This window comes from Brevibacillus sp. MS2.2 (assembly GCF_013284345.1).
Taxonomy (GTDB): Bacteria; Bacillota; Bacilli; order Brevibacillales; family Brevibacillaceae; genus Brevibacillus; species Brevibacillus brevis_C.
In genome coordinates, this window is record NZ_JABSUZ010000039.1 from 1 (window position 1) to 50,310 (window position 50,310).

At 46.8% G+C, this 50,310-nt stretch carries 48 protein-coding genes and 1 pseudogene; 39 read left to right on the plus strand and 10 right to left on the minus strand.

What is annotated here, in order from left to right:
* The 23 genes and pseudogenes from HP568_RS25060 to HP568_RS25170 form a co-directional block, all read left to right on the plus strand.
* Nucleotides 1–281: pseudogene (locus tag HP568_RS25060) on the plus strand (ATP-binding cassette domain-containing protein); the annotation flags it as partial.
* Nucleotides 274–1,347, plus strand: coding sequence for an ABC transporter permease (locus tag HP568_RS25065; RefSeq protein WP_048033405.1), 1,074 nt, complete (start codon nt 274–276; stop codon nt 1,345–1,347). The pseudogene HP568_RS25060 and the gene HP568_RS25065, both read left to right, overlap by 8 nt.
* Nucleotides 1,347–2,306: an ABC transporter permease gene (locus HP568_RS25070; protein ID WP_048033404.1), complete on the plus strand. Its 960-nt coding sequence runs from the start codon at nt 1,347–1,349 to the stop codon at nt 2,304–2,306. The genes HP568_RS25065 and HP568_RS25070 overlap by 1 nt, the downstream gene beginning before the upstream one ends.
* Before the next feature lie 129 nt (nt 2,307–2,435).
* Nucleotides 2,436–3,614, plus strand: a complete 1,179-nt coding sequence (locus HP568_RS25075) for a stalk domain-containing protein (protein WP_173630534.1) — start codon at nt 2,436–2,438, stop codon at nt 3,612–3,614.
* Nucleotides 3,615–3,667: 53 nt separating this feature from the next.
* A complete protein-coding gene (locus HP568_RS25080; protein ID WP_164724468.1) occupies nt 3,668–3,823 on the plus strand; it encodes a hypothetical protein in 156 nt (51 codons plus the stop codon).
* 210 nt (nt 3,824–4,033) lie between these two features.
* Complete coding sequence (gene yfmF / locus HP568_RS25085) at nt 4,034–5,329, plus strand: EF-P 5-aminopentanol modification-associated protein YfmF (RefSeq protein WP_173630553.1); 1,296 nt, start codon at nt 4,034–4,036, stop codon at nt 5,327–5,329.
* 1 nt (nt 5,330) lies between these two features.
* The gene (gene yfmH, locus HP568_RS25090) at nt 5,331–6,623 is read left to right on the plus strand and encodes an EF-P 5-aminopentanol modification-associated protein YfmH (protein ID WP_173630535.1); all 1,293 of its coding nucleotides are present in this window, start codon (nt 5,331–5,333) and stop codon (nt 6,621–6,623) included.
* 7 nt (nt 6,624–6,630) lie between these two features.
* Nucleotides 6,631–7,368 (plus strand): elongation factor P 5-aminopentanone reductase, encoded by a 738-nt coding sequence (gene ymfI, locus HP568_RS25095; RefSeq protein ID WP_173630536.1) that lies wholly within the window; start codon nt 6,631–6,633, stop codon nt 7,366–7,368.
* Nucleotides 7,369–7,468: 100 nt separating this feature from the next.
* Entirely contained in the window at nt 7,469–7,738 is a 270-nt protein-coding gene (locus HP568_RS25100; protein ID WP_048033399.1) for a DUF3243 domain-containing protein, read from the plus strand.
* Between the two features lie 108 nt (nt 7,739–7,846).
* Nucleotides 7,847–8,626, plus strand: coding sequence for a YmfK family protein (locus tag HP568_RS25105; RefSeq protein ID WP_015891684.1), 780 nt, complete (start codon nt 7,847–7,849; stop codon nt 8,624–8,626).
* 12 nt (nt 8,627–8,638) lie between these two features.
* A complete protein-coding gene (locus tag HP568_RS30185) occupies nt 8,639–9,538 on the plus strand; it encodes a helix-turn-helix domain-containing protein (RefSeq protein ID WP_048033398.1) in 900 nt (299 codons plus the stop codon).
* A gap of 111 nt (nt 9,539–9,649) precedes the next feature.
* The gene (rimO, locus tag HP568_RS25115; protein WP_056488318.1) at nt 9,650–10,996 is read left to right on the plus strand and encodes a 30S ribosomal protein S12 methylthiotransferase RimO; all 1,347 of its coding nucleotides are present in this window, start codon (nt 9,650–9,652) and stop codon (nt 10,994–10,996) included.
* Nucleotides 10,997–11,572, plus strand: a complete 576-nt coding sequence (gene pgsA / locus HP568_RS25120; protein WP_048033396.1) for a CDP-diacylglycerol--glycerol-3-phosphate 3-phosphatidyltransferase — start codon at nt 10,997–10,999, stop codon at nt 11,570–11,572.
* Between the two features lie 108 nt (nt 11,573–11,680).
* Nucleotides 11,681–12,925, plus strand: a complete 1,245-nt coding sequence (locus tag HP568_RS25125; protein WP_048033395.1) for a competence/damage-inducible protein A — start codon at nt 11,681–11,683, stop codon at nt 12,923–12,925.
* Nucleotides 12,926–12,933: 8 nt separating this feature from the next.
* Nucleotides 12,934–14,523, plus strand: coding sequence for a DEAD/DEAH box helicase (locus HP568_RS25130; RefSeq protein ID WP_048033394.1), 1,590 nt, complete (start codon nt 12,934–12,936; stop codon nt 14,521–14,523).
* A gap of 168 nt (nt 14,524–14,691) precedes the next feature.
* On the plus strand, nt 14,692–15,750 hold the full coding sequence (gene recA, locus HP568_RS25135; RefSeq protein WP_048033393.1) for a recombinase RecA: 1,059 nt from the start codon (nt 14,692–14,694) through the stop codon (nt 15,748–15,750).
* Between the two features lie 67 nt (nt 15,751–15,817).
* Entirely contained in the window at nt 15,818–16,459 is a 642-nt protein-coding gene (locus HP568_RS25140; RefSeq protein ID WP_048033392.1) for a RecX family transcriptional regulator, read from the plus strand.
* A 273-nt stretch (nt 16,460–16,732) separates the two neighbouring features.
* Complete coding sequence (rny, locus tag HP568_RS25145; RefSeq protein ID WP_007719154.1) at nt 16,733–18,274, plus strand: ribonuclease Y; 1,542 nt, start codon at nt 16,733–16,735, stop codon at nt 18,272–18,274.
* A gap of 109 nt (nt 18,275–18,383) precedes the next feature.
* Nucleotides 18,384–19,178, plus strand: coding sequence for a TIGR00282 family metallophosphoesterase (locus HP568_RS25150; protein WP_048033391.1), 795 nt, complete (start codon nt 18,384–18,386; stop codon nt 19,176–19,178).
* 118 nt (nt 19,179–19,296) lie between these two features.
* The gene (gene spoVS, locus HP568_RS25155; RefSeq protein ID WP_003385776.1) at nt 19,297–19,557 is read left to right on the plus strand and encodes a stage V sporulation protein SpoVS; all 261 of its coding nucleotides are present in this window, start codon (nt 19,297–19,299) and stop codon (nt 19,555–19,557) included.
* A 108-nt stretch (nt 19,558–19,665) separates the two neighbouring features.
* A complete protein-coding gene (locus tag HP568_RS25160) occupies nt 19,666–20,601 on the plus strand; it encodes a dipeptidase (protein WP_173630537.1) in 936 nt (311 codons plus the stop codon).
* A gap of 193 nt (nt 20,602–20,794) precedes the next feature.
* On the plus strand, nt 20,795–22,573 hold the full coding sequence (locus tag HP568_RS25165) for a 2-oxoacid:acceptor oxidoreductase subunit alpha (protein ID WP_048033389.1): 1,779 nt from the start codon (nt 20,795–20,797) through the stop codon (nt 22,571–22,573).
* Nucleotides 22,545–23,411 (plus strand): 2-oxoacid:ferredoxin oxidoreductase subunit beta, encoded by an 867-nt coding sequence (locus HP568_RS25170; RefSeq protein WP_048033388.1) that lies wholly within the window; start codon nt 22,545–22,547, stop codon nt 23,409–23,411. The genes HP568_RS25165 and HP568_RS25170 overlap by 29 nt, the downstream gene beginning before the upstream one ends.
* 46 nt (nt 23,412–23,457) lie before the next feature.
* Here HP568_RS25170 and HP568_RS25175 read toward each other — a convergent pair whose 3' ends face one another.
* Nucleotides 23,458–24,492 carry a YkvI family membrane protein gene (locus HP568_RS25175; protein WP_048033387.1) on the minus strand — a complete coding sequence of 345 codons (1,035 nt, stop codon included), beginning with the start codon at nt 24,490–24,492 and terminating at the stop codon, nt 23,458–23,460.
* Nucleotides 24,493–24,545: 53 nt separating this feature from the next.
* On the opposite strand from HP568_RS25175, the gene HP568_RS25180 reads away from it, so the two are divergent.
* From HP568_RS25180 to HP568_RS25190, 3 genes are all read left to right on the plus strand, one after another.
* Nucleotides 24,546–25,295, plus strand: a complete 750-nt coding sequence (locus HP568_RS25180) for an MBL fold metallo-hydrolase (RefSeq protein ID WP_173630538.1) — start codon at nt 24,546–24,548, stop codon at nt 25,293–25,295.
* A gap of 33 nt (nt 25,296–25,328) precedes the next feature.
* The gene (gene mnmM / locus HP568_RS25185; RefSeq protein ID WP_048033385.1) at nt 25,329–25,889 is read left to right on the plus strand and encodes a tRNA 5-(aminomethyl)-2-thiouridylate-methyltransferase MnmM; all 561 of its coding nucleotides are present in this window, start codon (nt 25,329–25,331) and stop codon (nt 25,887–25,889) included.
* A 165-nt stretch (nt 25,890–26,054) separates the two neighbouring features.
* Complete coding sequence (locus HP568_RS25190) at nt 26,055–27,155, plus strand: YheC/YheD family endospore coat-associated protein (RefSeq protein WP_048033384.1); 1,101 nt, start codon at nt 26,055–26,057, stop codon at nt 27,153–27,155.
* Between the two features lie 68 nt (nt 27,156–27,223).
* Here the strand turns inward: HP568_RS25190 and cbpB are convergent, their stop codons facing one another.
* The 4 genes from cbpB to HP568_RS25210 all read right to left on the minus strand — a co-directional run bounded on the left by cbpB (nt 27,224) and on the right by HP568_RS25210 (nt 31,371).
* Entirely contained in the window at nt 27,224–27,694 is a 471-nt protein-coding gene (gene cbpB, locus HP568_RS25195; RefSeq protein WP_173630539.1) for a cyclic-di-AMP-binding protein CbpB, read from the minus strand.
* Nucleotides 27,695–27,920: 226 nt separating this feature from the next.
* Nucleotides 27,921–29,060 (minus strand): acyltransferase, encoded by a 1,140-nt coding sequence (locus tag HP568_RS25200; RefSeq protein WP_173630540.1) that lies wholly within the window; start codon nt 29,058–29,060, stop codon nt 27,921–27,923.
* A 58-nt stretch (nt 29,061–29,118) separates the two neighbouring features.
* Entirely contained in the window at nt 29,119–29,961 is an 843-nt protein-coding gene (locus HP568_RS25205) for a lipoate--protein ligase family protein (protein ID WP_173630541.1), read from the minus strand.
* Nucleotides 29,962–30,126: 165 nt separating this feature from the next.
* Nucleotides 30,127–31,371, minus strand: coding sequence for an S-layer homology domain-containing protein (locus tag HP568_RS25210; RefSeq protein WP_173630542.1), 1,245 nt, complete (start codon nt 31,369–31,371; stop codon nt 30,127–30,129).
* 154 nt (nt 31,372–31,525) lie between these two features.
* On the opposite strand from HP568_RS25210, the gene HP568_RS25215 reads away from it, so the two are divergent.
* The 11 genes from HP568_RS25215 to hfq all read left to right on the plus strand — a co-directional run bounded on the left by HP568_RS25215 (nt 31,526) and on the right by hfq (nt 44,844).
* A complete protein-coding gene (locus HP568_RS25215; RefSeq protein WP_173630543.1) occupies nt 31,526–32,197 on the plus strand; it encodes an HAD family hydrolase in 672 nt (223 codons plus the stop codon).
* Between the two features lie 170 nt (nt 32,198–32,367).
* The gene (gene miaB, locus HP568_RS25220) at nt 32,368–33,879 is read left to right on the plus strand and encodes a tRNA (N6-isopentenyl adenosine(37)-C2)-methylthiotransferase MiaB (RefSeq protein ID WP_173630544.1); all 1,512 of its coding nucleotides are present in this window, start codon (nt 32,368–32,370) and stop codon (nt 33,877–33,879) included.
* 6 nt (nt 33,880–33,885) lie between these two features.
* Nucleotides 33,886–34,329 (plus strand): YlbF/YmcA family competence regulator, encoded by a 444-nt coding sequence (locus HP568_RS25225; RefSeq protein WP_048033377.1) that lies wholly within the window; start codon nt 33,886–33,888, stop codon nt 34,327–34,329.
* A 136-nt stretch (nt 34,330–34,465) separates the two neighbouring features.
* On the plus strand, nt 34,466–35,026 hold the full coding sequence (gene cotE / locus HP568_RS25230) for an outer spore coat protein CotE (RefSeq protein ID WP_048033376.1): 561 nt from the start codon (nt 34,466–34,468) through the stop codon (nt 35,024–35,026).
* 109 nt (nt 35,027–35,135) lie between these two features.
* Nucleotides 35,136–36,425 (plus strand): putative amidoligase domain-containing protein, encoded by a 1,290-nt coding sequence (locus tag HP568_RS25235; protein ID WP_173630545.1) that lies wholly within the window; start codon nt 35,136–35,138, stop codon nt 36,423–36,425.
* Nucleotides 36,426–36,513: 88 nt separating this feature from the next.
* Nucleotides 36,514–39,102 carry a DNA mismatch repair protein MutS gene (gene mutS / locus HP568_RS25240; protein WP_173630546.1) on the plus strand — a complete coding sequence of 863 codons (2,589 nt, stop codon included), beginning with the start codon at nt 36,514–36,516 and terminating at the stop codon, nt 39,100–39,102.
* Nucleotides 39,103–39,126: 24 nt separating this feature from the next.
* Entirely contained in the window at nt 39,127–41,199 is a 2,073-nt protein-coding gene (gene mutL, locus HP568_RS25245) for a DNA mismatch repair endonuclease MutL (RefSeq protein WP_173630547.1), read from the plus strand.
* Between the two features lie 128 nt (nt 41,200–41,327).
* On the plus strand, nt 41,328–42,530 hold the full coding sequence (locus HP568_RS25250) for an alpha-amylase family protein (protein ID WP_173630548.1): 1,203 nt from the start codon (nt 41,328–41,330) through the stop codon (nt 42,528–42,530).
* A gap of 303 nt (nt 42,531–42,833) precedes the next feature.
* Nucleotides 42,834–43,619 carry a class I SAM-dependent methyltransferase gene (locus tag HP568_RS25255; RefSeq protein ID WP_048033372.1) on the plus strand — a complete coding sequence of 262 codons (786 nt, stop codon included), beginning with the start codon at nt 42,834–42,836 and terminating at the stop codon, nt 43,617–43,619.
* Nucleotides 43,616–44,575, plus strand: coding sequence for a tRNA (adenosine(37)-N6)-dimethylallyltransferase MiaA (gene miaA, locus HP568_RS25260; protein ID WP_048033371.1), 960 nt, complete (start codon nt 43,616–43,618; stop codon nt 44,573–44,575). Before HP568_RS25255 ends, miaA begins: the two co-directional genes overlap by 4 nt.
* Nucleotides 44,576–44,604: 29 nt before the next feature.
* Complete coding sequence (gene hfq / locus HP568_RS25265) at nt 44,605–44,844, plus strand: RNA chaperone Hfq (RefSeq protein WP_007719110.1); 240 nt, start codon at nt 44,605–44,607, stop codon at nt 44,842–44,844.
* A 114-nt stretch (nt 44,845–44,958) separates the two neighbouring features.
* Here the strand turns inward: hfq and HP568_RS25270 are convergent, their stop codons facing one another.
* The 3 genes from HP568_RS25270 to HP568_RS25280 form a co-directional block, all read right to left on the minus strand.
* Complete coding sequence (locus tag HP568_RS25270; protein ID WP_048033370.1) at nt 44,959–45,390, minus strand: VOC family protein; 432 nt, start codon at nt 45,388–45,390, stop codon at nt 44,959–44,961.
* A 112-nt stretch (nt 45,391–45,502) separates the two neighbouring features.
* A complete protein-coding gene (locus tag HP568_RS25275; protein WP_173630549.1) occupies nt 45,503–46,735 on the minus strand; it encodes a multidrug effflux MFS transporter in 1,233 nt (410 codons plus the stop codon).
* 47 nt (nt 46,736–46,782) lie between these two features.
* On the minus strand, nt 46,783–47,250 hold the full coding sequence (locus HP568_RS25280) for a MarR family winged helix-turn-helix transcriptional regulator (protein ID WP_254551496.1): 468 nt from the start codon (nt 47,248–47,250) through the stop codon (nt 46,783–46,785).
* Between the two features lie 200 nt (nt 47,251–47,450).
* Here HP568_RS25280 and infC point away from each other — a divergent pair, with 200 nt between their 5' ends.
* Nucleotides 47,451–47,936, plus strand: a complete 486-nt coding sequence (gene infC / locus HP568_RS25285; protein ID WP_173630555.1) for a translation initiation factor IF-3 — start codon at nt 47,451–47,453, stop codon at nt 47,934–47,936.
* 21 nt (nt 47,937–47,957) lie between these two features.
* Nucleotides 47,958–48,710 (plus strand): DUF4184 family protein, encoded by a 753-nt coding sequence (locus HP568_RS25290; protein WP_173630550.1) that lies wholly within the window; start codon nt 47,958–47,960, stop codon nt 48,708–48,710.
* A gap of 30 nt (nt 48,711–48,740) precedes the next feature.
* Here HP568_RS25290 and HP568_RS25295 read toward each other — a convergent pair whose 3' ends face one another.
* Nucleotides 48,741–49,691, minus strand: a complete 951-nt coding sequence (locus HP568_RS25295) for an AAA family ATPase (RefSeq protein WP_173630551.1) — start codon at nt 49,689–49,691, stop codon at nt 48,741–48,743.
* A gap of 219 nt (nt 49,692–49,910) precedes the next feature.
* The coding region (locus HP568_RS25300; protein ID WP_217366771.1) for a hypothetical protein at nt 49,911–50,310 on the minus strand (400 nt) is incomplete at its 5' end.

A 50,310-nucleotide genomic window follows, 5' to 3' on the forward strand; every position in this document is an offset into this window, starting at 1 on the left:
AGAACCCGGATTTGCTGATTGCGGCACAACCTACTCGCGGCTTGGATGTAGGGGCTATCGAATTCATTCATCGCAGACTAATTGATCAACGCGATCAGGGAAAAGCGGTTCTCTTGCTTTCCTTGGAGCTGGATGAGGTTATCAATGTGTCCGACCGGATTGCGGTTATTTATGAGGGAGCCATTGTGGGGATTGTCGATGCAAAATCGACAACGGAGCAAGAGCTCGGCTTGATGATGTCCGGCGGAAAAGTAATGCAAGGAGGGGGAAACGATGAATAAAGTTATTGCGGTCTTCACGAAAGAATCGTTTCTCGTTCCTGCCGTTGCGATCCTTCTTGGTCTTTTGACTGGAGCAATCGCAATGCTGGCAGGTGGATTTAACCCAATCGATGCCTATACGGCTTTGATTAAAAAAGTATTTGGAAGCGCGTATAACTTTGGTGAAACAATTCGTCAAATTACGCCTTTGATCTTTACAGGTTTGGCTGTGGCGTTTGCATTCCGTACAGGTCTCTTTAATATCGGGGCAGAAGGTCAATTTATCGTAGGGATGATTGCTTCTACTGTCGTAGGTGTTTCGTTTGACCTTCCAGCTATCATTCATGCTCCACTTGCTATCCTTGCAGGTGCTGTAGCAGGTGGCTTGTGGGGTGCCATTGCCGGTTATTTGAAAGCAGCTCGTGGTGTCAATGAGGTTATTACCAGCATCATGTTGAACTGGGTAGCTCTTTACTTTGCAAACTGGGTCATGAATGCTTTCTTTATTCCAGCAGGCAAACAAACATCCGAAGAAGTAAAGGATTCTGCGATCATTACCATTGGATGGCTGGCCGAAATGTTTGACAATGCTCGTTTACACTGGGGTACACTGATTGCCGTACTCGCAGCTATTTTCTTCTATATCATTCTTTGGAAAACAAAATCTGGTTTTGAATTGCGTTCCGTTGGTTTGAATCCGCATGCTTCTGAGTATGCTGGTATGAACGTGAATCGTAATGTTGTAAAGGCCATGTTCATTGGTGGTATGTTTGCAGGAATTGGTGGAGCTACTGAGATTTTGGGCGTATTCCACTATCAAGCGATCATGACGCAGCATACGGGCTATGGCTTTGATGGAATCGCGGTAGCATTGATTGGCGGAAATACACCATTCGGGGTTATCCTTGCTGCTATATTGTTTGGGGTTCTCACATTTGGTGCGAGCGGCATGCAGTTTAGTGCGGGTGTACCGTTTGAGTTGATTCGTGTCGTGATTGCTTCTGTTATTTTCTTCGTTGCTGCACATGGCATCGTGAAAATTTTCGTTAAGCCGATCTTGATGAAGAAAAAGGAAGGTGGACACTGATGGATTGGGGATTAATTCTCAGCAACCTCGTTCATGATACCATCGTGTTTTCCACTGCCTTGATTTTTGCCGCATTGGGTGGACTGTACTCCGAGCGTTCTGGTGTCGTGAACATTGCGCTAGAAGGTATGATGATTATCGGTGCTTTTACTGGTGCCGTAATGACCTATGCTTTCCAAGATTCACTGGGTGCTTGGGCACCGTGGGTCGGATTTATTGCGGCAGGGATTGCCGGTTCTATTTTTGCCCTCCCGCATGCCGTTGCTTCTGTTACATTTAAAGCAGACCAGACCGTCAGTGGTGTGGCCCTGAACTTCCTGGCAGCTGGGCTTTCCATTTACCTGACCAAAATTATTTTCGACGGAGCAGGTCAGACAACAACGTTGAACACTGTGTTTAACAAATTCAGTATTCCTGGATTGAGTGAAATTCCGTACATCGGACATGCCATTTTTGAGGCGTATCCTACTAGCTATCTAGCTTTCATTGCCGTTTTCCTTACTTGGTATATTGTATTTAAGACACCATTCGGATTGCGCTTGCGTTCAGTTGGTGAGCATCCGCGTGCTGCTGATACAGTAGGGATCAATGTAAAGAGAATGCGATACACGGCTGTTATGATCAGTGGTATGCTGGCTGCATTGGGTGGAGCTACCATTTCTTTGACAACAACCAGTAACTTTTCCCATAATACGGTTTCCGGACAAGGGTTTATCGCGATTGCGGCCTTGATCTTTGGTAAATGGCATCCAATGGGTGCGATGGGAGCAGCTTTGTTCTTTGGTGTCGCTCAAGCGATCAAGTCTTTGGTGCAAATCTTTGGATTGACCAATTACATTCCTACTGAATTTATCTTCATGCTTCCGTACGTACTGACGATTCTCGTGATGGCTGGTCTGGTAGGGCGCTCCAGCGCTCCAGCGGCCCTCGGCAAACCTTACGATACGGGATCACGTTAATCATTCGTTGACAATATTTAGCGTCTAGAACCTGTCACTTCCTCTGTGCGATAATTTTTGTGACTGCTTGCGGTCCGCAAAAAAACGGTCCTATCCGTTTTTGCAAATTATCTGTGGGGAGGGAAAAAGATGAACCGCTGTCTACATACGTACAGCAGTTATCGATGGAACAGGATTCTAGGCGCTTTTGTCTTTTGCCTGATGATAGCAGTATCCGCTGGAATGGTTTCAGCAAAAGAACCAGGACCGGTCATTTCTGTCGTTGTCGATGGAAGGGGAGTCCAATCAGATGTATCGCCCATCCATCAAAATGGACGCATGCTCGTTCCGATCCGGATAGTAGCGGAGGCAACAGGATCAGAAGTAAGCTACGAAGCCAAAACACAAAAAGTATTGCTCAACAAAAAAGGCAAGCATATCACCCTAACAATTGGAAGCCAGGCTGCGTACGTAGATGGAAAACGCTTGAAGATGGATGTCTCTCCCATCATTGTGGATAAGCGGACGCTTGTTCCGATCCGGTTTATCTCAGAGGCTTTTGGCTATCAAGTTCAATGGGATGAGATGTCGGCCGTTGCATACATACAATCCAAACCTGTGGAAGACAAGGCTGCAAGTGTGAAATACTCTTTGAATCCGTATGTCGTTCAACAGGGTGATACCTTATCAAAAATTGCAGCTAGCCATGACACGAGCATGAGTGCTATTCAGAAAAATAATCCTCTCTCTTCTGATGAGCTACTGGTGGGTCAAATTTTATTTTTGCCAGAAGGTGCACAACGAGCTGAGCATCCATTTGCCACAAAAGTTGCGGATGATCAATTGATTGGAAACCAATTTCGGTTTCCTTTCCACGATAATAGCTGGTATGAGCCGTATGGGGATAGCTTCGGGTCTGATCGAGAGTGGACGGAGTCGAATAGCGGCAGTGTCCGTAGTCACGAAGGCATCGACATTATGGCACCGAAAGGAACGCCGATTTACTCGGTATCCGATGGGACGATCAACAAAGTGGGCTGGAATACGTATGGTGGTTGGAGAGTAAACATTACGGATGAGAACGGTCAATATCGGATGTATTACGCTCATTTGCAGGCGTATGCACCAGGATTGTATGTAGGGAAAACGATAAAACCTGGACAACTGATCGGTTTTGTTGGAGATACAGGCTACGGTGGAACTGGTACAGTGGGAATGTTTGAACCTCACCTGCATTTTGGCCTCTATCGTAACAGCACGGGGAAAGCGATGGATCCGTATGATTACTTGCGGATTTGGGAGCAAAATAAAGTGGAGAGTCCCCTCTAATATTGGGACAAACTACTACGGAGTACCTTCACGAATAAAAGGAGGCCCTTCGTATGTGGACTTGTCCGTACTGTGGGGGAAGCCACGGCTTGCCCTTTCACGATGAGCAGTTGGATGGCATGCTCTGTCTCTCGTCTGATTGTGGTCGATTTGTTGAAGAGCATAGCACATCGGATGATCCTCGAGAGTGGGATGCAATGGATATGTAAGGAAAAGAGTGAACGCCCTTTGTAAAAAGGTGTCGTTCGCTCTTTTTTTGTACATATGGAAGCGCTGTGATTTGCGTATTACGGGACTTGCGTGAGCGCATAGGATGAAGGACTGGGATATATAATGGAAGATTCTGATGCTTGATGCCCTGACAATTGGTTACAATAGAGAAGAGTATGAGTAAGCTGATGGAGAAGGGAGATTGGACTATGACTGCTTCTACAACCGAAATTGCATTTCAAAGCTCCCAAATCAATGGGATGAACGTACATATCCTTCCAACCGAAAAGTTCAAGACAACGACAATCGTGACGATGATTGAACAGGCGCTATCGGAGGAGCACGTAACGAAAACAGCATTGCTTGCGATGGTCATGAAACGTGCCAGCGCTCGTTTTCCAGAAACGAAGCTATTGCGAGCACATTTGGATTTCCTGTATGGTGCCATTTTTGATGTAGATGTCACCAAAAAAGGCGAGCGACAAATCCTGCAAATTTACATGGAAGTCCCGAATGAAAAATATTTGTCCAATGAAGCCTCTCTTTTGGAGCAGGCCATCGAATTCGTAGGAGATATGCTCGTTAGACCGTATGTACAAAACAACGCTTTTTCCGAAAAGTACTTGGCACAGGAAAAAGAGACGCTACGTAAACGGATGGAGAGTTTGATCGACGACAAAATGAAGTATGCGAACCAACGTGTGACAGAAGAAATGTGTAAAGGCGAACCATTCGCTCTTCTCGTCCAAGGGCGCGTGATGGATTTGCCGAAGATCTCCGGTCAGGAGTTGTATCAATATTTTAAAGAAGTAACGACGACGAATCCGATCAATATGTTCGTGGTGGGCGATGTTGATCAGCAGGAAGTGAGCGAAGCTATTCGCAAGCATATCCCATTGGAGCGCTCCCAAGTAGGTGAACTACAGATCGCATCGACGGCGAAGGATGTATCAGCTGAACGCGAAGTGATCGATCGACTGGATGTCAACCAAGCAAAGCTCAATATCGGCTGCCGCACGCAGATCACTTATAAGGATGACGATTACCCGACGCTGCTCTTGTTCAACGGGATATTAGGCGGTTTTCCTCACTCTAAGCTGTTTGTCAACGTCCGTGAAAAAGAGAGTCTCGCTTACTATGCCGTTTCCAGGCTAGAGAGTCACAAAGGGATTCTCATGATTATGTCTGGGATTGATGTTAGCAAATATCAGCGTGCGGTTGAGATTATTAAGCAGCAGCTTGAACTGATGCAACAAGGAACCATTACGGAAGAGGAGATGAGTCAGACGCGGGCGACTTTGTCTAACCAGTTCCGTGAGCTGCTGGACAGTGCTCGCGGCATGATTGATTTTACGTACAACGGTGTAATTAGCGGACGTCCTCGGAAAATTGAAGAGCTTTTGGCGGGGATCAACCAAGCGACCATTGAGGATATCAAGAAAGTAGCGAGCAAGGTGACGATCGACACGATTTATCTGCTACGGGACAAGAAGGGAGAGGCATAAGATGCAGACCACTGTCTTTGAACAAGTAAATGAAACGGTATATCATGAAGCTCTCCAAAATGGATTGCAAGTCTATTTGGTTCCCAAACAAGGCTTCAGCAAAACATACGCTGTGTTCACTACGCGCTATGGCTCCATTGATAGCCATTTCCGCACCCGAAGCGGGGAAGAAATCAATGTTCCTGACGGCATTGCGCATTTTCTTGAGCACAAAATGTTTGAGAAAAAAGATCGCGATGTCATGCACGAATTCAGTAAAAATGGGGCGAGCTGCAATGCGTTCACGAGCTTCAATCGTACGGCTTATTTGTTCTCGTGCACAGATAAGCTAGATGACAATCTGAATCTGCTGCTCGACTATGTACAGGACCCGTATTTTACAGATGCCAGTGTAGAAAAGGAAAAAGGAATCATCGGCCAGGAAATTACCATGTACGATGACAATCCTGACTGGAAGGTGTACATGAACCTCTTAAAGGCCATGTACCAAAAGTATCCGATTAACATTGAGATTGCGGGTACGATCGAGACGATTTCTCATATTACAAAAGAATATTTGTATCAGTGCTATGAAACGTTTTATCATCCAGCCAATATGCTCCTATTGGTGGTGGGCTCCTTCGAGCCAGAAGCGATCATGAAGCTCATTCGAGAAAATCAGGGAGCAAAGGAGTTTCCTCCTGCGCCACAAATCACACGCGTTTTTCCTGAAGAGCCATCAGCTCCAGCGGAAGCAAAAGTAGAAGCGTTTCTAACAGTTGGCTTGCCCAAATGCATGATTGGAATCAAGGAAAAGGAAAACGGTCTAACCAAGGAAGCCTTGTTAAAACGCGAGTTGACTACTAAACTGGTATTGGACATCGCGTTCGGCACAAGCTCCGCTGTCTATGAGCGTTTGTATGACAGCGAGCTGATCACGGAAAGCTTTGATTTTGACTACAGTAGTGAGCAGAATTATGCGTATACGATCATTGGTGGAGATACACCTGATCCAGAGCGTTTAGTGGAAACGATCAAAGCAGAAATCGAACAGTTGAAGCAAAACGGTATAGCCCAGGATGATTTTGAGCGTGCAAAGCGTAAAAAAATCGGAAACTTCCTGCGTTCTCTAAACTCCGTAGAGTTTATCGCTAACCAGTTTACCAGCTTCAAATTTAACGGAAATGATTTGTTTTCCGTTGTGCCGACGTTGGAGTCGATCACACGCGAAGATGTGGAAAAACGTTTGAAGGAGCATTTTTTAATCGAGCAGATGGCTGTTTCCATCGTTCGTTCCGCTTCGCCACAGGAGTAATGTATTCATGTTCAAGCAAGAGACGCCATGGGCGTTAATTACGGGAGCGTCCGGAGAGATCGGGCAGGCGATCGCTACCTACCTGATTGATGCGGGGGTTCCCCTTTATCTGCATTACAATCGAAATATAGAAAAATTGGAGCCGTTGGTGCAAAAATGCCAGGAGAGGGGCGTTCCGTACGGCATCCTCCAAGCTGATCTACGGGATCCACAGCAAATTGCGGCTATGTTTGCACAGATACAGGTTGCACCTTTGTTGATCGTAAACAACGCCTCAGTGGATGATGTCGGCTTATTTACGGATGTGACTGTCGAGAAATTCGATGAGCTCATCGCACTCAATGTTCGATCTGCTTTTTTGGTCTGCCAAGCTGCTGCTCCAGCTATGCTGCGTGCAAGGTATGGGCGCATCGTCAACATTTCTTCCATTTGGGGGCTGACAGGCGGTTCATGTGAGGTGCTGTATTCCATGACCAAAGGAGCAATCAATACGTTCACCAAAGCCCTGGCAAAGGAAATGGCCCCAAACGGAATCACGGTAAATGCAGTCGCTCCTGGAGCAATTGCTGGTGGTATGATGGAGCGTTTTGCACCAGATGAAATGGAAATGATCGCGGAAGAAATACCTGCCAACCGTCTCGGACAACCATATGAAGTAGCCGCAGTCGTGCGCTTTTTGCTTTCGGCGGATTCCAGTTATGTGACGGGTCAAGTGATTAGTCCAAACGGTGGATGGTACACGTAGAAGAGCAGTATGCATGAATAAAATACGAGAAATGATGGAATTCTACCTTTTGTGTGGGCAGCAAATCTGTTCGCAACGTACAAAAGGAGGGAATTTCCCTATGTCGATTCTTGACAATTTCAGCGACTGGAAAGCGTTTCTCGGAGATCGGGTAGAACAAGCGAAACAAGCCGGGATGGAAAGCGATACGCTTCAAAATGTAGCTTATCAAATCGGTAGCTATCTGTCTGAGCAAGTAGACCCGAAAAACGATCAGGAGCGTCTGTTGAAACAGCTGTGGGACGCAGGTGATCAACAGCAGCAACAAGCTTTGGCATCACTCATGGTGAAGCTTGTTCAGAATCGCAATGACGCGAACGCTGGCAGCTAGCCATTTAAATCCCCTACTTTTGGGGATTTTTCTTTTCGCGATTGTCGAATGAAACGAACGTGATATACTACATAAGAAGAGAATTCTGGTTGGCGGAGAGGATTGCATATGGAAGCGAAGAAAGAATGGTACATGGAGTATGAGATTGCCCGTAACCGTCCCGGTCTCTTAGGGGACGTATCTTCTATTCTGGGGATGTTGAACATCAATATCGTGACGATCAATGGTGTGGATACCATGCGTCGAGGTATGCTGCTCTTGACCGATGATGATGAAAAAATGGAGGTTTTGCGCAACGTTGTGCAAAAAATGGACAACATAACCATAACGAGGTTACGTCCCCCGACCATGCTGGATCGATTGGCTGTACGCCACGGTCGCTATATTGAACGGGATAGCGAGGACAAAAAAACATTTCGCTTTGTTCGTGAGGAGCTGGGCTTGCTGGTCGATTTCATGGCAGAAATCCTGAAGAGGGAAGGTCACCAGCTCATCGGGATTCGTGGCATGCCTCGCGTAGGGAAGACAGAATCTATGATTGCAGCCAGCGTATCCGCCAATAAACGTTGGACATTCATTTCCTCTACTTTGTTGCGCCAGACGGTGCGTAGCTCCTTAGCCATTGATGAAATGTCTACTGATCATGTATATTTGATAGATGGAATTGTCTCAACGCTGCGATCGACAGAAAAGCACTTTACCTTGCTACGGGAGATTATGAACTTTCCTGCCGCAAAGATCATTGAGCATCCGGATATATTCGTAAGGGAATCAGAGTACCAACTTGATGATTTCCATTACATTATTGAGCTGCGTCATCATCCGGATGAAGAGATTACATATGAGCTTATCAACAATCGCGGCTTTGATAATTTCGAAATGAATTAAGGAGGGGCAGCTGTGTCTGAGCTAGGTCAAGTCCTACAAAGGGCCCGCGAAGAAAAAGGAATCACGCTCGACGACATCCAACGTATCACCAAGATACAGCGGCGATATTTGGAAGCCATTGAAAGGGGTCATTTTCACGTACTTCCTGGCCACTTTTACGCGCGTGCATTTATAAAGAGTTATGCGGAAGCTGTCGGTCTAGACCCGAACCACATCCTGACTCACTTTCAGTCCGATTTGCCGGCCCAGCCACCTACAGAGCAAGTAGAACGACTGCGTCGCAGACGAGTTGCTTCAGCGAACAATCCATTACAAGCGGGGCGATGGGTTACCAAAACCTTGCTCGTATTGTTTATTGCCTTGATTTTCGGGGTTATTTATTTCGCTGTTGTCAACAACAACGGAGGTCAGATGACTCAGCCAATGCCGGGTGGAGCAGTTAACCCTGGAGCTGAAATTGTCACGCCTGGCAATGGTGGTGGAGCGTCAACATCCCCGATTGCTCAACAACCGAAGCCTCCTGCTATTACCACACCGACTCCCGAAACAGGAACAAACCCACCTGAGTCCGTTACGGATACTCCTCAGGCAACCATCACATTCGAATCGCAGCAAGGATCGATGTATAACTATTCCTTGCAAGGTGGAGAAAAAATCACGGTTTATCTGAAGGTGAAAGAAGAAACAAGCTGGTTTGGTATTTCGGAAGGAAAAGGCAAAACGTATGTCGAGCAGGGCACGCTCAAGAAGGATCAGGAAAAAACGATTGAGCTGGGGAAATCCGCTTATATTCGTTTGGGTAAACCGACTGTAGTGGAATTGAAGGTTAACGGAGTCTTGGTAGACACGTCTAAAATGAAGTCAATGCCGTCCAATATTACGATGAAAGTAAAAGAGGCGGTCACCCAGTAGGCAAGCATATGCTTGCCTTTTGTACTTTTCTCTGTTTTGACACTTCCTTGAGGCTTATATTATACTGGATAGGTGTAATATGGGTTGGTGTGACCAATTGGAGGAAAAAAGATGACAGAGAAGGTAGGCACGCGTGAAAAAGTAGCGATTGTAACGCTGGGCTGTGAAAAGAATCTCGTTGATTCGGACATGATGGCCCATCTGATAGATGAAAAAGGTTATGAACTGGTTGATAACCCGGAAGAAGCAACTGTGGTTATCGTCAATACCTGCGGTTTCATCGATGCAGCCAAGGAAGAATCCGTAAACAAGATTCTGGAAATGGGTGAATTGAAGGAATCCGGCAAACTGAAATCGCTTGTGGTGGCAGGCTGTCTCACACAACGTTACAAAGAGGATATCTTGAATGAGATTCCTGAGGTGGACGGCATTGTCGGAACAGGCGATTTTATGTCGATTACAGGTATTATCGAAGAATCTCTTGAGGGCAAGCGACCGATTTTTGTAGGAAATCCCATTTTTACGTACGAAGATGTAGTGAAGCGGAAAGTAAAACAAGGCACATACTCCGCATATATTAAAATTGCCGAGGGTTGCGACAACGCCTGTACGTTCTGCTCGATTCCTTTGATGCGTGGGGGATTCCGCAGTCGTACCATTGAGTCGATCGTAGAAGAAGCGCGTCATCTGGCTGCACAAGGTATCGTAGAAGTAAGTCTGATCGCACAAGATTCTACGAACTACGGAACGGATATTTACGATGGAAAGCTGATGCTTCCCGAGCTTTTAAACCGTCTGGCAGAAGTCGAGGGCATCGAGTGGATTCGTCTTCACTATGCATACCCTGGATTTTTCACGGATGAATTGATCCATACCTTTGCTACCAATCCAAAAGTGTGCAAATACGTAGATATGCCTTTGCAGCACTCCGAAGACCATATTTTGAAAAGAATGCGTCGCCCTGGAAGACAGACGGACATTCGTGCGCTGGTAGAAAAAATTCGCGCGCAGGTTCCAGATGTGGCACTGCGTACCTCTTTGATCGTAGGGTTCCCGGGGGAAACTGACGAAGACTTTGAGCGCCTGAGCGAGTTTGTGAAGGATATCCGCTTTGATCGACTGGGTGTGTTTACTTACTCCAACGAGGATGACACTCCAGCTTCCCGTCTGCCTGACCACGTAGACGAAGAGGTTAAGGAAAAACGTGCGAACATGCTGATGGAGATTCAGCGTGAAGTAGCCGGAGATCGCAATGGACGCTTTGTTGGTCAAGTTCTGGAAGTTTTGATTGAACGTTACGAAGGACGTAACGATATTTATGTAGGTAGAACACAATATGACGCTCCGGAAATCGATGGTGAAGTATTCGTCACTGGATTTAAAGGCGAACTGGGCACCATCGTAAAAGTAAAAATTACACACTCCTATGAATACGATTTAGCCGGGGAGGTAGTCTAGGTGAATCTCGCCAACCGCATCACCCTCGCCAGGATTTTTCTGGTGCCGGTAGTTATGTTTTTTCTGCTGGTGCGTTACAACATCGGGACATTTTCGATTGGCAGCCTGACGATGACGTATAACGAGCTGATTGCGGCTTTGGTGTTTATCCTAGCAGCCAGTACGGACGGACTCGACGGTTATATTGCAAGGAAGAAAAAAATCGTGACGAACTTGGGGAAGTTTCTGGACCCGCTTGCTGATAAGCTGTTGATTTCTGCAGCACTCATTTCGCTCGTAGAGATGCAACGTTTGGAAGCGTGGATTGCGATTGTTATTATCAGCCGGGAGTTTGCGGTAACTGGTCTACGGCTAGTTGCTGCGGCAGAAGGACAGGTAATTGCGGCGAGTGCATTGGGTAAACTGAAAACATGGGTGCAGATCGTAGCAATTACGGCTGTCATGATTCGCAACTTCCCATTTGAGTTCTTCGGCATTCCGTTCGACGAAGTAGCTACTTGGGCGATGGTGATCATCACGATTTACTCCGGGTACGACTACTTTGCGAAAAATCGTAACGTGATCCAATACTCGTAATGCGGGTATTGGTCTCTTTTTTCACAAGACTCTTCTCTTGAGCGTTTGCAAGTGATAAACTATTAGTTTAGAGGCTTTTCTACTCTCAAAGAGAATGGGATGAGGAAGATGAGAGCGGAGATTATCGCGGTAGGTACCGAACTTTTGTTAGGCCAGATCGCTAACACCAACGCACAGTTTCTTTCTCGGAAGCTGGCGGAAATTGGCGTGGGAGTATACTTTCATACGGTTGTGGGAGACAACACGGAGCGATTGCTACAAGTGATTCGATTGGCATCAGGACGATCTGATCTCGTCATTTTCACGGGTGGGCTAGGGCCGACTCAAGATGATTTGACGAAAGAAACCTTGGCGGGGCATGTAGGCATTGGATTGGAAACGAATTCAGAGGCCATGGAGAGAATCGAAAAATTCTTTTCGCAACGTGGGATTGTCATGACGGAGAACAATCGTAAGCAGGCACTGGTGCTTTCTAGCAGCCATGTATTCTCCAACGATTTCGGGATGGCGCCGGGGATGGCGATCCGTCATGACAGTAGTACGTTCGTGCTGTTGCCTGGACCACCAAGCGAGCTGTATCCAATGGTAGAGAATTATGTGATGCCTTACTTAACCGATTTGCTCCCCGAAAAACAAGTGTTTCATTCTCATGTACTCCGGTTCTACGGAATAGGCGAATCCGCTTTGGAGGAAAAACTGCTCGATCTGATCGAAAAGCAGGACAATCCAACGATCGCGCCATACGCCAAAGAATTCGAGGTAACGCTGCGCATTACGGCAAGAGCTGCTACAGTCGAAGAAGGGGAATCCCTAATCTTGCCTGTAGAAAAAGAAATTCTCAGCCGTGTTGGCCAGTATATGTACGGGATGGGCGAGAGCTCGTCGCTGCATGACGTGCTGGTTTCTGAGCTGAAAAAGAGAAATGAGACGATTGCTTGTGCAGAAAGCTGCACAGGAGGAGCGATTGCCTCGTTGATTACCTCTGTGCCAGGAAGCTCGCAAGTGTTTCGTGGAGGGGTAGTCTGCTACACTAATGAAGTGAAGAATCAACTGCTTGAAGTACCTGATTCCATTTTGCAAACAGATGGGGCAGTCAGTGAGAAAACAGCTCAATTGCTGGCTGAACATGTACGAGAAAAGCTGGGAGCTACTTACGGGATTTCTGTTACGGGAGTGGCTGGACCCGATCCTTCCGAGGGCAAGCCTGTTGGCCTTGTTTACGTAGGGATCGCGGCTGAAGGAATACCCACAGTTGTAAAAGAGCTGCGCCTTGCCGGAAGAAGGCATGCAATCGTTGGGCGTGCTGCTAAATACGCGTTGTTTTATGCGCTGCAAATGCAAAAAGAAAGGTGATTTTTTTCATGACGATTTTTTCCGATTTTCCTTTACATAAATCTATTCTGCAAGCAATTCACGATATGGGCTTCGAGGAGCCATCACCGATTCAGGCAGCTTGCATTCCAAAAGTTCTGGATGGCGGTGACCTGATTGGTCAAGCACAGACAGGTACTGGTAAGACTGCTGCATTCGGGATTCCACTTGTAGAAAAGATTACGCCTGCCAATCGTGTACAAGCGATCGTGCTGACCCCGACTCGTGAGCTGGCTATCCAGGTTGCGGGAGAGCTCTTGCGTATCTCGAAATACAACAAAGTTCGTACGCTGCCAATCTATGGCGGACAATCGATCGGACATCAAATTCGTGCACTGCGTCAAGGTGTACAAATCGTTGTAGGTACTCCTGGCCGTGTCATGGACCACTTGCGTCGCAAAACATTGAAGCTGGATCACGTACATACCCTCGTTTTGGATGAAGCGGATGAAATGCTGGACATGGGCTTCATCGAAGATATCGAGACGATCATCAATCATATGCCAGAAGAGCGTCAAACCTTGCTGTTCTCTGCGACGATGCCGCCAGAAATCAAGCGTTTGGCTACCCGTTACATGAAACAGCCGCAAACGATCGCGGTGAGCCGTGAAGAAGTAACGGCACCATTGATCGAACAGGTATACTACAAAGTGTTTGACCGTAACAAAGTAGAGAGCCTCTGCCGTATCTTGGACAGTGAGGATGTTGAGCTGGGTATCATTTTCTGCCGTACTAAGCGCGGAGTAGATGAGTTGTCCGAAGTGCTGCAATCCCGTGGATACCTTGCTGACGGCTTGCATGGCGACTTGTCACAGGCACAACGTGACAAGGTCATGAATGCGTTCCGTGAGGGCTCGATTGAATTCCTGATCGCGACAGATGTAGCAGCACGCGGTATCGACGTAGGAAACGTTTCGCACGTAATCAATTACGATATTCCACAAGACTCTGAGAGCTACGTACACCGTATCGGCCGTACTGGTCGCGCAGGTCGCAAAGGAATTGCGATGACGCTGGTTACGCCTCGTGAAGTAAGACAAATGATGTTTATCCAAAAGCAGACAAAAGCACAAGTTCTCTCTCGCAATGTTCCTTCCCTGGAGGAAGTGGCTGAGCGTAAACAAGAACAATTGCGTGAACAGTTGACTAGCCTTTTGGAAAGCGATGCAATCGCGGATATGTATCAAAAAGTAGCGGATGCTCTCGTAGGTCAATACCCGGCTGAAAAAGTAGCTGCTGCTGCATTGCACCTGGCATTCCATACCGAAGCGGGACAAGGGCAGGAAGTAGAAGCATACAACTTTGGTGAGACGGGTGCAGCAAAAGGCATGGTTCGCTTCTTCCTGAACGTAGGTCGAAATGCGAACATGAAGCCACAGGATCTGGTAAGAGAGATCTCTGAATCTGTGGGTATCCCAGGAAAATCAGTAGGTCGCATCGACATTTTCGAGAACTTCACATTTGTTGAGGTTCCAGAAGAGGTAGCGGCATTCGTATATGAGTCACTGCGTCAAACACGTATCAACGGAAAACGAATCAATCTGGAGCCTGCAAAGCCTCGCGGAGCGAAGCGTTCCTAATTAGAAAGCATTACACAAAGCAGTCATTTCACTGGGATCAACCAGGAAATGGCTGCTTTTTTATGATGCGAATATTTGTTCGTAAAAAATACTTGGCAAACACTTCTGTCTCGAGGTATGATGAAGACAAGCAAAACAGAAGCGAAAAATTGAAAGGGTGTGTACCATTTGTCAGATCGTCGCGCAGCTTTGGAGAGTGCATTGCGTCAAATAGAAAAGCAATTCGGAAAAGGTTCCATTATGAAGTTGGGGGAAGTTTCCAACGTTCAGATTTCTACTGTATCGAGCGGAGCGCTTGCTCTTGATATCGCACTGGGTGTGGGCGGATTCCCACGTGGACGGATTATTGAGATTTACGGACCTGAGTCTTCTGGTAAAACAACAGTAGCACTTCATGCGATTGCAGAAGTGCAAAGACAAGGTGGACAGGCTGCGTTTATCGATGCTGAGCATGCCTTGGATCCGGTTTACGCTGCGAAGCTGGGTGTGAACATCGACGAATTGCTGTTGTCCCAACCAGATACTGGTGAGCAAGCTTTGGAGATCGCGGAAGCGCTGGTGCGCTCTGGTGCGGTAGACATTATTGTAGTCGACTCCGTTGCGGCACTCGTGCCAAAAGCAGAGATCGAGGGTGAGATGGGAGATTCCCACGTAGGTTTGCAAGCACGATTGATGTCCCAAGCACTCCGCAAGCTGTCTGGTGCCATCAACAAGTCCAAAACGATTGCAATCTTCATCAACCAGCTTCGTGAAAAAGTGGGAGTTATGTTCGGTAACCCGGAAACAACTCCAGGTGGACGCGCTTTGAAGTTCTACGCGAGTGTTCGTTTGGATGTTCGTAAAGCGGAATCTATCAAAGTCGGTAACGACATTTTGGGTAGCAAAACGAAGATCAAAGTTGTCAAAAATAAAGTGGCTCCACCATTTAAGGTTGCAGAAGTGGACATCATGTACGGTGAAGGTATTTCCAGAGAAGGTAGCATTCTCGACATCGGTTCTGAGATTGACGTCGTGCAAAAGAGTGGTGCTTGGTATTCCTTCAACGAAGAGCGTCTCGGCCAAGGTAGAGAAAATTCGAAGGTCTTCCTGAAGGAAAATCCGCACATTGCATCACAGATTGAAACGAAAGTGCGTGAATACTTCAGCCTGAACCCTGGCTCTGTTCCAGAAGTAGAGGCAGAGCATGACCCAGAGCAAGATGAAGAGCCTACATTTGATCTGGAGTAAGAAAGTAAAACAGCAGCCTGTCGATGAGACAGGCTGTTATTTTAGCTTTGCGAAGGAGTGAATCATCATGAAGAGCGGCCTGATCACTGCCGTTCATCGAGATATCAAACAAAAGCAACGCTACCATATCGATGTAGAAGGCGAGTATGCCATTACCGTACACGAAGACATACTGGTAAAGTACAACCTATTTAAGGGAACAGAATTAGATGAAGCTTTTTGCCGAGAAGTCTTGATAGCAGAAGAAAAGCATAAAGCGTATTTAGGTGCTTTGCGATACCTCGGCATACGTCCACGGACAAGCAGTCAGCTACATTCTTATTTGGTAGAGAAGGGGTTTTCTACGCAGATTGCCGAAGAGATATGCCAGCGCTGCAAGGATCACGGTTACATCGATGATGAAGCATTTGCGAAGCAATGGGTAGACGAGCGATTGCGTTTGAAGCCGAGGAGCCCGTATATGCTGCGTATGGAGCTTACCCAGCGTGGAGTGGACAGAGCGATTGTAGAGGACGCAGTACGTGGCGTGTCTAGGCAGGCTGAACTAGATGCTGCTCGCGCATTGATAGAGAAGAAGGTGCGACGCATAGAGGGTGTACCGAACCCCGATGAAGAACGCAAGCTGCTGTCCATGCTGATGCGCAAGGGATTCTCCCATGCGATCATTCAACAAATGCGTGAAGAATTGCGTCATAGAAGCGATAGTTAGCGCCAACTCTATTTGCATGATCTTGACAATTCTTGTTCACAAATAATAAAATAGGTTTGTATTTACTTGGTGTATCATAACTTTTTGTGATTTGCTCACTCGTTGCCTATGAAACAACTGAAAAACCGTGCGAAAGCAGTACGGATTCAGCGGACCGAGTAAAATCGGTCTTGTTTTTTAGCCGAATGTTCAAATGTGAGAGCACTCCATGAAAAACAAATGCTTGGAAAGCGGGGAGATGTCTTACAATAAGGAGGTGAAACGAAAAAGCCTATGGATCCTATAATTACTGTTGTCATTGTGCTCGTTGCCCTGCTGATCGGCTTGGGTGCTGGCTACTTCACTCGTAAATCGATTGCGGAAGCGAAGATCTCCAGTGCAGAAGAAGCTGCACGACAGATCGTGGAGGAAGCCAAACGGGACGCCGAGGCCGTTAAGAAGGAGAAGGTGCTGGAGGCAAAGGATGAAGTGTTCAAACTTCGATCTGAAGCGGAAACCGAATTGCGTGAGCGACGCAATGAGATCCAGCGTCAGGAACGACGAATTCTACAAAAAGAAGAATCGTTGGACCGCAAGATGGAACAGTTGGAGCGCAAAGAAGAAGAGTTGTCTGAGCGTGACCGTGCCATCGCAGAACTGCAAAGCAAGGTAGAGCACTTATATAAAGAGCAAGTATCAGAGCTAGAACGAATCTCCGGCTTGACGCAGGATGAGGCGAAGACGATCATTCTCACTGATGTGGAGAATACCGTCCGTCACGAAATGGCTGTGATGATCAAGGAGATTGAGACTCAGGCCAAGGAAGAAGCGGACAAGCGTGCTCGTGAGATCATTACGACCTCCATTCAACGTTGTGCAGCAGACCACGTAGCAGAAACAACCGTTTCTGTGGTTACGCTGCCAAATGATGAGATGAAGGGACGTATTATCGGACGCGAAGGACGTAACATTCGTGCCCTGGAGACGTTGACTGGTATCGATCTGATTATTGACGATACTCCAGAAGCAGTCATCCTGTCTGGCTTCGACCCGATTCGTCGGGAAATCGCCAAGACAGCGTTGGATAAACTGGTCGCAGACGGTCGCATTCACCCAGCTCGCATCGAGGAAATGGTGGAAAAAGCGCGTCGCGAAGTAGACGAGCGAATCCGTGAATACGGTGAGCAAGCAACGTTCGAAACAGGCGTTCACGGCTTGCATCCAGACCTGATCAAGATTCTTGGACGCTTGCGTTATCGTACAAGCTACGGTCAAAACGTACTGAAGCACTCTATGGAAGTGGCACATCTCGCCGGTTTGATGGCGGCAGAACTGAAAGAAGATGTGAAGCTGGCCAAACGTGCAGGTTTGCTGCATGATATCGGAAAAGCGATTGACCATGAAGTAGAAGGTTCACACGTTGAAATCGGTGTAGAACTGGCTAAGAAGTACAATGAGCATCACGTTGTAGTGAACAGTATTGCGTCTCATCACGGTGATACCGAACCAACTTCCGTCATTGCTATGCTCGTGGGAGCTGCCGACGCTCTGTCTGCCGCACGCCCAGGTGCACGCCGTGAGACATTGGAAACATATATCAGACGTTTGGAGAAACTGGAAGAAATCTCTGAGTCGTTCGATGGCGTAGAAAAGTCTTATGCGATTCAAGCAGGACGCGAAATTCGCGTGATGGTTCAACCTGATAAGATTGACGATGCGGAAGCTACCCGTCTGGCACGGGATATCACGAAACGAATTGAAAATGAACTTGACTACCCAGGTCATATTAAAGTAACGGTTATCCGTGAAACACGGGCAGTTGAGTATGCAAAGTAAAGTGGCTGCGTGCCACTTTACTTTTTTTGTAGCACACCAAATGCTCGACGAAGTCAAGTTTTCTACTGAGCAGAGGAATTGTGTATACTAGCAATGAGGTGATTGGGTAATGAAGTTGTTATTCATTGGAGATATTATGGGCTCGCCTGGCAGAGAGATCGTGAAAACATATTTGCCATTATTGAAACGAAAATACAGCCCTACCTTTATCGTAGCGAATGGAGAGAACGCTGCGCATGGTCGCGGGATCACAGAGAAAATTACCAAGGAGCTTTTCGAGTGGGGTGTTCACGCGATCACGCTCGGGAATCATACGTGGGATCAAAGAGAAATTTTCGATTTTATTGATGATGAGCCGCGGATGATCAGACCTGCGAACTTCCCGGAAGGGGCTCCTGGAAAAGGGATTACATATATCAAGCAACCTGAAGGGGAACTAGCCGTTATTAACTTGATGGGGCGAACGTTCTTGCCACCACTCGACTGTCCGTTCCAAATGGCTGACAAGCTAGTAGAGCAAGCTCGGAAGCGTACGAAGCTCATTTTTGTAGACTTTCATGCAGAAGCCACATCGGAAAAGCAAGCAATGTCATGGTATCTCGATGGGAAGGTAACAGCGGTCGTGGGGACTCATACCCATGTGCAAACTGCTGATGAACGTATTTTGCCTCAAGGAACCGGATTTTTGTGTGATGTAGGAATGTGTGGCCCAAGTAATGGTATTTTGGGGATGGAACGCGAAGCTGTTATTAAGAAGTTTTTGACGCAGCTCCCTGTTCGCTTTGAGGTAGCGCCAGACCCTGCGCAGTTGAATGCGGTGTTGATTACGCTAGATAAAACGACTGGGCATGCGAAAAAAATGGAACGAATCAGAATTGACTCTGACCATCCGTTTATGGAATAATGGGAATAAGATTAGAATTTTTTGAATCTTTCAAGCGAGTTAGCAGGAATTTTTAGGGGTTATGCGAATATCATTCTAATGATGACAGGATTCCTATCAGACGGGAGGTTCAAAAAGGATGGAAGTATTAAAAGTTTCAGCAAAGTCTAACCCCAATTCCGTTGCTGGTGCCCTTGCCGGAGTTCTTCGCGAACGAGGAGCGGCTGAGATCCAAGCCATTGGCGCTGGGGCGCTTAATCAAGCTGTGAAGGCAGTAGCAATCGCACGAGGGTTCGTAGCGCCGAGTGGAGTTGACCTCATTTGTATTCCAGCCTTTACCGACATCGTGATTGATGGAGAAGAACGAACTGCAATCAAATTAATCGTAGAACCCAGATGATACAACTGCAAATGCTTCACCTGCCTGTTTGTTCGAAGAATGAACAGGTTTTTTCGTTTGTCCAGAAGTATGAATTCCGAAGTGATCGAAGAGAAGGAGCGTTTCCATATGAAAATCTTTGATGCGCATAGCGATGTATTATGCAAGCTATGGCAGAACCCCGATTTGGACTTCTATAAAGAAGACAAGCTCTTGCAAGCAGGTTTTACCGCTCTTGAAAAAGGGAATGTAGACATACAAGTGCTTGCCTGTTTTGTCCCTTCTCATGTGTCGTTTGGACGACGTTTTCATACTGTACTAGAAATGATCGATATTTTTTATCAAGAGGTGAGTGAAAAATTCCGACCCATTTTCACAAAGGCAGATTTGGCTGAATGCGTATTAAAGGGACAGAAAGGGGCTATTCTGTTTGTAGAAGGCGCGCATGCATTAGAAGAGAGTTTGGTTCAGCTACGTACGTGGTTCCGGCTTGGAGTACGGGGAATGACGCTGACCTGGAATCATGGCAACGCCCTAGCGAGTGGAAATGGAGAGCCGAATCCAGGTGGACTGACTTCATTTGGACGAGAAGTCATTGATGAAATGAATCGGCTGGGGATGATTATTGATGTTTCGCATTTGGCCGATCCAGGATTCTGGGATGTACTAGAATGCTCGAAAGCACCAGTGATCGCTTCACACTCGAATGTGAGAAGCCTATGCCATCACTCTCGCAATTTGACGGACGAGCAAATACGAGCGTTAATCGCCAAAGATGGCGCGATCGGCTTGACGTTTGTAGACTTCTTTACCGTATCGGAGAAGCGCACGGTTTGGATCGATGACTTGTTGCGCCATTTAGATCACATCTGCGCGTTGGGTGGCGTAGACCACGTAGGTTTTGGCTCGGATTTCGATGGGATTACCGAGACGTTTGGAGACATGGCATCTGCGGCAGATTACTCCCAGTTACTAGAAGCTTTGTTAAAACGTTATAAAGAGGCGGAAGTATTGAAATTTGTGCAAGGAAATTGGTTGCGTGTTTTCGGAAACGTGCTACAATAAAGCATGAGGATATTAATGTACCAAGTTCAACATTAAAATTCAGGTCAAAAGTAAGTTGAGTAAAAGCACTTGCAATTTGACATGGACAGGACTACAATTGTTACTGTCTATGCACAGAAATGTCACATCTTATCAGTCTTTTCAAGGTGTGATAGGCAGCTTTTCTCACAGTCACTGAAAGGGTGGAATCTGAATGATTAGTCAACTTTCCTGGAAAGTTGGAGGACAGCAAGGGGAGGGCATCGAGAGTACTGGTGAGATTTTCTCGATGGCGATGAACCGGATGGGATACCATCTGTATAGCTACCGTCACTTCTCTTCCCGTATTAAGGGTGGACACACGAACAATAAAATTCGCGTGAGCACAACGCCAATGCGTGCGATCTCTGACGATCTGGACATTCTCGTAGCGTTTGACCAAGAGACGATCGATTTCAATGCGCATGAGCTGCGTGAAGGCGGTATCATTATCGCGGATGCGAAATTTAATCCAAAATTGCCGGACGGCTTGAAGCCAGTTCGCTTCTTCACTGTACCACTGACTGAAATCGCTGATGAGCTGGGAACTTCCCTGATGAAAAACATGGTGTCGATTGGTGCGTCCAGTGCCATCCTCGGCATTTCAGTGGAAAGCTTCCGTCCCATCGTTGAAGATATGTTCCTCCGCAAGGGCGAAAAAGTGGTTGAAAAGAACATGGATGCCATTCGCCGCGGTTTTGATTTCGTAAATGAATTGACTGGTGGTCAACTCCCTGAGTTCCAAATGGAAAAGGCTGATCCACAAAAACAACTGTTCCTCATCGGTAACGATGCGATCGCTCTGGGTGCTGTAGCAGCAGGCTGCCGTTTCATGCCAGCTTACCCGATCACACCTGCTTCCGAGGTAATGGAATACTTGATTAAAAAGCTGCCTAAATTGGGCGGTACTGTTATCCAAACAGAAGACGAGATTGCTGCTGTAACGATGGCAATCGGTGCTAACTTCGCGGGTGCTCGTTCCTTGACAGCTTCTGCAGGTCCTGGTCTGTCCCTGATGATGGAAGCAATTGGTCTGGCTGGTATCACGGAACAACCAGTTGTAATCGTGAACACACAGCGTGGTGGCCCATCTACCGGTATGCCTACCAAAATCGAGCAATCCGATGTGAATGCTATGATCTATGGTACGCATGGTGATATTCCGAAAGTAGTTATCGCGCCAAGCACAGTAGAAGAGTGCTTCTACGATGCAGTTGAAGCGTTTAACATTGCGGAAGAATACCAACTGCCAGTTATCCTGATGACAGACTTGACGCTGTCCTTGGGTAAACAAACCGTTGTTCCATTTGACTACAGCAAAGTAGAAATCCGTCGCGGAAAACTGCTTGCTGGACAAGAATTGCCAGAAAAAGAGCAAAACGACCTGTTCAAACGTTATGAAGTAACAGAAGACGGCGTTTCTCCTCGTGTGATTCCAGGTCAAAAATACGGTCTGCACCACGTAACTGGTGTTGAGCATGATCAAACTGGTCGTCCATCTGAGAATGCTGCAAACCGTATTCAACAAATGGATAAACGTATGCGCAAAATGGAAGGCGTCCTGAAAAACTTCAAAGGCGCTGTAACAGCAGATGCTCCTCACGCTGACGCGGATGTTCTGGTTGTGGGTATCAACTCCACAATTGGTACGATTCAAGAAGCAAAAGGCCGTCTGGAACAAGAGGGAATGAAAGTAAACCATGCACAAATCCGTTTGCTGCATCCGTTCCCAACTGAAGAAATCAAAGCACTCGTAGACAAAGCGAAGAAAGTTGTTGTTGTTGAGCACAACGCTCAAGCGCAAGTAACAAGCTTGCTCAAACAACACGTTGGAAACGCTGAAAAAATCGAATCCGTGCTTAAATATGACGGTAACCCATTCCTGCCGAAGGAAATCTATGCTGAAGTGAAGGAGCTGGTAAAACATGGCGACTATGAAAGAGTTTCGAAATAACGTTAAGCCAAACTGGTGCCCAGGCTGTGGAGACTTCTCCATCCAAGCGGCTATTCAACGCGCTGCAGCGAACGTAGGTCTGGAACCTGAAAATCTGGCGGTTGTTTCCGGTATCGGTTGCTCTGGTCGTATTTCCGGCTACATCAACTGCTATGGTTTCCACGGTATTCACGGACGTTCCCTGCCAATCGCACAAGGTGTGAAAATGGCGAACCGCGAGCTGACAGTTATCGCAGCTGGTGGTGACGGAGATGGTTTCGCGATCGGTATGGGCCATACTGTACACGCTATCCGTCGTAATATGAACGTTACGTACATCGTAATGGATAACCAAATCTACGGTCTGACAAAAGGTCAAACCTCCCCGCGTTCCGCGACTGGTTTCGTGACCAAGTCTACACCGGCAGGTTCCATCGAGTCCTCCATTTCTCCAGTTGAACTGGCGCTGTCTGTAGGTGCGACTTTCGTTGCTCAATCCTTCTCTAGCGATCTGAAGGGCTTGACTGAACTGATTGAAAAAGGTATCCAACACGAAGGCTTCTCCTTGATCAACGTATTCAGCCCTTGTGTAACCTACAACAAGGTAAATACGTACGACTGGTTCAAAGAGAACATCGTACCAGTAGACACGATCGAAGGATACGATCCACATGACCGTATCAAAGCAATGTCTACCTCTATGCAGCACAAAGGTCTGATTACAGGTCTGATCTACCAAAACACTGAGCAAAAACCTTACGAAGCTCTCGTAAATGGCTTCAAAGAACAAGGTTTGGTGAACCAAGACATTCGCTTGTCTGAAGAAGACTTCGAAAAATTGGTTAAAGAATTTGCTTAAGTTTGATAGAGTGAAAAACCTCTCCTTAACGGGAGAGGTTTTTTTATTACATACGATCGCGCCACTGCCTGTACACTAGCATGACAAGGAAAAAGACGACCAGTTGTCCAAAGAGTGGATACAGGAAGCGGAGAAGCGAGCTAAACCCGATAAAACTGATCAAATAACAAATCAGCAAAATCCCTAGTAAAATAGTCGGACCTCGAAGTGGAGTAACTTGTCTAATCTGTTGGGCTAGGCCAAATACGTTTGCCACAAGAGTCGAGAAAATTTCCGCATACACCAATAGGGAGAACAAAAAGGGAATAGTCGGTCCCAAGCCTTGCAGCACAGCAATCATGGGCATTTCCGCGTGATGGATACCCGGCATTTTTACAGACAGAGAAGCATAGGCGAGCAAGAGAAGAAGGCCTATTCCCAACCCTCCTATGATTCCCCCCAGGATGAGAGGCTTCTCGCTCGTACTCTGTCTGCCCATCGGAATCAAAACCGCTTGTGTAAGTGTGACATTTAAGGCAACATAATAAAAGGGAGAACTAAGCCATGCCCAAGGACGTAACGATTCAACGACGACATTCGTATCTAACCATGGCTTCGTATAAAGAAAGACGAGCACCGTAAAGCCAATGAGCATCGGAACAAATATGCTGTTTACGTGATGGATGGCAAACAGCCCTTTTTTCGTCACGAAAAAAATCAAAATCATGCTAAACCAAATGCCGATTTGAGGAGATAATCGAAAAGACTCCCAAAAAATCGCGCCAGTAGCAGCGAGCATGACGGAGGTAGTACCTAGCAATACGGTTAAAAGCAAGGTATTAAATACAGTGCCAAACGGATGCCCAAATAAATAGGTGCTGACTTCTTGATAGGAATCGGCCTGAATCCGATAGGCAATCAGCATGACGCGGATGCCTGCCCAAATAAACAGCATCGTCGCCAGCATGATGCCTACTAAGCCTTGTGTTCCATATTGAACAAAGAACTCTACAATTTCTTTGCCAGAGGCAAAACCAGCTCCTACGACTGTCCCAATATACGTAAAAGCGATCTGCCATGCGGCTCTCCATGTTCCTTGCATCTCAGACCTCCTGTCCCACCTTATTCCATCCTATGAGAGGGAGTGAACCGAATATGCGCGTTACCGTGTTAGGCTATCAATCTCCTTATCCTGGCCCAGGGGGTGCTACTCCGGGTTACCTGATTGAGACAGACCGTGTCAAAATTCTACTCGACTGCGGCAGCGGTGTACTTGCACAGTTAGGTAAGCATTTGCCCATTTATGAGCTGGATGCCATGCTCTTATCTCACTATCATCATGATCATGTTGCAGATGTAGGAGTGATGCAGTACGGCTTGATGGTTCATCAGCTATTTGGCCAAAGACCTGCTGACAAACCACTTCCGATCTTCGCACCAGCGCTGCCAGTGGCCAATGCTCAGACATTGGTGTATCGAGATGCGACCACATTTACCCCAATCACCGAAGAAACGTCTGTTACCATTGGGGACGTCTCGATCACTTTTTTACGGACGGACCATGGTGATGGAGATCCATGCTACGCCATGCGTTTGAAAGCAAACGGACGTGTCCTCGTATACGGGGCTGACAGTGGACCAGGTACAGCCTGGGAGAGATTTGCCAGTCAGGCGGATTTGTTTATTTGCGAGGGGACCTATCTGAATTACAATTTACCAGCGAAGCCAAATGGGCACTTGTCTGTTCGCCAAGCGGCGGAATTGGCACAATCCCTATCCTGCCGTTCTTTATTAGTTACGCATTTGTTTTACGGCTATGAGGAGTCTCAAGTAATCGCGGAGGCCAATGCCTTTGTCGCAGGCCCAGTTTATGCGGCGCGCATCGGTCTGCAAATCGATTTATAACGTTGTTTGTATATAGAGGGAGGAGAGTTGACTTTGTTTCCAAATGTATTAGAAGTTGCACGCAAATTAATCCGTGAACGGGTACAAGTAGGAGAAACTGTTGTAGACGCCACTATGGGGAATGGAAATGACACCTTATTTCTTGCGCAATTGGTGCAAGAAGAAGGGAAAGTAATCGCCTTCGATATCCAGCCGCAGGCGATCGAGAAAACGCGAGAGAGACTCGAGAGAGAGGGTCTGGCGAACAGGGTAGAAATGAAGCTCGCCAGCCATGAGGAAATTGACAGGCTGGAGATTAGCGCCGCGGCGATTATGTTTAATTTGGGCTACTTGCCGGGTGGAGACAAAGAAATCACAACACAAGCGAGCAGCACCATTCAGGCGATTCAATCAGGGTTGAGGGTACTCAGACCAGGCGGAATCATGACGGTCATGATTTACTGGGGGCATCCGGCGGGTGAGGCGGAAAAAGAGGCAGTGGAAGCGTTTTGCCATGGACTGAGTCAATTAGATTATTTGGTTTTAAAATACCAATATATCAATCAGCAAAACCAAGCTCCGTTTTTACTGGCCATCGAACGCAGGGGACAATAAAAAGAACGAAACGCGATCCTTTCCCGGGCAAGCGCAGTATCCGACATCATTCCTATAGGAAAGCAATTATTTTGTCAGATTGCGAAAAAGGTGTACAAAAATAGGCACGCTCTTGCCCTTTCTGGCACATACCCTATGTAGAGCAATGTGGCAAGGGGGATCTACGTGGACAGAATCGGGATAATGTTGGATTGGGCCCTTATGGAGAAAGGAATTCATGGAATCAAGTCATATGAGCGTCTGCCTTATTATGTCGAAATCGGGAAAGAGCTTGGATTGGAGCCTGTTTTTTTCCATCCGCGGCATGTGAAGCCAGGAGATGAAAGGGTCAAGGGATATTTTTGGAACGGAAACCGACTCGTCTCCCAACTGGTTTCAGTCCCGCGAGTCATCCACAATCGTGTTTTGACAGGGGATGCAAAAGCGCGGAATGTGATTCGAAGATTGAGCCAAAAGAAGACGGTATTCAATGGCTTGGTTGTGCGGGATAAGAGAAAAGTACACCAGATGCTCTGGAAAAACGAACAAATCCGCAGCTATCTGCCGCATACAGTCCCTTATTCCATGGAGCAGTTGCGTCAGTTCTTGGATAAGTATCAGGTGGTGTACGTCAAGCCTTCGATTGGATCAGTCGGAATTGGGGTAGCACGTATTGAACGGCATGGAGCTAATTATCACTTCATTGCATCGAAAAAACGGCAGATTTTATCTCATTCGCAGATACTCTCCACGGTGCGACGTTGGGTTGGTAACAAAAGATTTCTGATCCAGCGAGGAATTCCTTTGGCGCGCTATGGAGGCAAAACGTTTGATATTCGTGTTTCCGTGCAGAAAAACAAAGAGAAACAGTGGACTGTGAGCGGGATGGTTGCCAAGGTCGCTAATAAGAAAAACAAACTGAGCAATCTCTCACGAGGAGGGACAGCAGTACCGTTTTCGGAAGCTTTGGAACCCATCTTTCCTGAGGTGAAACAACAACAAGCGGTCATCGAAAGAGTTGGGATAGCGGCGGTGGAAATTGCGAAGCAGTACGGTCGGCATTTTTCATCATTAGCAGATCTAGGCATGGATATGGGAATTGACGAGCGAGGCAATCCGTATTTAATTGAAGTCAATGTGCGTGATCAGCGCTATTCGTTTTTCAAGGCTGGAGAGCAGGCGATGTTTAAACAAACATACCGTCATCCACTGGAATATGCGCAGACATTACTCGCGGAAAAAAAGAAACGGAAGCATCAGCTTCTGTCGCCAAGCTATATGCTCTAAAGTAGAAACGCAGAAGAATGTGAAAAAGACGGTGGCAATTATTGCCCCGTCTTTTCGTATGCGGTGACCTATGATTCTGCCGGCTGTTGTTGGTCAACCAATGGAAAGGGCAGATTGCGAAAGTGACGATATACCAAAGCCAATATCGATTTTCGAGTCAAGATTCCTTGGAAATAGTGCTCGTCGTCTTCAATGCAGACGAAAGGGTGATTAATGGACACTTCCAATGCTTTCAAAAATTCATCGGTGTCACGCAATCGAGGGACTTTCGTATCCATCACATCATCTACAATATGTTCGGACATATGTTCGGTCTCGAAGCGTTCCAGACCTAGCGTCTTATTCATGATCATATTCGTGCTGATTAACCCATGCAAACGATACTGATGATCCAGTACAGGAACGGCTGAATAGCCAGACTTGATTAGGACTAGCAGGGCGTGCTCAAGCGAATTACCTAACTGCACATGTGCGACCTTTGTGGACGCGATTATGAGATCTTTGATCGGAATATGTAACAAAGGGATCTCTTGATTCATCCAGATCCACCACCTTTTCTTTCTGTCGTCTATAGCAGTAAGCACTGCTCGTGGTCCTCTTCTATGATACCGTATGCGAGGTACAAACGGTAGGGGCATTAGACGAAAAAAAGCCTGGCAGTTACGCCAGGCAAGTAATCGAGGTGTGGAACAATCGTCCCTAGTTCTAGTATGGGAGATCATGTTGTTTTTTACATTAGGAGTTTAGAGGAAACCAGTTTCACCGCTACGCTTTATACGTTTGATTTTTGAGAATCGGTTTTGCTTCCACACGTTTTTTCCGATTGAACCAAAAGGACATCGTCGTCAACTCGTAAAGGAAAATGCACAGTGGCGGTGTAATCACGAACATGCCGAGAACCAATGACGGCGTCGACCATCCTAGACGATGAATGACGTAGCTCTGTAGTAAGAACAAGATCAATGGATGAACCAAATAGATAGCCATATTTTGTTTGGCCAACCGGGCAAACCAAGGACCGAGATTAGGCCGTTTGCCGAGATAACTGGATGCAGGGTAAAAGCTGATGATGACACAGAGTGTGTACACCAAGTAAAGCGGTTCGAAAATATTCATGCTCTCGTAGTAGCTTTTTGATCCGGAAAGATAGCTGTACGCCATCCACACGGCTGCACTTGCCATCACAACGATAGAAGGTATCTGAAGGCGTCTCACCCACGTCCGCCATTTATCCACATTCATCCCGGCATAAGCGCCGAGTGCAAACGTAAATACGTACATGAAAACATAATGCTGTCCGTAAACATAACTGTGGTTGATGAGGGACAAGAATGGGTTTGCAGCCCAATCAATGGCCCATAAAGGCTTGATAAACAAATAGTGGTAGAGAACGTACAGGCCTGCTTGTCCAATAAAGAGGGCGATGATCCAGCGGAAGTTCAGGTACCGTTCCATCCACGGTTTGATCAGGCAAAACAGCAAGCACAGTTGCAAGTAAAGCGGAATGTAATACAGGTGGTAGAATGAGCTACCCGTAAACAGACTATCAAAAAATGGTCCTACCAGTACGGCCGGGTCAAAAGTTTGGTGTTTAAAATAGGTGAAGATGGCTGTCCAAATTACGTAAGGAAAAATAACCGCGCGCCAGCGTTTTTTCCAAAAAGCCCGCCAATCCACTTGTCGGTTCTGATACCAGTAAAACAGCAGCATTCCAGTTGCAAAGATAAACAATGAGCGACCGAATTTTAACAAGATGATTAGAACGGCTTGTAAATCACTATTCCACGGATACGTCTTCTCATTTGAGAGAAAAAAACTGAGGATGTGAATCATCAAGACAGTAAGAGCCCCAAAAACAAAAAGGGCATTCAGATCCTGAAACGTCCCCTTTCGATTGCTATTCATAATTCCTCCAGAATTTTTCCGGCAGCACCTGGAGAATCAAATGCAAATATCATGCCCGTTATTCGGGTAAGTGCCAGTCAGGTGCGGCCAGTTCTTTTGCTGTATAAGAAAATAAGTGTAATCGTTGCGACAAATGATGTCTCGACTTTGTCACTAACTCATTTTGCACATAAAAGGGGGTAGGTGATACAGCCCACTCAGAACGTATTGTCTCTAATAGACGTGCTTTTACATCATCTATAGTGGCCAATTTTCCAGTCAAACTCGCAATGCTGCCAACGGTAGAAGCATCGATGGAAGGAATTGGCTTATGACTTTGCATTTCATCCAAGCCTGCAAGACGGTAAAAGCGTTCCATCCATTCCCCACGTGGCCGATCATCTACGTTAATGCATAACTGCAAAATAGAGCCGTGTCGCGTGCGTCTTTGTGCCATACCTCCAATTTTTTTACCGTGAATGGAAAAATCGTATTCCCCTGCACAGTAGGAACCCGTCACTTCTCCAAATTCCAGCTTCCCGTAATCACGCAGGCCCACATCAAGAAGCTGCGCTACAAACGAGAAGAAGGAGTCAATGGAGATCGAAGTGTCAGGCAATAAACAAGCCATATTGAGTACGCCAGCATCAAGCGGAACACAGGCGCCACCAGACGAGCGAAGAACACAACCAAAGCCATCTTGACCGAATTCACGCAAGGCTTGCTGGAGATGAGGAAGCTTGGCGTCTCTGCGGCCGAGATAGAGCGCCTGATCGTACACCCAGAGATGAATCACAGGGGTTGCAGATTCAGATTGCATACTAGCTGCCAACGCTTCATCACGGATTAAAGGCTCAAGTGGACTATCCTGGTAGGTACCGGAGTCCATCCAGCGAAATGGTTGATTTACAGAAAATGACATAGGAAGGCTCCTTCACAGGACAAGAATAGCTACCATTATACATCTGAAATGCGTTTATTTCTACGATTTCGCTATCTTTTTTCCATTTGGTAGAACATGCATGTCAAGATGAGTGAAAAAAATACCCGACAGGCCAAAATAGCTTGTCGGGTCAAAATATGGTCCTTATTTGGTTTCCTTAAAGGAGAAATTGTCCAGATAGGTCGTTTTGCGAGGCGCGTTTTCAGTTGCCTCTTCTTGCAAGTACAGACCGAGCTTTGTGCCTTCTTGTTTCACATACTGTTGACCGAACAAGTATTGATCGTTCAAGTAAATGGAAACAGTGTTCTCGTTAACTGTCACTTTTAAGCGGTTGCTTGATTTCAGCTTGTAGGAGCTAGAAGTAATGATGTCAATATCGTCTTCTTCGACATCATTCACTTTGCCTAAAACAACGCGATCTTTTTGGACGAATACAACATTGGCTTTTCCGTCTTTACCGTTGAAGTAAAGACCTCCTAAACCTTCACTGCCTACGACATTGACATCGACGGTCAATTCGTATTTTTTAACTTTGTCAGACTCATTCCAATTCAGTGGCAGGAAGTAGTGATCCAAATCATCATCATCGGATTCGGCTGTCACCTGTTTGCTAGTGACCTCCCAGTTTCCTGTCGCTTTGTCTGTATCCCAGTTTTTCAATTTGGAATCAGAGAAGGAATCGCTGATACTGATTCGCTCTGGTTCTGGCTGAGGCTGCGGTTGACCAGGGTTAGGGAATACAATTTTGCTCTCATCATCGTCACGATCCAAAATAGCACGATAGAGCAGAGAAGCAGCTTCCGCACGAGTGATCGGATCTTGTGGACGGAAATTGCCATTGTATCCTTTCATCAGATCCGTTTGAATCGCAATTGCAATATACGGACGCAGAGCTGACGAAATATCATCGTAATCACGGAACTTTTTCAATTGATTCAAGTCGGCTTTGTACTTTTGATCGTAGCCCAACAGGCGTACCAATGCGACAGCAATGTCTTCACGTACTGCTGCTCGATCTGGTTTATACGTGTAGGTGGAGCCGGATTTGTAACCTGTCAAGTAAGGCTTGGCGTATTCCACATACAGAAATGCCCAGTGATGACGCGGTACATCCTTAAAGGTTTGGTCGACGTAGCGTTTGTTTATATCTACATCTGCTGCTGCGATCATAATTTTGGCAAATTCGGCGCGGGTCACTTCATTGTTCGGTCGAAACGTCCCATTGTCGTACCCTTTGATGATCCCTTTGGCCGCCATCTCCGTAATTTCCTTGTATGCCCAATGGCTACGTGGAACGTCTGAGAACGAAGGAGTGGAAGCGGCACCGACGACCGGGATAACCGTTAAGAACATCAACACCGACAAAAATACGGCTAGTGCTCTTTTCATGTTAACCTCCTCAAAATGGCAATTTAGTTTTTGTTGACTGCTATTCAGACGGCGAGTGGGCTTGTATTGTTGCAGGAGAAAAAAATATTATGGTGAAAATAGGAAAAAAGACGGAGTTCCGAAAAAATTGGCAGGTAAGGAGGAGCATATACCAATGGTAACGGCATGCTTGTTTGATTTGGATGGAACGCTTTTGGATCGGGAACGGTCGTTGGATACATTTTTGGCACGACAGTACGAACGTACACGGCCGCTCCAGAAAAAAATGTCTCTGGAAGCGTTTAAGTTCCGTTTTCATGAGCTGGACCAGCGTGGGTATGTGTGGAAAGATGTTGTCTATCAGACCATCTTGGAAGAGTCAAAGATTGAAGAGGTTACTTCTTTATTTTTATTAGAAGAATACGTACATCTATTTTGGCAGGACTGTCTGTCTTTTAGAGGCGTGGTTGAAACACTTCAGATCTTAAATCAATTGGGAATGAAGCTAGGGATCATTACGAATGGACGAAGTGAGTTTCAAATGAAAAACTTGAATGCGATTGGAATTGAACCATTTTTTCATGCCATTTTGATTTCGGAGCGGGAAGGGGTGTCCAAGCCAGAGTCAATCATATTTGAAAGAGCGTTGGACCGACTTGGAGTGAAAGCGAGTGAAGCGGTATATGTGGGGGATCACCCGGTTAACGATGTACAAGGGGCGCGTGCGGCAGGGATGAAGTCAGTTTGGAAGAGGGACATGTTTTGGGGGGATAACGTGGAGGCAGACGCTATCATCGATGAGATCCCCGAATTGATTACCATTCTAGGAGAGTGGAGAGAAAAATAGAGGCCACATCTCCTTGCCGGGAAACCCACAGATGATCGGAACGGCCTCTCCGCCGTTTCGTACATATTTTGCCTCATAATGGTTATTATGCATTAGCTTTTATATCACCCAAAATGATATAATTCTTTATTGGTTACTTATGTAGATGATTTTAGCTGAGGTGATAAATGATGAAGGAAACGAAAGAGGCGACTGTGGACTTAAAATCCGTTAAGTCTCCAAAGAAAACGGAAGACTATGCGAAATACTTCCAGGCCCCCTCTCTGAAAGATGCGAAAAAGCGCGGTAAGGAAGAGATTTTAGTCCATTACGATTTTAATATCCCGGAAGACATGCAGAACATCGGAAAAGGAAAGCGTTATCACGTTCGTACGTATGGCTGCCAAATGAACGAGCATGATTCGGAGACGATTTCTGGTATTTTGCAGGCCATGGGCTATACCTCCTCTGACTCTGTCGAAGATGCGGATGTCATCCTATTTAACACCTGTGCGATCCGCGAAAATGCAGAGGATAAAGTATTTGGAGAGCTTGGCCACATGAAGCGGCTCAAGAATAACAATCCGAATCTGATCCTCGGGGTTTGCGGCTGTATGTCCCAAGAAGAGAAAGTCGTCAAGAAAATCCTGAAAAGCTACCAGCAGGTTGACTTGATTTTTGGAACGCACAATATTCACCGTCTGCCAGAACTGTTGCGCGATGCGATGTTCAGCAAAGAAATGGTGATTGAGGTTTGGTCCAAGGAAGGCGATATCGTCGAAAATATGCCGAAGCTCCGCGAAGGAAACACCAAGGGCTGGGTTAACATTATGTACGGTTGTGACAAGTTCTGTACGTACTGTATCGTGCCGTATACCCGCGGAAAAGAGCGCAGTCGACGCCCGGAAGATGTTATCGCGGAAGTGCGTGATCTTGCTCGCCAAGGCTTTAAGGAAATCATGCTTCTTGGACAAAACGTCAATGCGTATGGGAAAGATTTTGAGGATATCGAGTATGGTTTTGGAGATCTAATGGACGAGATTCGCAAGATTGATATCCCGCGTGTGCGCTTCACGACAAGTCATCCGAGAGATTTTGACGACCACTTGATCGAGGTGCTGGCAAAGGGAGGCAACCTGGTGGAGCAAATCCATTTGCCTGTCCAATCCGGTTCGACAGAAGTACTCAAGCGGATGGCACGCAAATATTCGCGTGAGCATTATCTGGAGCTGGTTCGCAAAATCAAGGACGCGATCCCGAATGTCTCGCTTTCTACCGATATTATTGTTGGCTTCCCAGGCGAAACTGACGAGCAGTTCGAAGATACCATTTCGATGGTGGAAGAGGTTAAGTACGATTTTGCGTACACCTTCATTTACTCCCCACGTGAAGGTACACCGGCTGCTGTCATGGAAGACAACGTTCCGATGCAAGTGAAAAAAGCGCGCTTGTATCGACTCAATGAAGTGTTGGCTCGCATCGGACTGGAACAAAATAAAAAACTGCAGGATCAGGTTGTCGAGGTACTTGTGGAAGGCGAATCGAGGACAAACGCGGAAGTGCTCGCGGGACGTACGCGTACGAACAAGCTGGTCCATTTCACCGGCGACAAATCTTTGATCGGACAATATGTGCATATAAAAATTACAGATGCGAAAACGTGGACACTCCACGGAGAACTCGTATCCAAAGTTGAGGTGTAGGTCATTATGGAACAAACAAACGTGTATACCCAGAAAGACATTCTTGAGAAAGCTCGCGAACTCGCAGCTATGATCGCGCGTACAAATGAAGTTGATTTCTTCAAACGTGCCGAACTGCAAATCAAGCACAATGAACGTGTGCAAGATTTAATTGATACATTAAAACAGAAGCAAAAGCAAATGGTGATGTTTGAATCCATCAACAAGCCGGAACTGGTGAAAAAAGTGGAAGACGAGTACAACCAATTGCATGAGGAGCTGGATTCCATTCCAATTGTTACGGAATTCAAGCAATCGCAGGTCGATGTGAACGATCTTTTGCAAATGGTCACGAACGTGATCACGAACACCGTTTCGGAGCGTATTATTTTGGATACAGGCGGAAACCCATTGACAGGAGAGACGGGTGGCGGGCCTGAAAAGAAAAAATCCGGCGGTTGCTGCTCCTAATTCTCGATAAAAAGCCTTCCCGGCGCTGTTTTGATGAATACCCAACAACTTTCCCAAATATAAGGTGGTTGTTTGCACGCTAGTCGAATGCCCTGCATACAAATGTACAGAAACGTTGTATGGAGGAGGTAACGAAATGTCGGGTATAGACAAAGATCTACAGTGCCGGGAACTTATCGCGAAAGCAGTCTGCGGCAAAGGCCATAAATTTTCTATTACCACCCACACCATCATACCGTCGCAAACTCCTTCGACGATCCTCGGATGCTGGATTATAAACACGAACTTCCAAGCAGAGAAAGTCGGAGATGCCGTTGAAGTATCTGGTACGTATGACGTCAACCTGTGGTTTTCGTTTGCTAATAACACGCAAACCGAAGTCAAGCGGGAAACTGTTCAGTTCTCCGTACTCGTACCGCTTACGTTCTTCGACAAGAACTGCAGAGGCGATCTGGAAATCGTAGCACGCGCCGTGGAGCAACCGAAGTGCATAAAAGCGGAGTTAAGTGGTGGTGGCACAATCACAGTCAGAGTTGAAAGCGAATATGCAGTAGAGGTCATTGGGGAAACAAAGGTGTGCGTTGTTGTCTGCAATAGTTGTGATGAAAAAGAGTTTCATCTGGTTGACGACTTTGAAGATAACAGTGACGAGTTTGAAGACTTTGATTCCGCTACGCTACTCGACGAGCTCGACTAAAGAGGAGAAATTATCTCCTCTTTTTTCTTTTTTTCGGGTGCTCACCATTCACACTTTTTCTAGGCGCAGTCATAAGATAACGAGAGAATAGCGGGGGAGTGTGGAAGGCATGATTCTACGCACGAAGGCGAGTCAGCGAGCTAACAAGCAGGAAATGCCAGTAACACAACCAATGACGGCCAACGCGAAAGAAGTCGTTGCTTATTTGCATCGTCCAGAAATCGGGCGCTGGTTGCTCCGGCAGGGGAGAATACCTGTAACGACAGGAAAAGCAGCGCGACCGGGCTGGCGGACATATAGGATCTGCCTTTACCAAGACTATGTACTGGATATCGCCAGGAGCGAAGAGCAATCACAGTGGTTGCTGCACCGGATGGAGGAACCCGAATGGCATTCCGTCTCCTTGCCTTCCACCGAAACAGAGGTTCAGGTGGTACAAGGGCTGGCTGCTCGCAGTTTGTATGCCGCTGGAGCCGATGCGGGTCAAGTGACGATTATGGCGGCTTCTCCCCATCGACTTAAGGTCGTCGAGGTGGAACCAAATTGGCCAGCCAAGCATGCTGACGAATATATGCAGCGGGCTCGAGATTGGTGGGAAGGCCGGATGCGCAAACAGCCGCAAAAGCTGCAAAGCATGGGGGCTGATCCTGAGTTTGCTTTACGCAAGCCCACAGGAGAGATGGCACTTGCTTCTGACTTCCTGAGTATTACTGGCACGGTTGGGTGTGATACGACACGTTATCGAGAAGAATTAGGTCTCCATCAGCACCCGGTTGCAGAGTTGAGACCTGCGCCATCGGAGGACCCTGATCAATTATTTATGCATATCTACGATAATCTGGAACTCGCATCCAAAAAAATAGGAAACACGTCTATCGAATGGCTCGCTGGCGGAATGCCGTTTCAAGGTTATCCAATTGGCGGGCATATTCATTTTGGCGGGCTTACCGCTACTTTTTCTCTTCGGCGAAAGTTGGATGCGTACTTGGCTCTTCCCCTTGTTCTGATTGAGGATGCAGGCTGTATGAGCCGCAGAGAGCGATATGGATTTTTGGGGGATGTAAGGGAGAAGGAATATGGTTTCGAGTATCGTACACTCCCCAGTTGGCTCGTTGATCCCCTTGTCACTCGAGGTATTCTTCATTTGGCCCATTTGGTTGCAACCAATCACGAAAAGCTACAAGCGATGCCTCATCTAAAGCTCCCGCTCATCAAAGCCTACTACCTGGGCGAAAAAGAAAAGCTCCTGCCGTACGTTACCCAAGTCTGGCAAGAATTAAAGGAGCTACCAGGCTATACGCTGTCACGAATTCATTTGGATCGATACTTTTCTTTTTTAATCGAAAGCCAATCGTGGAGAACGGATGAAGACCTTCGCAAGACATGGAAGCTACCATAAACAGATCTACCATCGGATGAAGGGTCAACATTACCGTACAATCATGATATAATAGCGACGAGAATTAGTAGGCTAGGAGAAGAAAATCATGGCTCAATATACCCCGATGATTCAACAGTATCTGGCTATCAAAAAAGATTATCCGGATACTTTCTTATTTTTTCGCTTAGGCGATTTTTATGAACTGTTTTTTGATGACGCCATTCTTGCGTCCCGTGAGCTGGAAATTACACTGACGGGACGTGATGGTGGTGGTTCTGAGCGCATACCAATGTGTGGTGTTCCACATCATGCGGCAGATGGCTATATTGCAGAGCTACTGAAAAAAGGACATAAAGTAGCTGTTTGCGAGCAAGTCGAAGATCCAAAAGAAGCCAAAGGGGTCGTCCGCCGGGAAGTTACACGCGTCATTACTCCGGGAACGATGATGGAAGGCAAATGGCTGACGGATAAGGAAAACAATTACATGGCTGCGTTAGCCCAAGTAGAAGGGCGAACGGGTGTTGCTGCGTGTGATATGAGTACAGGTGAGATGTACGTTACCTCTTTGGTGGGACAAGCAGAGGCTGTTCTGGATGAAGCCTTGCAATATCGCCCCAAGGAGCTCGTCTTTTTTGGCCTCGCTGTTTTGCCGAAGACAGCACTGCCATCTACTGTCGTGGATGCACACCAACTGGACGCGTTTGCAGTGGATAGTCAATATGCGGAGCAGGCAAAAGGGCTGGATATGTCTATGCGAGCGGCGGTTAATGCTCTCTTGTTCTACATAGGGACGACGCAAAAACGCAGTCTTGCCCATATGCGCCTGTTAAAGCAGTACGATGCAAAGCAGTATCTGCAAATGGACGGCTTTTCCAGACGCAATTTGGAATTGACAGAGACCATTCGCGATAAGACGAAAAAGGGCTCTCTGTTGTGGCTGTTGGATCGGACTCAAACGGCAATGGGTGGTCGTCTCTTACGCAGATGGATTGAGCGTCCGTTGCTCAGTCGCGATCAGTTGGAGGCACGTCTGAGCGCTGTGGAAGCCTTGAAGGGTGACATGCTGCTTCGCTCCGATTTGCGGACTTGCTTGGATCGTGTCTATGATTTGGAGCGTCTGGCGGGCCGTATTTCCTATGGGAATGCGAACGCACGAGATCTCATTCAACTGCGCATGTCTTTGGAAGCTGTTCCAGAGCTGAAGCAGTATATGATCCAAACGAATACGCCGGTATTGATGGAACTGGCGCAAGGGATGGATGAGTGTACAGACATCGTCAACTATTTGGCTCATGCACTCGTAGATGATCCGCCGATATCGGTTCGTGAAGGCGGTATGCTTCGTACGGGATACGATGAGTACTTGGACAAGCTCCATACGGCAAGTCGTGAAGGGAAGACGTGGATTGCCCAACTGGAGCAGGGAGAACGGGAAGCGACAGGGATTCGTTCACTCAAAGTAGGCTTCAATAAGGTGTTTGGCTACTACATCGAAATATCGAAGTCCAATATCGTCAACGTTCCGGCGGGACGGTATGAGCGCAAGCAGACTTTGGCGAATGCAGAGCGGTACATTACACCAGAGTTGAAGGAACGCGAAGCGCTCATTCTTGAAGCGGAAGAAAAGATGATTGAGTTGGAATACCAACTGTTCGTGGCGGTAAGAAGCGAGGTCGCGAAGCATATACCAAGACTGCAGAATCTCGCTGAGCGCATTGCATCTGTGGACGTTCTCCAGGCATTTGCTACGGTGAGTGACGAGCGCGGTTTTATACGCCCAGAGCTTGTGGAAAACGGTGAATACGTCATTACAGAAGGGCGTCATCCAGTAGTAGAAGCCGTTCTGGAGCGCGAAAAATACGTGGCAAATGACGTGGAGATGGATCAGACGAATCGTCAAGTTTTGCTCATTACGGGTCCAAATATGGCGGGTAAAAGTACGTACATGAGACAGATCGCCTTGATCACGGTGATGGCACAGATCGGTTGCTTCGTTCCGGCTAAACAGGCCAAGCTGGCGATAGTCGATCAGATTTTTACTCGGATTGGGGCAGCCGACGATTTGGTTGGCGGGCACAGTACGTTTATGGTGGAAATGCTGGAGACCAGACAAGCCCTGCAAAAAGCGACAGCGAAGAGCTTGATCCTGCTCGATGAAATTGGCCGCGGGACTTCAACGTACGATGGAATGGCGCTTGCACAAGCAGTGATTGAGTACATTTGCCAAAAAATCGGTGCCAAAACGCTCTTCTCCACACATTACCACGAGTTGACCGGGTTAGCAGAGACGTTGAGTGGTGTCGTGAATGTCAATGCTCGATGCGAAGAACGGGAAGGAAAGCTCTTGTTCCTTCACAAAATTGAAGAAGGACGAGCAGATAAAAGTTATGGAATCCATGTGGCAGAGCTGGCTGAAATGCCGACTTGGGTCATTGAGCGGGCGCGCAGTATCTTAACCGGACTTGAAGCGAATGGGAGTGCAGGGAATGGAAATGCAGCGAGTGACGTGCAAATGTCGCTCGAATCGCTATGGACGGCACCAGTTGCTGCGGTGCGTGAAGAACCGATGCAGTTCCATTCGGCCGAGGAAGAAGCAATTATGGATGAACTGCGCGAGCTGGATTTGAATTCAACGACGCCAATGGACGCCATGATGAAGCTATATGCATGGAAACAGCAATTGAAAAAGCGATAGGGTTCGTCCGGAGGGGAGGCACTCATGGGAACCATTCAAGTTTTAGATGAGCATCTCGCTAATATGATTGCTGCAGGGGAAGTAGTGGAAAGACCGGCTTCGGTTGTCAAAGAGCTGGTCGAAAATGCAATTGATGCTAGTGCAACGACAATCGAGATCCATGTAGAGGAAGGCGGTCTGGAGATGATTCGGATCGTTGACAATGGGAGAGGGATGGATCGGGAAGATTGTCAACTGGCTTTTGAGCGCCATGCCACCAGTAAAATCAGCAACGCTCGTGATTTGTTCCGCATTCGTACACTGGGCTTTCGTGGCGAGGCTCTGCCGAGTATTGCGGCAGTCTCGCGCATGGAGCTTACGAGCAGTACGTCCAGTAGTGAGGTAGGTACTCATCTCTTGATTGAAGGTGGGCAACTCGGAACGATATCCGATAAAGCCGCTGTAAAAGGGACGGAAGTATGTGTACGCAGCTTGTTTTTCAACACACCTGCTCGCTTGAAATACATGAAGTCGATCGCTACGGAAGTCGGACACATTTCCGATTATGTGAATCGGCTTGCACTCACGCATCCGTCGATCTCCTTCCTGCTGACTCATAACGGCAAGACACTTTTGCAAACGTCTGGCGACGGAAAGCTGCTGCACGTCATGGCAGCTATCTACGGCGTGCAAGTAGCGAAGCTGTTGCTACCCATTGCAGGGGAGACCCTCGACTATAAGTGGTCTGGTTTTCTTTCGAAGACGGAAGTAACGAGGGCGAATCGCTCTTACCTTTCGACGCTGGTAAACGGTCGGTATGTGCGCAGCTATTCAATCAACAATGCGATTATGCGCGGTTATCATACATTGTTGCCCATCGGCCGTTATCCGATTGTGGCTTTGCAGATCGAGATGGATCCGTCACTGGTCGATGTGAACGTACATCCTGCCAAACTAGAGGCGAGATTCAGTAAAGAAGATGAATTGTGCAGCGCAATAGAACAATCGGTAAAAGAGACATTGCGACAAGGCTTAGGAATTGTCAGACCCATGGCTACGCAACCAAAAACTAAGGTCGTCACCCAGGTCGTTCAACCACAGTTTGACCTGCAAATCAGCAAGCCTGAAACACCGCAATCGTCATTATTAGCAGCGAGTCCCCGACTGCAGGAATGGATGGCCAAGCAGGAAACGACAAGTAAGCAAGTGGAAATAGTGCCGCATATCGCACCATCCATTGAGAATGGCACGGTGAAGGAGACTACAGCCAACTATGAAAAGCTGGAGTCCGCAAAAGTAGAGGCTATCCCGCATGAAATCGCGCAGGCGACTCTGCTGGATCAAATGCCCACGAAGGAAGCTTTCCAACCTTACGAGACTAAGCTTCCGTCACAATTGGACATTGTCCAGACACCATCTTCAGTGCATCTAATCAATGAAATCAGTAGCGAGGACAATTCAGCCGCAGCAGGTACTGATCAATCACCGCCACTCCCGGAAGCAACCAATGAAAATGAGACGGATTCGCCTGTTCCCGTTATGTACCCAGTTGGTCAAGTACATGGCACCTACATCGTCGCGCAAAATGACGAGGGCATGTATTTAATCGATCAACATGCCGCGCAGGAGCGGATATTTTACGAGTATTTTATGGGCAAGCTTGCAGAAGAGGACATCTCCAGCCAGATCATGTTGTTTCCACATACGGTGGAGTATACGGCTGCAGAGGCAAGCAAACTGGAAAAGCGACTGTCGCTTTTGCAATCGTTTGGTTTGGAGATCGAGGCGTTCGGTGGACGGACCTTTATCGTTCGCGCTCATCCGCATTGGTTCCCAGAAGGGGCGGAGCTGGAGGTCATTGAGGAGCTCATTCAGTTTGTACTGGAAACGGGCGAAAACGCCCAAGCCAATGTCGTGCTGATGCGCGAAAAAGCTGCCATCATGATGTCTTGTAAAGCATCGATTAAAGCGAATCGCTTCCTGACACATGCAGAAATGGAAAGCTTGCTGAACCAGTTGCGCAAGACGAGCAGTCCGTATACGTGCCCACACGGCAGGCCGATTGTGATTCATTTTACTGGTTATGACTTAGAAAAAATGTTTAAGCGTGTGATGTAACTGACACCCCCTGGGACAACTCCTTAGGGGGTGTTTCTTTGGGTGATCTATTCAGAAAATTTGAAAATCAGGATTGATTTTAGACAAACACTGACTTATGATTACTTGCAAAAACGAGGTGAATCGAAATGAGTTCATCACGACAAACCGGGATGTTTATTTATCCGTGGGATATAGCCGAGAGTGGTATCGAAGCGGTGATGCAAACATTGCAACAAGCCAGATGCAATACAGCAGTGGTCAATAGCAGCTACCATCAGGGGAGATTTTTTCACCCACGAAGCAAAACGTTTCGCAGGCTGCCGTTTTCAGGAGTATCGTTTACGCCTGAATGGTCGAAGTACAACCGTTTGCGCCCGACTGTACACGAACAAATCGCGCAAGCAGGCATTCTTGCCAAAATGAAAGAAGCTTGTGAGCAGGCAGGGATGGGGTTTCATACATGGTGGGTTGGCCTTCACAATTCTACGCTTGGTTTGGCTCACCCAGATCTTTGTGTGCAAAACATTTGGGGCGATACATACACATACGCATTATGTCCTTCGCAGCCTGAGGTTCAGCATTACGCCAAGGCGCTTTTTACAGATACGCTAGAGCACCTCAAGCCAGAACGGATACTGATCGAAGCGACAGCCTTTTTGCCGATGAAGCATGGCGAACATCATGAAGTATGCCTCCTGCCGTTAGGAGAATCTCTACAATGGTTACTCTCGCTCTGTTTTTGCGGAGCTTGTGCAGAGCGCGCCGAATCGAAGAGAATCGATGTCGAAGCAGTCAGACAGCTAGTATCAAGGCTAGTCAGTCAAATGGTGGAAGCCGATTCCATCTCGCAAGTAACCGCTGAAGTGAGAGAAGTTGCCTTTTTGCTACTGGAATACCCGGAATTGTATCAATATCAGCAAGCCCGTCTGGAAGTGGTAGATGAGCTATGGAGGAGCCTGAAGGAAATCGCGCAGAGTAAGGGGACAGCGTGGGATGGCTTTCCGTCCTCGACACCGTTTTACGTGAATCAGTCCTATTGGGAAGGGGTTTCGTTGCGAAAAGCTGCGGCTACTCTCGATCGTATCGTCCCTCTCGCCTATGGAGACAGTGTCAATGAGGTGGCGTATACGTTTCATGCGATCAAGCTTGTAGCCCCAGAAGCTAAGTTGGGGGCGGCTTTTTCCCTGCATCATACCCAAATCCAGTCAGCATTTGATTTGGCAGCGAGGGTGAAAATTGCGGTGGATGCAGGTGCGCAATCGATTATTTATTACAATCTCGGTCTGTTAAATAACCGCAGGCTGGACAAGATCAAACAGGCGAACCTTGCAGTCGAGGAGTGGAGATAGCTTTTTTCATACGCATAGCTATGCCCATTTGTAGGAAGACCCACGGTACTTTGCGGGTCTTTTTTACATCGGGGAAACGGATGGACTGGAAAATCATACTACAGTCCGACGCGCTTTCATAAAAAATGGTATGATTGTCATAGCGAATAGGAAAACAGTTTGGTTCAGATTCTATTTGACCGGCAAATTAATCCTGCTTACAATAATATGATCGTTACCGTTTATGTAAAAACCGTCGAGTCGTTTTTCTAGAACAGCAGTTCTTGTCAAAAAGGGCGAAGACGTAAGGAAGGGAACAAAGGCGTGATTGTTACGACAGGACTTGAGCCTGGTGAAGAAACCTTGCGTCACGCAGCTGAATTGGCTAGTACATTGGGGCTACAGGTTGTGAATCGACGCGATTTTTCATTGGGTCAAATGCGCAAGCGATATGGGGTAGAAGAAGTATTGGTGGTTTCCGCTCTTGGAGCACGTTTGGAAGTGCCGGGGAAAAAACCATTCTTTTTTCATCCGAATACATCTGCTTTTCGTATAAAGCGGCTCATGCGCGGCGATACTGATACTATGCTTGTTGCTTGCCAAATTCAACCAGGGGATGAAGTACTGGACGCAACCTTGGGTTTGGGTGCTGACGCTATTGTATTTTCTCATGCGACAGGTGCAAATGGAAAAGTCGTTGGCATCGAATCTGAGCGATTGCTAGCCATCTTGGTAGAAGATGGACTGCGGCACTGGTCATCCGATGCGGAAGAATTGGAGCAAGCCATGCGTCGTATTGAGGTGCGATGTGGCAACCATCTAGAAGTGCTGAGAGGACTGCCTGCCCGTTCCTTCGACGTCGTTTATTTCGATCCCATGTTCGAAGTCACTGTACAAAGCTCGTCGGGGATCGCCGGAGTCCGGGAGCTCGCCAATCCAGATGCTCTTTCTGAAGAGGCTGTTTTGGAAGCGCAACGAGTTGCGAGAAAACGTGTGGTAATGAAAGAAGGAAAAGAAGGTAGGATGTACGAGCGCTTTGGTTTTACACCGTTTCGCTCCCGCGGCCAGCAGGTCGTGTACAGCTACAAAGAGATAGGTGGAGGGGAGTGACCTTGCAACAGAGAGAAAGGCTAGTCGTGATTATTGGCCCAACAGCGGTCGGCAAAACCCAGCTTAGTCTGGAGCTGGCCGAACAGTTCGACGGTGAGATCATTTCCGGAGATTCCATGCAAGTATACCGGGGAATGGATATTGGCACCGCAAAAGCAGAACCTGAGGAGCTTGCGAAAATACCGCATCACCTCATTGATATTAAAAATCCAGACGAAGAATACTCTGTCGCGATGTTTCAGGAAAGTGCCGCAGAATTGATTACAGACATCAACCAACGTGGCAAACTTCCGTTTATCGTCGGCGGGACAGGTCTGTACATAGAATCGGTTACCCATCGATTTCAGTTTTCCACCACTTCTCAAGACCCTGAGCTCCGTGATCGTCTGCAAAGATTGGCTGACAGTGAAGGCGTGGAAGCACTGCACGCCCGATTGGCCGATGTAGATCCAATTACAGCTGAACGCTTGCATCCCAATGATGTAAAGCGAGTGATTCGCGCATTGGAGATTTATGAGAGCAGCGGGTACAAAATGTCCGACTTTCAGCTACGGGCGCAGCATTCACCTTATGATTTGGTGATGATCGGTCTTACGATGGATCGTGCAAAGCTGTACGAACGAATCAACCACCGGGTCGAACTGATGATCGAAGCTGGATTGGTTGAGGAAGTGAGGGGGCTCCTGGATTCTGGCTACGACGCGTCGTTGGTCTCCATGCAAGGCTTGGGGTACAAGGAGCTGATTCCGTATCTGTATGGAGAAATCACGCTAGAAAAAGCAGTGAACGACATACAGCAGCGAACGCGCCATTTTGCTAAACGCCAGCTTTCTTGGTTCCGTCGCATGGCAGAAATTCAATGGTTTGACATGACTGATCCGGCCGAGCAGAGGAATAACGTGGAAACTATCAAGCGAATATTGGCAGGAAAGTTTCAACAATTGCCGAATATATAACATACAAGTCCTTTTAGGGGGTAGTGTACATGAAACAGACGATCAACATTCAAGATACGTTCTTGAATCATTTGCGGAAAGAAAACATCGCGGTTACCATTTACCTTGTGAACGGATTTCAATTGCGCGGGTATATTAAAGCATTCGATAATTTCACGATTGTGATTGATAGCGAAGGCAAGCAACAATTAGTATACAAGCATGCGATCTCCACTTTCACTCCGCAACGCCCAGTATCGCTCATGTCTCAGGAGAACAACCAACAGTAAGCGAAGCAATACCAACAGCCAGGATACATGTGATCCTGGCTCTTTTTTTATGATCTGACGCATCTTTTTTCAATAAAAAAGCCCTGTCGCCGTTGAAGCGAACAGGGCTTTCCATTACTCCATGCAATGATTATTCGTGTAAATTTGGAAGGTAATGCCGAACTTGTCCTTCACGTTGCCGTAAGCTGGGCTGAAGAACGTTTCTTGCAGAGGCATAAGCACTTGACCGCCTTCTTGCAGGGCATCAAAAATCTTATGAGATTGTTCTTTATCATCGGTCGAGATGCAAATGGTCACTTGATCACCAAGTTGATGCGGTTGTCCTGGAAAGGTATCGGAAAACATCATTTCCGTTTCACCGACACGAATAGTAGCATGCCCGATACGATTCTTGGCTTCTGCAGGTAATGGGAACTCCGGATTTTCTGGCATTTCACCGAAGGTTTGCTTGAACAGCACTTCAGCACCTAGCGCACTCTCGTAAAAGCTAATCGCTTCACTTGCAGTACCATTCAGAACGATGTAAGGAATCAAACGCAATGCCATGTGTCAACATCTCCCTTGGTTTTCATATGACCAACTTGTCAAACCCACTTACTATTATGGCCCATAATGTGATTGTAATACACAGAACATACGTTTGCAACAAAAGAATTGATCAGGCTGCTGATGAACTCCGACGAACCATGACTATGTAGCAGATAATGGCGCCAATCGTAGAAAGAGCGATGATGATTCCCATTGGTACTGCGGTATGTTCGCCGCTGATTCCCACAAGTGGAGCGACAATTCCGCCGCTAATGAAGGAGAGTAGCCCCTGGAGAGCCGATGCACTTCCTGCCGCCTTGCTTTGATTTTGCATGGCAAGGGAAAATCCTGTCGCGCCCACAATCCCTACACTCGATACGATAAAGAAAAGGGGAACGAGCACAGCAATAAGACCAGCTTGTAGGAGAATCATCGCCAGAAGGAGAATTCCGCCGACTCCCGCAATGGTAATCCCAGCTATGAACAAGGAAGTTTCTTTCACTTTCCCTGCAAGCTTTCCTGTGATTTGACTAGCAATAATAATGCCTACACCATTAATCGCGAAAATGAGACTAAACGTTTGTGGAGACACTTCAAATATTTTTTGAAACACAAAGGGCGAACCGGCGATGTACGCAAACATGGCAGCAGTCACCAGTCCTTGCGCGATGGCGTACCCCATAAAAACGCGATCTTTCAGCAGGGTACCAAAGGTTGTCAGTGTATTGCCGATTCCTCCCTTGGAGCGGCGCTCTTGTGGCAATGTTTCTGGAAGAGCAAGCAGCACGACGAGGAACATGATAGCGCCAATCAGCCCCAGTACGACAAACACGCCGTGCCAGGTAGTAAATTGCAAGATTTGTCCCCCTACAATAGGTGCCGCGATTGGGGCGATTCCGTTAATAAGCATCAAGAGGGCGAAAAACTTTGTCAGCTCTGTCCCTGAGTACAAATCGCGAACCGTAGCGCGGGCGATAACAATTCCCGCAGAACCAGCAAGACCTTGTACGAAGCGAAGCAAGACGAACGTATAAATAGAGGGAGCTACCGCACACAAAAAGGAAGAGACCGCATACAAAATGAGCCCGATAATTAAAGGGATTCTTCGACCGCGTACGTCGCTGATCGGCCCTGCGAACAATTGACCAATGGACAGGCCGAGCATGCATGCTGTCAAACTGAGTTGAGTCATGGAGGTGCTCGTCTGCAAATCATCGGCAAGCATAGGAAGCGCAGGTAAATACATATCTAGGGACAGTGGACCAAAAGCAGAAAGTGACCCTAGAATCGCAGCCATCCACAACCGGCGTGATTTGTTGCCGGTTAGGGACGTGGAATCAAGTTCTTTTGCTAGATTATTCACGGCAAGTTGTCAAACCTTTCTCATTATTATTCCAGGAAAGAAGCTTTTTACAACTGAGAAGAGGGTTGCGTATTTTGCAAGTAAAAAGCTTGGAGGTTGCTGTGCATCCGATCGAGTAAGCCCCGCAACACATCTTTTTCTTCCTCTGAGAATCCGATGAAGCAATTTTCTTCAATGACGCGTAATACTTCTTTGACATGCTTGGTAGCCATCCGACCTTTGTCGGTAAGATAAACGCGGGAGATACGTTGGTCCCGTTCATCTGCTCTGCGCTCGACTAGTCCCGATTTGGCCATCCGATTAATCATGACCGTAAGCGTAGCGGGCTTTACCCCGATTTTTCGGGCCAATTCTCTTTGAATCATTCCATCTTTTTCAGTCAAGCGCATCAAGAGAATGGGCTGACCGGGATAGACGTCGTATTTTTGAATCAGAAACTCTACATTTTGCCGATGCAATTTCATTACATGCGATGCAGAATGGGTTAATGCGGTTGCATAACTAAACTCCACCAAAGTACCCCCAATTAATTAGTTTGCTAATGAATATTCTGTTATAGACGTCCGTAAGTTTATGCCTTGTCCTATTATACAAAAACGATTGGACTTCGTCATGAAAATGATTTGCATTTACGCGCTTGGGAAGGATACGCTGCATTCTTTGGAGAAGTAATTATGTCCTTGAAAATCGAATGAACAGGTTAGGTGAGATCAAGATGATCCTGAATGAAAAAATAAAAGCGGCAGTCGTACAATTAACAGGCGTAAACGGGGAAGATCTCGGAATCATCTCCACAAAAGAAGCGCTTCAAATGGCAAAAGAACAGGGAGTGGACCTAGTATGTCTTTCTTTGGCTTCGAGTCCGCCGCCTTGTCAGTTAGTGAATCGAACGAATTATAAGGAGCAGGTTATCAAGGAAAACGCCAAAAACCGAAAAGCAGAAAAAGGAGTTAACGTAAAAGAAATTCGTTTAAGTGCCTACATCGAAGACCATGATTACGATACGAAAAAGAGACAGGCAGAGCGAATTCTTTCATCCGGAGATGCCGTGCAGTTGACTGTCAAACTAGAGAAAAAGGAAAGTCAGGAAGCCAAGCGATTAATTGAGCAGCTCATCAAAGATCTGGCTCATTGCGGAAAACAGGATAAAGGGATTCAAGTAAGCGGCAAGCAGGTAGTTGCCAATCTATTGCCACTCTAATGACGAAAAGGGAGTAAGTGTATGCCTTTTACTTTTGCTCATCCGGCTATTGTACTGCCGTTACGCAAATGCAAGTGGTTTTCGTTCTCTGCCCTCGTTTTTGGCAGTATGGCACCGGATTTTGAGTATTTCTTCCGGATGCAGCCATTTAGCGTGTACAGCCACACTATGCTCGGATTGTGGCTGGTTGATTTGCCTATCGCAATCCTATTAGCTTTTTTGTACCAGTACGTGGTCAAGAAACCGATGCTTGCGCGTTTGCCAGAGTGGATTGGACGAGGGCTGGACTACACAAACAATCGAAGCAGATTGCCAGTGTGGCGAACGGCAAGTGTATTTATGTACTCCGCGTTACTCGGAAGTTTAAGTCATATCGCATGGGACGCCTTCACTCATGACGGTGGTCGTATGGTTGACCACTTCTTGTTCTTGCAACAATCCATCTCGTTCGCTCATTATCAAGTGCCGGTTTACAAGCTGCTGCAACACGGTAGTACCCTTTTCGGCGGCTTGGCCATTTTGTATGTCATTGCGCGAAGTTCGAGGAAAAACAGACAGATCACTATGAAACAAGTACCTGCCTTGGAAAAATGGTTGTTCTGGTTCGGAGTGGGGTTGTTTGGTATCGTGACGGTCTTTTTACACGCATTCCTGGTAAAAGGAATTTCACCCTTCGTCCATCCTTTGCAGCAAGTGGTTCCGTTTCTCTCGGGATCACTGCTTGGAATCGTGGTGCTCTGCTTCACTTTGGACAGGCTCAGATTAAAAAAGTAGAATCCCTCAATATGAGGGATTTTATTGTTTCTAAATGGAAAAATCCTCAGACTTCAAATTCATTAAATCATCACGGGTTGGGTCAGGAATTTTGAGCAATCTAACAGCTTGCACACGTATCGCCTTTTCAATATTATTTCGTACATATCTCGCATTGCTGAAATTTACATGAAATGGATCACTCGTTACGGTTAGCAGTCTTCTTCTCAGTTTTTCACTTGCTTCAGCAGAGATTCGATACTCCTTGTTCTTTGCCATTAGATGTGCAATATCCATCAACTCATCAACCTCATAATCAGCAAAGTTGATGTGGACGGGAAAGCGTGAGGGCAGTCCCGGATTTAACTCCAGGAATGTATCCATTTCATCATTGTACCCTGCAATTATACAGACGAAATCATTGCCAAAGTCCTCCAGGCATTTTGTAAGACAGTCTACAGCCTCTTTTCCAAAATCTTTTTCACCGCCACGAGCTAATGAGTAGGCCTCATCGATAAACAGTATTCCGCCCATGGCTTTCTTAACAAGATCACGGGTCTTTTGTGCCGTGTGCCCAATAAATTCACCAACGAGATCTGCACGTTCAACTTCAGTTAGATGGCCCTTCGTTAAAACACCCATTTCCTTAAAGATCTTTCCGAAAAGGCGTGCAATTGTTGTTTTCCCGGTACCGGGATTTCCTTTAAAAACCATATGGAAAACTTGCTTCTCAATTTTAAGCCCGTGTCGTTCCCTTGCTTTATTCATTTTGATGAGCGCATAAATTTCATAGATCGTTTTCTTGGCTTCATGTAAACCAATCAGGCTTTCTAATTCTTCAAAAACAGTTGTTAAATTGGAACTCGATGTCGTACGAACTATTTCAGGTAAAGTATTTAGCTGCTTAACACTTACTGGTCGATTAAATACAACTTGAATTCGATTATTACTACTTGAAGATTCGAGCACCTCCGTTGGAGGAATGGCTCCTGCTTGCTTCACATGTTTCACCTGCCTTGACCATCATACAGAAAGTATACTCAGGAACATCGGAAAACCTGCCAATTTTTACGCAAGAGATCGAATTGGACAAGTCATTTATGGGTAACGAATTTGGGCCAACAGTTATTGGTGCGGCAATTACTACAAAGATGTCCCTCCAAGAAACGAAAAAGCCGCTCTTTTTGAGCGGCTATCCTGTTCTATTTCCCAAGAGTAATATCAGTATTTAATATAGGCAGTACCAGTGGATGTAGTCCAAGCACTTCCACTTACTCGTAAAAGATAATGACCTTTAGGCAAATCAACAATTGTACCTCCACCATAAGCAGTGGCGGTCATATACGCTACTTCTTTGCCATCGCCTACAGTTATAATAGCAACTCTAACGTCACCTCCTTCTTTGTTAGACCATCCGTATTCAACAGATCGATCGGTGTCCAGATAAATTTGTTCAGTCGAGGTAAGGTTTGAGCCAAAGAAGTAGAAATTCCAATTTACTGTTTTCTCTGCTGCTGATGCTACTGGTGCTATTACCAGAACAAACATGAGCATAAGCGTGAAAATTGAACCTTTGTTAAACAATTTGTTCATAAATGAAATTCCTTTCATAATTGAAATT

What these genes read in the sequence shown, in the direction of transcription:
- HP568_RS25065 (WP_048033405.1), top strand. Translation starts at nt 274, where the DNA reads ATGAATAAAGTTATTGCGGTCTTCACGAAAGAATCGTTTCTCGTTCCT.
- HP568_RS25070 (WP_048033404.1), top strand. Translation starts at nt 1,347, where the DNA reads ATGGATTGGGGATTAATTCTCAGCAACCTCGTTCATGATACCATCGTG.
- HP568_RS25075 (WP_173630534.1), top strand. Translation starts at nt 2,436, where the DNA reads ATGAACCGCTGTCTACATACGTACAGCAGTTATCGATGGAACAGGATT.
- HP568_RS25080 (WP_164724468.1), top strand. Translation starts at nt 3,668, where the DNA reads ATGTGGACTTGTCCGTACTGTGGGGGAAGCCACGGCTTGCCCTTTCAC.
- yfmF (WP_173630553.1), top strand. Translation starts at nt 4,034, where the DNA reads ATGACTGCTTCTACAACCGAAATTGCATTTCAAAGCTCCCAAATCAAT.
- yfmH (WP_173630535.1), top strand. Translation starts at nt 5,331, where the DNA reads ATGCAGACCACTGTCTTTGAACAAGTAAATGAAACGGTATATCATGAA.
- ymfI (WP_173630536.1), top strand. Translation starts at nt 6,631, where the DNA reads ATGTTCAAGCAAGAGACGCCATGGGCGTTAATTACGGGAGCGTCCGGA.
- HP568_RS25100 (WP_048033399.1), top strand. Translation starts at nt 7,469, where the DNA reads ATGTCGATTCTTGACAATTTCAGCGACTGGAAAGCGTTTCTCGGAGAT.
- HP568_RS25105 (WP_015891684.1), top strand. Translation starts at nt 7,847, where the DNA reads ATGGAAGCGAAGAAAGAATGGTACATGGAGTATGAGATTGCCCGTAAC.
- rimO (WP_056488318.1), top strand. Translation starts at nt 9,650, where the DNA reads ATGACAGAGAAGGTAGGCACGCGTGAAAAAGTAGCGATTGTAACGCTG.
- HP568_RS25125 (WP_048033395.1), top strand. Translation starts at nt 11,681, where the DNA reads ATGAGAGCGGAGATTATCGCGGTAGGTACCGAACTTTTGTTAGGCCAG.
- HP568_RS25130 (WP_048033394.1), top strand. Translation starts at nt 12,934, where the DNA reads ATGACGATTTTTTCCGATTTTCCTTTACATAAATCTATTCTGCAAGCA.
- HP568_RS25140 (WP_048033392.1), top strand. Translation starts at nt 15,818, where the DNA reads ATGAAGAGCGGCCTGATCACTGCCGTTCATCGAGATATCAAACAAAAG.
- rny (WP_007719154.1), top strand. Translation starts at nt 16,733, where the DNA reads ATGGATCCTATAATTACTGTTGTCATTGTGCTCGTTGCCCTGCTGATC.
- HP568_RS25150 (WP_048033391.1), top strand. Translation starts at nt 18,384, where the DNA reads ATGAAGTTGTTATTCATTGGAGATATTATGGGCTCGCCTGGCAGAGAG.
- spoVS (WP_003385776.1), top strand. Translation starts at nt 19,297, where the DNA reads ATGGAAGTATTAAAAGTTTCAGCAAAGTCTAACCCCAATTCCGTTGCT.
- HP568_RS25160 (WP_173630537.1), top strand. Translation starts at nt 19,666, where the DNA reads ATGAAAATCTTTGATGCGCATAGCGATGTATTATGCAAGCTATGGCAG.
- HP568_RS25165 (WP_048033389.1), top strand. Translation starts at nt 20,795, where the DNA reads ATGATTAGTCAACTTTCCTGGAAAGTTGGAGGACAGCAAGGGGAGGGC.
- HP568_RS25170 (WP_048033388.1), top strand. Translation starts at nt 22,545, where the DNA reads ATGGCGACTATGAAAGAGTTTCGAAATAACGTTAAGCCAAACTGGTGC.
- HP568_RS25175 (WP_048033387.1), bottom strand. Translation starts at nt 24,492, where the DNA reads ATGCAAGGAACATGGAGAGCCGCATGGCAGATCGCTTTTACGTATATT.
- HP568_RS25180 (WP_173630538.1), top strand. Translation starts at nt 24,546, where the DNA reads ATGCGCGTTACCGTGTTAGGCTATCAATCTCCTTATCCTGGCCCAGGG.
- cbpB (WP_173630539.1), bottom strand. Translation starts at nt 27,694, where the DNA reads ATGAATCAAGAGATCCCTTTGTTACATATTCCGATCAAAGATCTCATA.
- HP568_RS25200 (WP_173630540.1), bottom strand. Translation starts at nt 29,060, where the DNA reads ATGAATAGCAATCGAAAGGGGACGTTTCAGGATCTGAATGCCCTTTTT.
- HP568_RS25205 (WP_173630541.1), bottom strand. Translation starts at nt 29,961, where the DNA reads ATGTCATTTTCTGTAAATCAACCATTTCGCTGGATGGACTCCGGTACC.
- HP568_RS25210 (WP_173630542.1), bottom strand. Translation starts at nt 31,371, where the DNA reads ATGAAAAGAGCACTAGCCGTATTTTTGTCGGTGTTGATGTTCTTAACG.
- HP568_RS25215 (WP_173630543.1), top strand. Translation starts at nt 31,526, where the DNA reads ATGGTAACGGCATGCTTGTTTGATTTGGATGGAACGCTTTTGGATCGG.
- miaB (WP_173630544.1), top strand. Translation starts at nt 32,368, where the DNA reads ATGAAGGAAACGAAAGAGGCGACTGTGGACTTAAAATCCGTTAAGTCT.
- HP568_RS25225 (WP_048033377.1), top strand. Translation starts at nt 33,886, where the DNA reads ATGGAACAAACAAACGTGTATACCCAGAAAGACATTCTTGAGAAAGCT.
- cotE (WP_048033376.1), top strand. Translation starts at nt 34,466, where the DNA reads ATGTCGGGTATAGACAAAGATCTACAGTGCCGGGAACTTATCGCGAAA.
- HP568_RS25235 (WP_173630545.1), top strand. Translation starts at nt 35,136, where the DNA reads ATGATTCTACGCACGAAGGCGAGTCAGCGAGCTAACAAGCAGGAAATG.
- mutS (WP_173630546.1), top strand. Translation starts at nt 36,514, where the DNA reads ATGGCTCAATATACCCCGATGATTCAACAGTATCTGGCTATCAAAAAA.
- mutL (WP_173630547.1), top strand. Translation starts at nt 39,127, where the DNA reads ATGGGAACCATTCAAGTTTTAGATGAGCATCTCGCTAATATGATTGCT.
- HP568_RS25250 (WP_173630548.1), top strand. Translation starts at nt 41,328, where the DNA reads ATGAGTTCATCACGACAAACCGGGATGTTTATTTATCCGTGGGATATA.
- hfq (WP_007719110.1), top strand. Translation starts at nt 44,605, where the DNA reads ATGAAACAGACGATCAACATTCAAGATACGTTCTTGAATCATTTGCGG.
- HP568_RS25270 (WP_048033370.1), bottom strand. Translation starts at nt 45,390, where the DNA reads ATGGCATTGCGTTTGATTCCTTACATCGTTCTGAATGGTACTGCAAGT.
- infC (WP_173630555.1), top strand. Translation starts at nt 47,451, where the DNA reads ATGATCCTGAATGAAAAAATAAAAGCGGCAGTCGTACAATTAACAGGC.
- HP568_RS25290 (WP_173630550.1), top strand. Translation starts at nt 47,958, where the DNA reads ATGCCTTTTACTTTTGCTCATCCGGCTATTGTACTGCCGTTACGCAAA.